This is a genomic window from Streptomyces sp. NPDC059897, assembly GCF_042730865.1.
Lineage (GTDB): Bacteria > Actinomycetota > Actinomycetes > Streptomycetales > Streptomycetaceae > Streptomyces.
In genome coordinates, this window is record NZ_JBHWKQ010000007.1 from 169254 (window position 1) to 226924 (window position 57671).

Annotated in this window: 48 protein-coding genes (2 of these 48 cut by a window edge); 24 read left to right on the forward strand and 24 right to left on the reverse strand. The window is 72.4% G+C overall.

The features are described 5' to 3' along the window. Together ACFV9W_RS10965 and ACFV9W_RS10970 are read left to right on the forward strand one after the other, a co-directional pair. A protein-coding gene (locus tag ACFV9W_RS10965) for a LysR family transcriptional regulator (RefSeq protein ID WP_385757930.1) crosses the window boundary here: on the forward strand, positions 1-369 show its 3' portion. It extends 537 nt beyond the left edge of the window; 369 of the gene's 906 nt are visible here — the last part of the coding sequence; its start codon lies beyond the left edge, outside the window; its stop codon occupies positions 367-369. 164 nt (positions 370-533) lie between these two features. After that, on the forward strand, positions 534-1616 hold the full coding sequence (locus ACFV9W_RS10970; RefSeq protein WP_385757933.1) for a tartrate dehydrogenase: 1083 nt from the start codon (positions 534-536) through the stop codon (positions 1614-1616). 124 nt (positions 1617-1740) lie between these two features. On the opposite strand, the gene ACFV9W_RS10975 is transcribed toward ACFV9W_RS10970, so the two are convergent. Then, a complete protein-coding gene (locus ACFV9W_RS10975; protein WP_385758153.1) occupies positions 1741-2739 on the reverse strand; it encodes an endonuclease/exonuclease/phosphatase family protein in 999 nt (332 codons plus the stop codon). A gap of 20 nt (positions 2740-2759) precedes the next feature. Beyond that, positions 2760-3422, reverse strand: coding sequence for a M15 family metallopeptidase (locus tag ACFV9W_RS10980; RefSeq protein ID WP_385757936.1), 663 nt, complete (start codon positions 3420-3422; stop codon positions 2760-2762). A gap of 87 nt (positions 3423-3509) precedes the next feature. Here ACFV9W_RS10980 and ACFV9W_RS10985 point away from each other — a divergent pair, with 87 nt between their 5' ends. The 10 genes from ACFV9W_RS10985 (at position 3510) to ACFV9W_RS11030 (ending at position 12635) form a co-directional block, all read left to right on the forward strand. Next, the gene (locus ACFV9W_RS10985; protein WP_385757939.1) at positions 3510-4199 is read left to right on the forward strand and encodes a response regulator transcription factor; all 690 of its coding nucleotides are present in this window, start codon (positions 3510-3512) and stop codon (positions 4197-4199) included. Positions 4200-4254: 55 nt separating this feature from the next. Continuing rightward, on the forward strand, positions 4255-5298 hold the full coding sequence (locus ACFV9W_RS10990; protein WP_385758156.1) for a sensor histidine kinase: 1044 nt from the start codon (positions 4255-4257) through the stop codon (positions 5296-5298). 59 nt (positions 5299-5357) lie between these two features. Continuing rightward, on the forward strand, positions 5358-6869 hold the full coding sequence (locus ACFV9W_RS10995) for an MFS transporter (protein WP_385757942.1): 1512 nt from the start codon (positions 5358-5360) through the stop codon (positions 6867-6869). After that, positions 6866-7423, forward strand: a complete 558-nt coding sequence (locus ACFV9W_RS11000) for a helix-turn-helix domain-containing protein (RefSeq protein WP_385757945.1) — start codon at positions 6866-6868, stop codon at positions 7421-7423. Before ACFV9W_RS10995 ends, ACFV9W_RS11000 begins: the two co-directional genes overlap by 4 nt. Positions 7424-7539: 116 nt before the next feature. Next, positions 7540-8256, forward strand: a complete 717-nt coding sequence (locus tag ACFV9W_RS11005) for an MIP family channel protein (RefSeq protein ID WP_385757948.1) — start codon at positions 7540-7542, stop codon at positions 8254-8256. 85 nt (positions 8257-8341) lie between these two features. Continuing rightward, on the forward strand, positions 8342-8956 hold the full coding sequence (locus ACFV9W_RS11010; protein WP_385757951.1) for a DNA polymerase ligase N-terminal domain-containing protein: 615 nt from the start codon (positions 8342-8344) through the stop codon (positions 8954-8956). Beyond that, entirely contained in the window at positions 8953-9957 is a 1005-nt protein-coding gene (ligD, locus tag ACFV9W_RS11015; RefSeq protein ID WP_385757955.1) for a non-homologous end-joining DNA ligase, read from the forward strand. Before ACFV9W_RS11010 ends, ligD begins: the two co-directional genes overlap by 4 nt. Beyond that, positions 9954-10607: an endonuclease gene (locus tag ACFV9W_RS11020; protein WP_385757958.1), complete on the forward strand. Its 654-nt coding sequence runs from the start codon at positions 9954-9956 to the stop codon at positions 10605-10607. Before ligD ends, ACFV9W_RS11020 begins: the two co-directional genes overlap by 4 nt. Positions 10608-10663: 56 nt before the next feature. Continuing rightward, positions 10664-11320 (forward strand): GntR family transcriptional regulator, encoded by a 657-nt coding sequence (locus tag ACFV9W_RS11025; RefSeq protein ID WP_385757961.1) that lies wholly within the window; start codon positions 10664-10666, stop codon positions 11318-11320. A 37-nt stretch (positions 11321-11357) separates the two neighbouring features. Further along, a complete protein-coding gene (locus ACFV9W_RS11030) occupies positions 11358-12635 on the forward strand; it encodes an MFS transporter (RefSeq protein WP_385757963.1) in 1278 nt (425 codons plus the stop codon). On the opposite strand, the gene ACFV9W_RS11035 is transcribed toward ACFV9W_RS11030, so the two are convergent. The 5 genes from ACFV9W_RS11035 to ACFV9W_RS11055 form a co-directional block, all read right to left on the reverse strand. After that, on the reverse strand, positions 12613-13572 hold the full coding sequence (locus ACFV9W_RS11035) for an Lrp/AsnC family transcriptional regulator (protein WP_385757966.1): 960 nt from the start codon (positions 13570-13572) through the stop codon (positions 12613-12615). The two genes, ACFV9W_RS11030 and ACFV9W_RS11035, sit on opposite strands and share 23 nt — an antisense overlap. Positions 13573-13714: 142 nt before the next feature. After that, positions 13715-16048 carry a DHA2 family efflux MFS transporter permease subunit gene (locus tag ACFV9W_RS11040; protein WP_385757969.1) on the reverse strand — a complete coding sequence of 778 codons (2334 nt, stop codon included), beginning with the start codon at positions 16046-16048 and terminating at the stop codon, positions 13715-13717. A gap of 248 nt (positions 16049-16296) precedes the next feature. Next, on the reverse strand, positions 16297-16995 hold the full coding sequence (locus ACFV9W_RS11045; RefSeq protein WP_385757972.1) for a GntR family transcriptional regulator: 699 nt from the start codon (positions 16993-16995) through the stop codon (positions 16297-16299). Positions 16996-17031: 36 nt separating this feature from the next. Further along, the gene (locus tag ACFV9W_RS11050) at positions 17032-17802 is read right to left on the reverse strand and encodes a decarboxylase (RefSeq protein ID WP_385757975.1); all 771 of its coding nucleotides are present in this window, start codon (positions 17800-17802) and stop codon (positions 17032-17034) included. A gap of 109 nt (positions 17803-17911) precedes the next feature. Next, positions 17912-18823: a decarboxylase gene (locus tag ACFV9W_RS11055; protein ID WP_385757977.1), complete on the reverse strand. Its 912-nt coding sequence runs from the start codon at positions 18821-18823 to the stop codon at positions 17912-17914. A 370-nt stretch (positions 18824-19193) separates the two neighbouring features. Between ACFV9W_RS11055 and ACFV9W_RS11060 the strand changes: the two genes are divergently transcribed. Genes ACFV9W_RS11060 through ACFV9W_RS11070 form a run of 3 tightly spaced genes read left to right on the forward strand, consistent with a single transcriptional unit; the run spans position 19194 to position 22220 of the window. Beyond that, positions 19194-20201 (forward strand): D-2-hydroxyacid dehydrogenase, encoded by a 1008-nt coding sequence (locus ACFV9W_RS11060; RefSeq protein ID WP_385757980.1) that lies wholly within the window; start codon positions 19194-19196, stop codon positions 20199-20201. Further along, positions 20198-21670, forward strand: coding sequence for an amidase (locus ACFV9W_RS11065; protein WP_385757983.1), 1473 nt, complete (start codon positions 20198-20200; stop codon positions 21668-21670). Before ACFV9W_RS11060 ends, ACFV9W_RS11065 begins: the two co-directional genes overlap by 4 nt. 34 nt (positions 21671-21704) lie before the next feature. After that, positions 21705-22220, forward strand: a complete 516-nt coding sequence (locus ACFV9W_RS11070) for a putative immunity protein (RefSeq protein WP_385757986.1) — start codon at positions 21705-21707, stop codon at positions 22218-22220. Between the two features lie 7 nt (positions 22221-22227). Here ACFV9W_RS11070 and ACFV9W_RS11075 read toward each other — a convergent pair whose 3' ends face one another. The 3 genes from ACFV9W_RS11075 to ACFV9W_RS11085 form a co-directional block, all read right to left on the reverse strand. Then, complete coding sequence (locus ACFV9W_RS11075; protein WP_385757989.1) at positions 22228-25359, reverse strand: amidohydrolase family protein; 3132 nt, start codon at positions 25357-25359, stop codon at positions 22228-22230. Positions 25360-25568: 209 nt separating this feature from the next. Next, positions 25569-26090 (reverse strand): DUF3830 family protein, encoded by a 522-nt coding sequence (locus ACFV9W_RS11080; protein ID WP_385757992.1) that lies wholly within the window; start codon positions 26088-26090, stop codon positions 25569-25571. A gap of 68 nt (positions 26091-26158) precedes the next feature. Beyond that, positions 26159-27643, reverse strand: a complete 1485-nt coding sequence (locus ACFV9W_RS11085; RefSeq protein ID WP_385757995.1) for an NAD-dependent succinate-semialdehyde dehydrogenase — start codon at positions 27641-27643, stop codon at positions 26159-26161. A 174-nt stretch (positions 27644-27817) separates the two neighbouring features. Between ACFV9W_RS11085 and ACFV9W_RS11090 the strand changes: the two genes are divergently transcribed. Both ACFV9W_RS11090 and ACFV9W_RS11095 read left to right on the forward strand, forming a co-directional pair. Beyond that, positions 27818-29086 carry an aspartate aminotransferase family protein gene (locus tag ACFV9W_RS11090; RefSeq protein WP_385757997.1) on the forward strand — a complete coding sequence of 423 codons (1269 nt, stop codon included), beginning with the start codon at positions 27818-27820 and terminating at the stop codon, positions 29084-29086. Between the two features lie 249 nt (positions 29087-29335). Beyond that, a complete protein-coding gene (locus tag ACFV9W_RS11095; RefSeq protein ID WP_385758000.1) occupies positions 29336-32284 on the forward strand; it encodes an FAD-binding and (Fe-S)-binding domain-containing protein in 2949 nt (982 codons plus the stop codon). Between the two features lie 39 nt (positions 32285-32323). On the opposite strand, the gene ACFV9W_RS11100 is transcribed toward ACFV9W_RS11095, so the two are convergent. Continuing rightward, positions 32324-33655, reverse strand: coding sequence for an MFS transporter (locus tag ACFV9W_RS11100; protein ID WP_385758002.1), 1332 nt, complete (start codon positions 33653-33655; stop codon positions 32324-32326). Between the two features lie 37 nt (positions 33656-33692). After that, entirely contained in the window at positions 33693-34754 is a 1062-nt protein-coding gene (locus tag ACFV9W_RS11105; protein WP_385758005.1) for a C45 family autoproteolytic acyltransferase/hydolase, read from the reverse strand. A gap of 123 nt (positions 34755-34877) precedes the next feature. Here ACFV9W_RS11105 and ACFV9W_RS11110 point away from each other — a divergent pair, with 123 nt between their 5' ends. Both ACFV9W_RS11110 and ACFV9W_RS11115 read left to right on the forward strand, forming a co-directional pair. Beyond that, positions 34878-35891: a LacI family DNA-binding transcriptional regulator gene (locus ACFV9W_RS11110; RefSeq protein ID WP_385758006.1), complete on the forward strand. Its 1014-nt coding sequence runs from the start codon at positions 34878-34880 to the stop codon at positions 35889-35891. 125 nt (positions 35892-36016) lie between these two features. Continuing rightward, entirely contained in the window at positions 36017-36589 is a 573-nt protein-coding gene (locus ACFV9W_RS11115) for a dihydrofolate reductase family protein (protein WP_385758009.1), read from the forward strand. Between the two features lie 53 nt (positions 36590-36642). Here ACFV9W_RS11115 and ACFV9W_RS11120 read toward each other — a convergent pair whose 3' ends face one another. Beyond that, positions 36643-38136, reverse strand: a complete 1494-nt coding sequence (locus tag ACFV9W_RS11120) for a UbiD family decarboxylase (protein WP_385758012.1) — start codon at positions 38134-38136, stop codon at positions 36643-36645. A 137-nt stretch (positions 38137-38273) separates the two neighbouring features. Between ACFV9W_RS11120 and ACFV9W_RS11125 the strand changes: the two genes are divergently transcribed. Then, on the forward strand, positions 38274-38741 hold the full coding sequence (locus ACFV9W_RS11125; protein WP_385758014.1) for a MarR family winged helix-turn-helix transcriptional regulator: 468 nt from the start codon (positions 38274-38276) through the stop codon (positions 38739-38741). A 105-nt stretch (positions 38742-38846) separates the two neighbouring features. Continuing rightward, the gene (locus ACFV9W_RS11130; RefSeq protein WP_385758016.1) at positions 38847-39398 is read left to right on the forward strand and encodes a putative immunity protein; all 552 of its coding nucleotides are present in this window, start codon (positions 38847-38849) and stop codon (positions 39396-39398) included. 27 nt (positions 39399-39425) lie between these two features. Here the strand turns inward: ACFV9W_RS11130 and ACFV9W_RS11135 are convergent, their stop codons facing one another. Beyond that, on the reverse strand, positions 39426-39899 hold the full coding sequence (locus ACFV9W_RS11135; RefSeq protein ID WP_385758018.1) for an SRPBCC domain-containing protein: 474 nt from the start codon (positions 39897-39899) through the stop codon (positions 39426-39428). Between the two features lie 139 nt (positions 39900-40038). On the opposite strand from ACFV9W_RS11135, the gene ACFV9W_RS11140 reads away from it, so the two are divergent. Next, complete coding sequence (locus ACFV9W_RS11140) at positions 40039-41637, forward strand: isocitrate lyase/phosphoenolpyruvate mutase family protein (protein ID WP_385758021.1); 1599 nt, start codon at positions 40039-40041, stop codon at positions 41635-41637. A gap of 7 nt (positions 41638-41644) precedes the next feature. Here ACFV9W_RS11140 and ACFV9W_RS11145 read toward each other — a convergent pair whose 3' ends face one another. Both ACFV9W_RS11145 and ACFV9W_RS11150 read right to left on the reverse strand, forming a co-directional pair. Beyond that, entirely contained in the window at positions 41645-42463 is an 819-nt protein-coding gene (locus tag ACFV9W_RS11145) for an acyl-CoA thioesterase domain-containing protein (RefSeq protein WP_385758024.1), read from the reverse strand. Positions 42464-42528: 65 nt separating this feature from the next. Then, positions 42529-43200: a TetR/AcrR family transcriptional regulator gene (locus tag ACFV9W_RS11150; RefSeq protein WP_385758027.1), complete on the reverse strand. Its 672-nt coding sequence runs from the start codon at positions 43198-43200 to the stop codon at positions 42529-42531. A 213-nt stretch (positions 43201-43413) separates the two neighbouring features. Here ACFV9W_RS11150 and ACFV9W_RS11155 point away from each other — a divergent pair, with 213 nt between their 5' ends. Together ACFV9W_RS11155 and ACFV9W_RS11160 are read left to right on the forward strand one after the other, a co-directional pair. Then, positions 43414-44586 carry an acyl-CoA dehydrogenase family protein gene (locus ACFV9W_RS11155; RefSeq protein ID WP_385758030.1) on the forward strand — a complete coding sequence of 391 codons (1173 nt, stop codon included), beginning with the start codon at positions 43414-43416 and terminating at the stop codon, positions 44584-44586. Then, the gene (locus tag ACFV9W_RS11160) at positions 44583-45935 is read left to right on the forward strand and encodes an MFS transporter (RefSeq protein WP_385758032.1); all 1353 of its coding nucleotides are present in this window, start codon (positions 44583-44585) and stop codon (positions 45933-45935) included. Before ACFV9W_RS11155 ends, ACFV9W_RS11160 begins: the two co-directional genes overlap by 4 nt. A 6-nt stretch (positions 45936-45941) precedes the next feature. Here ACFV9W_RS11160 and ACFV9W_RS11165 read toward each other — a convergent pair whose 3' ends face one another. The 8 genes from ACFV9W_RS11165 to ACFV9W_RS11200 form a co-directional block, all read right to left on the reverse strand. Further along, the gene (locus tag ACFV9W_RS11165) at positions 45942-46925 is read right to left on the reverse strand and encodes a hypothetical protein (RefSeq protein WP_385758035.1); all 984 of its coding nucleotides are present in this window, start codon (positions 46923-46925) and stop codon (positions 45942-45944) included. 25 nt (positions 46926-46950) lie between these two features. Beyond that, positions 46951-48234, reverse strand: a complete 1284-nt coding sequence (locus ACFV9W_RS11170) for a transporter (protein ID WP_385758038.1) — start codon at positions 48232-48234, stop codon at positions 46951-46953. A gap of 1 nt (position 48235) precedes the next feature. Beyond that, a complete protein-coding gene (locus ACFV9W_RS11175; protein WP_385758040.1) occupies positions 48236-48847 on the reverse strand; it encodes a hypothetical protein in 612 nt (203 codons plus the stop codon). Further along, positions 48844-50970: a hydantoinase/oxoprolinase family protein gene (locus tag ACFV9W_RS11180; RefSeq protein ID WP_385758042.1), complete on the reverse strand. Its 2127-nt coding sequence runs from the start codon at positions 50968-50970 to the stop codon at positions 48844-48846. Before ACFV9W_RS11180 ends, ACFV9W_RS11175 begins: the two co-directional genes overlap by 4 nt. Positions 50971-51021: 51 nt before the next feature. After that, entirely contained in the window at positions 51022-52620 is a 1599-nt protein-coding gene (locus tag ACFV9W_RS11185; protein WP_385758045.1) for an FAD-dependent oxidoreductase, read from the reverse strand. A 109-nt stretch (positions 52621-52729) separates the two neighbouring features. After that, complete coding sequence (locus tag ACFV9W_RS11190) at positions 52730-53818, reverse strand: LacI family DNA-binding transcriptional regulator (protein WP_385758048.1); 1089 nt, start codon at positions 53816-53818, stop codon at positions 52730-52732. Positions 53819-54059: 241 nt separating this feature from the next. Further along, entirely contained in the window at positions 54060-57185 is a 3126-nt protein-coding gene (locus ACFV9W_RS11195) for a discoidin domain-containing protein (RefSeq protein ID WP_385758051.1), read from the reverse strand. Between the two features lie 166 nt (positions 57186-57351). Then, positions 57352-57671, reverse strand: the end of a protein-coding gene (locus tag ACFV9W_RS11200) for a sugar-binding domain-containing protein (protein WP_385758053.1). It continues 1516 nt past the right edge of the window; the window shows 320 of its 1836 coding nt (coding positions 1517-1836); its start codon lies beyond the right edge, outside the window — the gene reads right to left on this strand; it ends in the stop codon at positions 57352-57354.

The window sequence follows — 57671 nt, forward strand, 5'->3', positions numbered from 1 at the left end:
GACGGCGCCGTGCTGCACCCCCAGGACCTCGCCGGGCACAAGCTGATCGCGTCCCGCCCCGGCAGCCTGATGCGCGGCATCGTCGACGACATCACCGCCCGCAGCGGGGACACCGAGATCGTCGCCGTCGTCGACCACCGCACCTCCATCCTCCCGCTCGTGCTCACCGGCGTGGGCGTCGCCGTGCTGCCCGCCGCCTGGACCCGCCTCGCCCGTCGCTGCGGCCTCGCGGTCGCCTCGCTCGTACCGACCGCACACCTGCACGTCGCCATGATCAGCCTGCCCGCGCATCTGACGCCCGGGGCACGCGCCTTCCTCGAACTGACCCGATCGCTGGCCGAACGCCGGGCACGGACCCCGTCGACGTAACGCCTTCTCCTCGGACGAGGCACCTATCAGTCGCGCCTATGTGTCGCATCGGAAGCATGTCTTGGACGCCCCGCGAACCGGCCTGTTGACTCGGGAACACGCCAACCACCGCCCGGCCAGGCGCTTTTGAGCACGGGCGTGTGCCGCACTTCCTGGAGGCCCTCGTGTCCGAGACCCGCACCTTCCGCATCGCCGCCATCCCCGCCGACGGCGTCGGCACCGAGGTCGTGGCGGCGGGCCGCGCCGTCCTGGACGCCCTCGCCGCCGGCTCCGACGGGGCCTTCGCCTTCGACTGGCAGGAGTTCGACTGGGGCTGCGAGTACTACGCCCGCACCGGGAAGATGATGGCCGACGACGGTCTCGACCAGCTGAAGGACTTCGACGCAATCTACTTCGGCGCGGTCGGCTGGCCCTCCGTGCCCGACGACGTCAGCCTGTGGGGCCTGCGCCTGAAGATCTGCCAGAACTTCGACCAGTGGGCCAACGTCCGCCCCGTGCACTTCCTGCCCGGCGTGCTCAGCCCGCTGCGCAAGGCCGACGACACCGAACTCGACTGGGTCGTCGTCCGCGAGAACAGCGAGGGCGAGTACGCCGGTCTCGGTGGCCGCAACCTGTCCGGGCGCGGCCCCGGCGGTGAAGTGGCCGTGCAGTCCTCCCTGTTCACCGAGGTGGGCTGCGAGCGCATCATCCGCTTCGCCTTCGACCTGGCCCGCACCCGCACGCGCCGCAAGGTCTCCTCGGTCACCAAGTCCAACGCCCAGCAGTACGGGATGGTGCTCTGGGACGACGTCTTCAAGCGGGTCGCCGCCGAGTACCCGGACGTGGAGACGGAGAGCGTGCTCGTCGACGCCATGTCCGCGAAGTTCGTGCTCAAGCCCGAGGACCTGTCGGTCGTCGTCGCCTCCAACCTCAACGCCGACATCCTCTCCGACCTCGGCAGCGCGCTCGCTGGCAGCCTTGGCCTCGCGGCCAGCGCCAACCTCAACCCCGAGCGGCGCTTCCCGAGCATGTTCGAGCCGGTGCACGGCTCCGCCCCCGACATCGCCGGGCAGGGCCTGGCGAACCCGATCGGCGCGGTCGGCAGCGCGGCACTGATGCTGGAGCACTTCGGCCTGCCCGACCAGTCGGCCCGCCTCAACAAGGCCATCGAGACCGTCACCGGCGCCGGGACCCTCACCCGGGACGTCGGCGGCACCGCCACCACCGAGGACGTCACCAAGGCGCTGATCGACGCGCTGGCCAACTGACCCTCGCACGGCGACACGAACGTCCCGGCCGGTCCTCGGGTCGCGCCGACAGGCCGGGACCGGCCGCTCCGAAGCGGCCACCCAGTGCCGGGCTCCCCATGCGGGGCCCGGCACTCGCCGTTGCCTACCAACTGATCCCGGCCGCCACCGGCCGGTGGTCGCTGCCCGTCGCCGGCAGTACCCAGGAGCGGTCCGCAGAGCCGCCCCGGACCAGGATCTGGTCGATGCGCACCACCGGGAAGTCCGCCGGATAGCTGAAGCCGAAGCCGTCCCCCGCCTGCTCCTGCGCCGACTCCAACTGTGTGGTGAGACCGGCGAACGCGCGGTCGCCCATCGTGCCGTTGAGGTCCCCGAGCAGCACCACCCGCTTGTTGTCCTCGGCCGCTATCGCCTTGGCCAGGGCCTGTACGTTGCGGTCCCGGCTGTCCGTCCAGAAGCCTCCCCTGGGCATCACGCGCACGGAGCCCAGGTGTGCCACGTACACCGCCACCGGCCCGCCGTCGGTGGTCACCGTGGTGCGCAGCGCCCGGTTGGAGGGCAGCTTCTCGGCAGCCGACTTGGCGGCACCCAGCGGCCCGACGTCCTGCTGGAGGTCGACCGGCTCGGTGTCCGACATCGGTAGCTTGCTCCACAGCCCGACCGTGCCCAGCACCGTGTGGTGCGGATACGCCGCCGCCAGCTCCTTCTCGTACGTGCCCCGGGCCTGCGCTGTGATCTCCTCGAGCGCGAGCACATCGGCCCCGGAGGCCGCCAGGGCGCGGGCGGTGCCCGCCGGATCGCGGTTGTCAGCGCCGACGTTGTGGCTGACGACGGTGAGGTCACTGTCGGCCGCCTGCGCCTTGTCGCCGAGCACGCCGCCGAACAGGCCCGTCCACACCACGGCCGGCAGCAGCACCGCCACCACCGCGGCGGCCGACCGCCGCCACAGCGCCCCGACGAGCAGCACCGGCACGAGAAGCCCGAACCACGGCAGGAAGGTGTCCACCAGGCTGCCGATGCCCCCGCGGTCCGTGACCCGCGCGTGCAGCAGCAGAAGCAGTCCGAGCAGCAGGGCGAGGGTCGCGAGCACCCGGCCGCGCTTCCAGGGGCCCGGCTGGGAGAGGGCACGGAGCGACCGGCTCATTCGTACGCGCTTGCTGTCGGTCACTTCTGCATCCTCGGATCGTCGGTGGGGTCGGCGTAGGGGTCCGGGCAGCCGTGATCGGCGGCCTCGGGGCGGAGTTCGTAGTGCCAGGGTTCGTTGTCGTAGATCCGGCAGAGCCCGTACGCGGCGCCGTGTGCGGACAGCCACGCCGTCGCGTCGGAGCGGCCGAGGTCGACCGCGTCGCCCGACACGTGCGGTGAGGTGTCGGCGGTCGCCACCCATCGGGCGGCCTCGGCCTCGGAGCTGTACTCGGAGACGGCCTCGTCGAGCAGCCGGTTCTGGTACTCGGGGGAGCGCCAGCCGCTGTTGACGTAGAACGTGACGCCGTCGTCGGAGGCGTCCGACGCGGCCTGGCGGAGGGCCTTGAGCAGTTCCGGGTCGAGTCTGCCGACGCCCGGGGTGGTGTCGTCGAAGACCGTCACGTCGTCGGGCACCACGCCGTCGGCCTCGCCCACCGCGTCCTGCCCGCCGCGCTCCCGCGAGGCCATCGCCGAGGGCACCGAGGCGGACGAGGGCGTCGGAGGAGGCTTCGTCGGCGGCGAGGCGGACGAGGTCCTGGGCGAGCGAAGGCCGAGGATTGTGGCGATCACCGCCGCGGCGACGACGAGGCCGATGGCGAGGAGCAGCGGACGCGTCCGGCGAGCCGTGGGTGTGCGAGTCATGCCGCCAGTCAACGCAGCGGGATGTTGCCACAACGTCTGCGTTTTTCGATATGCCGCCGATACACGCCGACTCGTAGCGTGAAGGACATGCGTGTGCTGATTGTTGAGGACGAGCGGTATCTGGCGGAGGCCGTGCGCGACGGGCTGCGCCTGGAGGCGATCGCCGCCGACATCGCGGGGGACGGGGACACCGCCTGGGATCTGCTGAGCGTCAATACGTACGACATAGCCGTCCTCGACCGCGACATCCCCGGACCGTCCGGGGACGAGATCGCGGGCCGCATCGTGGCCTCGGGCAGCGGCATGCCGATCCTCATGCTGACCGCGGCCGACCGCATCGACGACAAGGCCTCGGGATTCGAACTGGGCGCGGACGACTACCTGACGAAGCCGTTCGAGCTCCAGGAACTCGTACTCAGGCTCCGCGCGCTCGACCGCAGACGCGGCCACAGCCGGCCGCCGGTACGGGAGATCGCGGGCGTGCGCCTCGACCCGTTCCGCAGAGAGGTCTACCGGGACGGCCGGTTCGTCGCGCTGACCAGGAAGCAGTTCGCCGTGCTCGAGGTCCTCGTGGCCGCCGAGGGCGGGGTGGTGAGCGCCGAGGAACTTCTCGAGCGCGCGTGGGACGCGCACGCCGACCCGTTCACCAACGCCGTCCGCATCACCGTCTCCGCGCTGCGCAAGCGCCTCGGCGAGCCGTGGATCATCGCTACTGTGCCGGGCGTCGGCTACCGCATCGATGTGCGCCCCAAGGACGAGGACCGGGACCGTGCCTAGGAAGCGCGGACCGAGCGTCCGCCTCAAGCTCACCCTGAGCTACGCCGGATTCCTCATGCTCGCCGGTGGCCTGCTGCTCACCGCCGTGGGGTTCTTCTTCGTCCGGGAGGGGTGGCTGCAGACCAACGAGCAGGGAGCCTGGCGAGCGACTCCGGGGACCACCTTCGTGCGCGGGTTCGCCCCGCTGGCAGCCGGAGTGACGGTGTTCCTCCTGGTGTTCGGCCTGCTCGGAGGCTGGCTCCTCGCCGGCCGCATGCTCGCCCCCTTGAACCGCATCACCGACGCCACCCGCACGGCCGCGACCGGTTCGCTCTCCCACCGCATCCGGCTGCCGGGCCCCCAGGACGAATTCCGCGAACTCGCCGACGCCTTCGACACCATGCTCACGCGGATCGAAGCCCACGTCGCCGAACAGCGCCGCTTCGCCGCCAACGCCTCCCACGAACTGCGCACCCCGCTCGCCGTGTCGAAGTCGCTCCTCGACGTCGCTCGCGCCGACCCAGACCGCGACGCCAAGGAACTCGTCGAACGGCTCAGCGCCGTCAACACCCGCGCGATCGACCTCACCGAGGCGCTGCTCCTGCTCAGCCGCGCCGAACAGCGCGCCTTCACCCGCGAGGACGTCGACCTGTCCCTCCTGGCGGAGGAAGCCACCGAAACGCTCCTCCCGCTCGCGGAGAAGAACGGCGTCACCCTCGAAACCCGCGGCGACATCGCCCGCGCGTCCGGATCGCAGCCGCTGCTGCTGCAACTGGCCACGAACCTCGTGCACAACGCGATCGTCCACAACCTGCCCGGGCGGGGCACCGAGCGGGGCACCGTGCGGGGCACCGTGCGGGTCACCACGGGCGTCCGCCCCGGCACGGCCGTGCTCACCGTCGAGAACACCGGCGAGACGCTGGCCCCGGACCTGGTCGCCACCCTCACCGAACCCTTCCAGCGCGGCACCGAACGCATCCGCGGCGACCACGCGGGCGTGGGCCTCGGCCTCGCCATCGTCCAGTCCATCGCCCGCGCCCACGACGGCACACTCACCCTCGCGCCGCGCCCCTCCGGCGGCCTGCGCGTCACCGTGGAACTCCCGGCGGACGGCATGTGAGGTCGGCCACCGAAGGGGCTGATCGGGCCAATAACCCCAGGTCACCGTGTCATCATGCGATGACATCGCTTGATGACACGAACGGGAAGACCTTGCAGCCCTCCATATCAGCGCCCGCGCCAAGCCCCGCTCCGCCGCTTCGCCACCCCCGCGCGCTCGTGCCGGTGCTGGTCTGCCTTGGCATGCTGGTGGCCGTCGTCAGCAGCCTCGGCGCGCCGCTGATCCCCACCATCGCCGCCGAGGACCACGTCGCCGTCTCCACCGCGCAGTGGGCGCTCACGGTCACCATGCTGGTCGGCGCCATCGCGACCCCCGTCATGGGACGGCTCGGCGACGGGCCGCACCGCAAGCGCGTCATCCTCGGTGGGCTCGCCGCCGTCTTCGTCGGCAGCCTGCTCGCGGCGCTGCCGATCGGGTTCGCCTGCCTCCTGGTGGGCCGGGCCTTGCAGGGCGTCGGCATGGGCCTCGTCCCGCTGGCCATCGCCACCGCACGCGACGCGCTGCCGCCGGAGAAGGCACGGGGGGCGGTCACGACCCTGTCGCTGACCACCGCGGCGGGCATCGGCCTCGGCTACCCGATCACCGGGCTGTTCGCGGAGTACCTCGGCATGTACGCCGGATTCTGGTTCGCGCTCGGCACGGCGGCCGCCGCGTTCCTCGCCGCGCTCATCGTGGTGCCCAAGCCTCCGCACCGGCCCAGCACCCCGATGGACGTCCCCGGCGCGCTGCTGCTCGCCGGCGGCATGGCGGCCCTGCTCCTCGCACTCGCCGAGGGGGAGCGGTGGGGCTGGCTCTCCGTACGACTGCTGGCCCTCGCGGTCGCCGCGGTGGTGCTCCTCGCCGGGTGGATCGCGCACTCGCTGCGCTCCACACACCCCCTCGTGCGCGTCCGCCTCGTCAAGGACCGCGGCGTCCTCGTCGCCAACCTGACCACCATGGTCGGCGGCGTCGGCACCTACCTGCTGATCTCCCTGGTGACCCGCTACGTGCAGACCCCCGAGTCCGGCGGCTACGGCTTCGGCGCCTCCATCGTCGTCACCGGCCTGCTGCTCGTGCCGTTCTCCGCGGCCAGCCTCGTCACCGGGCGCCTGGTGCGGGCCATGGGCCGGGCCGCGACGCCCGCCCGGATGCTGCCGCTCGGCTGCCTGCTCTCGCTCGGCTCGCTCGTCTGCTTCCTGCTCGCCCGCTCCAGCCTGTGGGGCATCGGCGCGATGATGGCGCTCGCCGGACTCGGCGTCGGCGTCACGTTCGCCGTCACACCCGGCCTCATCGTCGGCGGCGTGCCCGCGGCGGAGACCGGCAGCGCGATGAGTTTCAATCAGGTCGTGAAGTACATCGGCTATTCGACCGGCAGCGCGCTCAGCGCCGTCGTCCTCCAGGCCTCCACCCCGCTCGGCTCGCCCCTTCCCACCGACGACGGCTACCGCAACGCCGGACTCGTGGGCTGCGCCGCGTTCCTCGCGACGGGTGTCATCGCCGTCGCGCTCACCCGGGGCGGCGCCCGCCCGCGCCCCTCCCGCGTCGCGGCGGGCGGCACCGCCGAGACCCGCACCGAACCGAGCCGCACATGACCGGCGAGACACCCGACCGGCGCCGCAACAGCGCCCGCAGCCGCGAGGCACTGCTGCGGGCGGCGACCGAACTGTTCTCCGAGCGCGGCTACGACCGCACCACCATCCGCGAGATCGGCGAACGCGCCGGCGTCGACGCCGCCCTCATCTCCCGCTACTTCGGCAGCAAGGCCCTGCTCTACGTGGAGGTACTGCGCGCCGAACACGGCGACACCGCGCCGGACGACCTCCTCACCGGGCCCCGCCTGCGCGAGGTCGCCGAACGCGCGGAGCGGCGCGGCCCGGTGCCACTGCTGCGCGTCGCCGTGCAGTCCTCCAGCGACCAGGCGGCGCAAGACGCCGCCCGGGCCGCCCTCCAGGACCGGCTCGTCGAACCACTGCGCGCCCGTTTCACCCGCGAGGGGCGTGACCGGCCGGGACTGCGCGCCGACGTCCTCGTCGCCTCCGTCGCGGGCGTGCTCCTCGCCCGGCACTCCGGCGCCTTCGACGACCTGGCGGACGCCGACCTCGACGCGATCGTCGGCGTACTCCTGGAGGCGTGGGGCGGCGACTGACCCGCACCTTTCACCCGACCGGCGGTATTCAAACCGCCTCACTCTGCGCCGACGGCCAAGGCACGTGAGCCTCGCAAGTAACTGACCGTACTTTCGAGGTGGTGGAGATGCAGGAGATGCAGACGCGAGCTCTCATTTCGGAATTCCTCGGCACGTTGCTGCTGGTGTTCTTCGCCGTCGGATCAGCGGTCCTGGGAGCCCAGTTCATCGGCACCCTCGGCATCGCCCTCGCCTTCGGCTTCACGCTGCTCGCCCTGGCGTACGCCCTCGGCCCGATCTCCGGCTGTCACGTCAACCCGGCCGTCACGCTGGGCATGCTCTGCGCCCGCCGCATCGACGTGGCGACCGCCGTCCGCTACTGGATCGCCCAGTTCGTCGGCGGCATCGTCGGCGCGGCCCTGCTGTTCCTGCTCGCCAAGCAGGTGCCGGGCCTGCAGACCAAGGGGGCGTTCGGCTCCAACGGCTACGGCGACCGCTCCGACGTGCACATCAACGTCGGTGGCGCGTTCCTCGCCGAGGTCGTGCTCACCTTCCTGCTCGTGTTCGTGGTGCTCGCCGTGACCCACCGCGTGGCCGTCGTCGGCTTCGACGGACTGCCCATCGGCATCGCCCTCGCCGTGATCCACCTGGTCGGCATCCCGCTCACGGGGACGTCCGTCAACCCGGCGCGCAGCCTCGGCCCGGCGATCTTCGCCGGCGGCGACGCGCTCTCCCAGCTCTGGCTGTTCATCGTGGCGCCCCTGGTCGGCGGCGTGATCGCGGCCCTCGTTCACCAGCTCACCCACCCCACGGGCGAGGAGCGCACCATCGCCGACGAGGCGTCCGCGGCCTGAACGATCACGGCGGCCGTGTGCCCGTGACGATCACGGGTACCCGGCCGCCGCGGAACAGGAGCCACCCCGAGCGAAGGGAGCGGCCGTGAGCGGGAAGGACCGGCTGGACACCTATCGCGGCAAGAGAAACTTCGATGCCACCGCCGAACCGTCCGGCGAACAAGGCACGGACAGGGACGGCGAGGAGCCGGTGTTCGTGGTGCAGATCCACGACGCGAGCACCATGCACTTCGACTTCCGCCTCGAAGTCGACGGAGTCCTCAAGTCCTGGTCGATCCCGAAGGGGCCCTCAACCGACCCCCACGACAAGCGGCTCGCCCTCCCCACCGAGGACCACCCCCTCGACTACCGCGACTTCGAAGGTGTCATCCCGCACGACGAGTACGGCGGCGGCACCGTCATCGTCTGGGACCAGGGCACCTACAGCCCGGCCGCTCACGACAAGAAGAACCGGCCCGTACCGTTCGACGAGGCATTGGAGAACGGCCACGCCACCTTCGACCTGCACGGCGAGAAACTGCGCGGCCGCTACGCGCTCACCCGCTTCAAGGGCCGCGAGGACAAACACACCTGGCTCCTCGTCCGCGAGGGAACCGGCGGCAGCGGCGGCACCCCCGACCCCCGGCGCGCCCGCTCGGCCCGCAGCGGCCGCACCCTGCGCCAGGTCGCCGAGGAGGCCGAAGGCGGCGACGACACATGACAGGACCCCTCGACACCCTCCCGCCCGACCTGGCGAAACGCGTCCGCGACGCGGCGCCCGGCGTGGAACTCGCGGCCTCCCCGATGCTGGCGACGCTCAGCGACCGCCGCGAGTTCGCGAAGGGCTGGATCTTCGAACGGAAGCTGGACGGCATCCGCGTCCTCGCCGTCCGCGAGAACGGCCGCACCACGATCCGCTCCCGCTCGGGCCGCCGCCTGGACGCCACCTACCCCGAGATCGTTGAAGCCCTCGAAGCGCAGGACGCCGCGGACTTCACCGTCGACGGCGAGATCGTCGCGTACGCGCACGGCCGCACCGACTTCTCGCGCCTCCAGCAGCGCATGGGCTTGACCAAGCCTCGGGACGTCGCGGCAAGCACCGTAGCGGTGAAGTACTACGTCTTCGACCTGCTGCGCGTCGACGGCACGGACGTCCGCCGCCTGCCCCTGCGCACCCGCAAGTCCCTGCTCAGACAGGCCCTCACCTTCACCGACCCGCTCCGCTTCAGCACCCACCGCAACGAAGGCGGCGCCGAACTCCTCGCCGACGCCTGCGGACGCGGCTGGGAGGGGCTCATCGCCAAGCGCGCCGACAGCACGTACCAGCCGCGCCGCTCCGGGGACTGGCTGAAGCTGAAGTGCGCCCACGGGCAGGAGTTCGTGGTCGGCGGCTTCACCGAACCCACGGGCAGCAGGGAGGGCATCGGCGCGCTGCTGATCGGCTACTACGACGGCGACCGGCTGCGTTACGCGGGCAAGGTCGGCACCGGCTTCGACCGCCGCACCCTCCGCGCGCTGCGCGATCGGCTCGACGAACTCCAGCAGCCGCGCTCCCCGTTCACCGACCGCGTCGCGGAACGCGCCACGCACTGGGCGCGCCCACGCCTCGTCGCGCAGATCGAGTTCTCCGAATGGACCCGCGACGGCATGCTGCGCCACCCCCGCTACCAGGGACTGCGGGACGACAAGAACCCCACCGACGTCGTCAGGGAGCACACGTGACCACGGCCGGAGACAAGAAGGTCCTGCGCGAACTCCTCGACAGCGAGGGCAGGACCTACGCGGCCGAGGCGGGCATCCGTCTCAAGAACACCCCGCAACCCCTCTACCGCACGCTCGTCCTCGCGAGCCTGCTCAGCGCCCGCATCCGCGCCTCGGTCGCGGTCGCCACGACCCGCGCCCTGTACGACGCGGGCCTGCGCGACCCGCGCTCCATGGCCGACGCGCCCTGGCAGCAGCGCGTCGACGCGCTGGGGGAGGGCGGCTACCGCCGCTACGACGAACGCACCGCCACCCAACTCGGCGACGGCGCTCGCATGCTGCTCGACGACTGGAACGGCGACCTGCGCGGGATGCGCGAGCAGGCGGACGGCGACGAATCCGCGATGCGCTCCCTGCTCCGCCGCACCCCCGGCCTCGGCCCGACCGGCGCGAGCATCTTCCTGCGCGAGGTCCAGGACATCTGGCCGGAGTACGCCCCGTTCCTGGACGCCAAGACCCTCCAGGGCGCGGAACGCCTGGGCCTCCCGAAGGACCCCACCACCCTGACCCGGCTCGCCGGAGACACCCCGCGCGCCGAACTGTCGGCGGCCCTGGTGCGGGCCGCGCTCGACAAGCACGTGGTGGAGAACTGCCTGGAGCGGGCGGCCTGACAGCCGACAGGGGGGCATAGATACAAGGTTGTATCTATGCCTGCTAGGGTCCACACATGCCCCGGACCCAGCCTCAGCAGACGAAACCGACGTCGGCGGCCACCACGGTCTACGCCGTCACCAAAGAGCTGATCCTCACCGGTGAGCTGCCCGGCGGCAGCCTCATCAGCGAGGGCGAGATCGCCGAGCGCGTGCAGGTCAGCCGGACCCCCGTACGGGAGGCGTTCCTGCGGCTCGAGTCCGAGGAACTGCTGAGGCTGCACCCCAAGCGCGGGGCCGTCGTCGTGCCCGTCCCGCCGGGGGAGGCGGCGGACGTGCTGGAGATGCGGCAGGCCGTCGAGCAGTCCGCCGCCGAACGCATCGCACGCGCCGGACTCGCCGCCGAGGACGAGGAGCGGCTGCGTGAACTGATCGCCCGCCAGCGGGAGTTGGCGGCAGAAGGGGACGTACGCGCCTTCGCCGTGGCCGACGAGGCCTTTCACCGGGGCGTCGTCGAGGCCTCGGGGAACGCGATCGCCGCCCGCTTCTACGAGACCCTCGGCGACCGGCAGCGCCGCATGAGCGTCTCCGCGCTCGGCCACCGCCCCGAGCGGCTGCCCGGCCTCGCCGACGAGCACGAAGCGCTGCTCGGCCACCTCCGCGCCCGGGACGGCGCCGCGTTCGCCGAGGCACTGCGCGCCCACCTCGCCGCGACGCACGGCCCCCAGTACTGAACACACCCCCCACCTCTGAAAGAGCCCTGCCCTCACGATGCTCGACACGCACACCACCCCGCAGCCGGCCCCCTCAGCGGCTGCTCCCGTCCGCCCCGGCCAGTGGCGGACCGTCGCCGCGGCCATGTTCGTCTGCGGCTGGGGCGGCAACCAGTTCACGCCGCTCCTGCTCATGTACCGCGAACTCGGCGGCTATTCGACGCTCAGCGTCGACGCATTCCTCGGCGCGTACGTGGTCGGTCTGGTTCCCGGCCTGCTGCTCGCCGGGCCGATATCCGACCGGCGCGGCCGACGCCCCGTGATGATCGCCGGGGCAGTCGCCTCCATCCTCGCGAGCCTCGTCCTGTGCTTCGGCGAACACAGCGCCTGGCCCATCTACGTCGGCCGCCTGATGACCGGCGTCGCCGTCGGCATCGCCATGGCGGTGGGCAGCAGCTGGGTCAAGGAACTGTCGACCGGAGCGGACGCCGGGGCCGCCGCGCGCCGCGCCTCCCTGTGCCAGACGGCCGGCTTCGGCCTCGGCGCGGGCGTCGCCGGCGCCCTCGCCCAGTGGGGCCCCTGGCCGATGGTGACGCCGTACGTCGTCCACATCGCGCTCACCGCCGCGGTCCCGGTGCTCCTGCTGCGCGTCCCCGAGACGCGGACCGCGGTGCGCGGCGCGGCGGGCTCGCTGCGGGAGCTGCTCGGGGCACTCGCCGCGGACCTGCGCATCCCGGCCCCGGCCCGCCGCCGCTTCCGCTGGGTGGTGCTCCCGATGGCGCCCTGGGTGTTCGGCGCCGCCGGGCTCGCCTACGCGGTCATGCCCCAGCTCGTCGACAACCGGGTCGGGCACTGGGGCCTCGCCTACGCGACCGCGCTCACGGTCCTGACCCTGGGCACCGGCGCCGCCGTGCAGCCGCTGGCCAAGTGGCTCGACGGCCGCAAGGGCTCCCACGGCGGCCGGGCGCCGGTCGCGGCCATGTCGGTGATGCTGCTCGGCACCGTGCTGTGCGCCGTCAACGCCGCCGTACTGTCACCGTGGCTGGCCGGGGCCGCCGCCGTCGCGCTCGGCGCCGGATACGGCATCGCCGTCGTCTCCGGGCTCCTGGAGATCCAGCGGATGGCGGGCCCGGACGACCTCGCGGGCCTGACCGGCATCTACTACACGCTCGCCTACGCCGGGTTCCTGCTGCCCACCGTCCTCGCGACGCTGTCGGCGTGGCTGCCCTACTCGGTGATGCTCGCCGGGATCGCCCTCGTCGCCCTCGGCTGCCTCGTCCTTGTCACGGTCGGCGGGCGCGCCACGCGGGAGGTCAGCGCCCCGGCTCGTACGTGAGCTGCTTGACCTGACGCACGAACAGGGCGCTCTCCACGGACCGCACGCCGGAGAGCGCCCCGATGCCCTCGCTCACGTACGTGTACAGCTCGCGGGTGTCGCGGTGCACCGTCGCGGCGAACACCCCGGCCACCCCGGTCACCGCCGCCGCGAACCGCACCTCCGGGTGCGCCGCGAGCGACTCGCCCACCGAGGCGAGCGCGGAGGGGGCGACGGTCAGCCACAGTGCCGCCATGACCGAGCGGCCGAGCAGTTCGTGGGTGTGCTGCACGTCGAAGTAGAGGACACCGCTCGCACGCAACCGGTCCAGGCGCCGCTTGACGACCGACTCCGACTGTCCCGTGGCGGCCTGGAGTTCGGTCAGTGCCACCCGGCCGTCCCGGCGCAGCAGCGCGAGGAGCGTCTCGTCGACCTCGTCGGGGACCGGCGGGGGAGCGGAAGGTTCGGCGGCCGGCGCCCGCAGCGCAGCCTCCTGCTCCGCGTCCAGCGCGTTGATCTTGTTGAGCCAGCCGACCGGGCCGCCGTAGAAGGGGTGCAGCACGCACTGCGCGGTCGCCGAGGTGACGAGGGGCGTGCGCTGGAGCCGGGCCAGCAGGAGTTCGTCCTCCTGGCCGCCGCGCGGCTTGATCGAGCACAGCACTTCCGTGCCGCCGGAGAGCAGCCCCACGTACGACGTGTCGGGGCGCCGCGCGAGCGCCCCCGCCAACTGCTCCGCGCCTTCCGGGGCGCAGCGCAGCCGCACCAGCCAGCTGCTGCGCCCCAGCAGCGCCTCGTCGGTGACGCCGATGACCCGCAGTCCCACGCTCTGGCGCAGCCGGCGAAAACGCCGGGCGACGGTCTGGTCGGAGACGCCGAGGACGGCCGCGATCCGGCTGAAGGCTGCCCGCCCGTCGAGCTGCAGCGCCTGCAGCAACTGCAGGTCGAGTGCGTCGAGCACGTGCGGCTCCGGGGGCGTTGTCGTGACGTATGGGCCTACGCGTGATCGTAAAGGAGCCGGGAGGGGAGGCGGGCGGCGGCATCGTCCGGAAGCGCGAGAGCCCGGGACCGCCTGACGCGGTCCCGGGCTCGACGCCTTCCCCTCAGCCCTGCGGGTGCGCCAGGTCCAGGTCGAGGGCCTCCACCGCGCGGCCGTTCACGGACACGGTCCGGGTCGAGGCCGGGTATCCCGTGGCGACCAGCGAGTACTCGCCCGCGTCCAGGTCGCCGAAGGCGTACGCGCCGTCCGAGCCGGTGGTCGAGGTGCCCACGACGTTCCCGGCCGCGTCCAGCAGAGTGACGCGCGCGTCGGACAGCGGCCGCAGCTCCGCCTTCGTACGGATCCGGCCCTGGAGACGGACACCGGGCCGCAGCGCGATGTCCGGCTGGACGGTGGCGGACTTGGCGGCCCGCGCCGCGACCGCGGTGGGCCGGAAGCCCTCGGCGGCCACGGAGATCGTGATCTCGCCCTCGGCGATGTCCCCGAAGACGTAGCTCCCCGCGGCGTCGGTGATGCCGGTCGCCAGGACGTCGCCGCGGGCGTCCGTCACCGTGACGACGGCGTCCGCGACGGGGAGGGTGTCATCGGCGCCGACGACCTTGCCGGTCATGCTGCCCGCGCCGGACAGCAGGATGTCGTGCTCGGCCGGGCGATCGGCGAGCACCAGGTTCGACGCGTGCGGGTGGTGGCCGTCCGCCGTCGTGATCAGCACGTGGGCGCCGGGCCCGGGAACGGCCACGCGGTAGGCCCCGTCCGCCCCCGCGACGGCGCGCGCGAGCTGCCGGCCGGTGGGCGAGATGAGGGTGAGCACGGCACCCGCGAGGCCCGCGCCCGCCGCGTCGCGCACGGTGCCGGACAGGGCGGGCTCAGTAGCGTCCACCGCTTCGACCGGCTCGGGTGCGGGCGCCGCAGGCTTCGGACGCCGCAGCAGCACCGCTCCGACCAGGGCCGCGAGCACCGCCAGCGAACCGGCCACGATCAGGCACAGCTGCATCCCGTCGAGGAACGACTCGGACAGCGCGCCGAGCGCCCGCCCGCGCTGCGCCCCGAGGTCCAGCTGGGCGACCGCCCCGAGCCCCTGCGCCTCGGCCGCACCGACGATCCGCTCAGCGGCGGACCCGGTGACCCCGGCATCGGCCAGGTGCTCGCCCAGCGAACCCGTGGACTTCGACGTGAGGAGCGCGCCGAGGATCGCGGGACCGAGCGCGCCGCCCACCTGCCGCAGCGCGTTGTTGCCCGCCGCGGCCATGCCCGCCAGGTGGTGCGGCACCGAGGACACGGCGGTCGCCGTCATCGGGGTGACGACGAGACCCATGCCGAGCCCGAGCAGGGCGAGCCGCCAGGCCATCGGCCCGAACGAGGTGTGGGCGGTCAGCGACGTCAGTGAGAACAGCGCGCCCGCCGCGCACAGCAGACCGACGGTGATCAGCACACGCGGTGAGATCCGATGCATCACACGCCCGGCCACCGGGCCGACGAAGAAGCACACCCCGGTCACCATCAGCAGCCGGTACCCGGCGTCGAGGGTGTCGAGCTGCTGCACCGTCCCGAAGTAGAGGCTGAGTACGAAGAAGAACCCGATGAGCCCCATGAAGGTGATCATCGCGATCAGGCTCGTCGCGCTGAATCCCGCGCTGCGGAAGAGCTTCAGGTCGAGCATCGGACTCGCGCTGCGCCGCTCGAAGATGACGAAGGCGATCAGGCCGACCACGGCCAGTGCGAGAGCGACCAGCACCCGGGTGTCCGTGAAGGAGCCGGCGCCGCCCTCGATCACCCCGTACACGAGAGCCGTGATGGTGACCGTGGCGGTGATCTGCCCCGGCCAGTCGAGCGCCCGCGCGTGCGGGGCGCGGGAGTCCGTCACCAGCCGGGCGGCGACCGCCATGGCGAGCAGTGCCACGGGTATGGACGGCAGATAGATCCAGCGCCACTCCTGGTGGGCCAGGATCACACCGGAGATCAGCGGCCCGACCGCGAGCGCCGCCATCAGGGACGAGGCCCACAGGCCGACGAACTTGCCGCGCTCACGCGGATCGGGCACCGCCTGGCTGATCATCGCCAGCGTCGTCGGCAGCAGAGCCGCCGCACCGATCCCCGCCAGCGCCTGACCGGCCCAGACCACCTCGACCGACTGCGCGCACAGCGCCGTCGCGGCGCCGACGGCGGTGAACCCCAGGCCCGCCTGGAACACCTTCTTGCGCCCGTGCACATCGCCGAACACGCCCGCCGTCAGGATGAGCGCCGCCATCGGCAGCACGAACGCGTCGGACACCCAGGACAGCTCGGATGTCGACGCGCCCAGCGCGCGCTGGATCGCCGGGAGACTCACCGACACGGAGGTCACCGGCAGATAGGCGACGAACACCCCGACACAGGCCATGACGAGGGTGACGGCCCGCCGCTCCTGTGTTCCGTTCGCCGTTGTCGCCACGTTCACGAAGACCCTCTCCTGCGACGCCGCGCGCCGCGCTCGACTTTCCGACCTGGAGCACCCTCCGTCCTCGGGCGGCATCGAGGCCAGCCAGCGTCGCCGAACCCCGGAAAACCGATGCGTGGGTGCCCGGATTCACGGATTTCCGACAGGCGGCCCGGTATGCGCACACATACGAGCGGGGCATGCGCGCACATACGAGGAGGGCCCCGGCGAAGTGTCGCCGGGGCCCTCCTCGTCTGACGTGCCGCAGGTCAGCCCGCCACCGCGTCCGGTTCGGCCGCCGCCTGCACGGCCCCGCCGGTGAGCCGGGTGACCGCGTCCTGCATGTGCGCGTCGAGGAGCGTGAGGAGGCGCTCCTCGTCCTCGGCGCGCATCGCCGCGATCAGCTCCGCGTGCTCCTCGACCAGCGCGTCCGGGTCGGGGTGGTCGTCGGTGAGGACCGACAGGCACATCCGCGTCTCCACGAACAGGGTCTGCGCGATGCGCTGCAGGCGCGGGCTGCCGGACTCCGCGACGAGCACCTGGTGGAAGTCCATGTCGGCGGCGCTGAGCGCCGCGTCGTTGCCCCGCCGCGCCGCCGACTCCATCCGGCGGTGCGCCTTCTCCAGATGGTCCGCCGTCGACTGCGGATCCTGCTGCAGCACGAGGCGGCAGGCCGCGGACTCCATGGCCGTGCGCGCCAGATAGATGTCGCGCACGTCGTCCTCGTCGAGCCGGGTCACGAAGACGCCGCGATGCGGTGCGCTGACGGCGATGCCCTGCTGCACGAGACGCTGCAGCGCCTCGCGCAGCGGTCCCCGGCTCACGCCGAGCTGGCCCGCCAGCTCGGCCTCGCCGAGCTGGGTGCCGGGCGCCAGGGTGCCGTCCATGATCGCTTCGGTGAGCTGGGCGGCGATGACGGTCGCCGCGGGTTCCCGCTTGACCGGTCGCAGTGTCTTCGCAGTGGCCATATTCAGTTCGGTCCTCTGATCGGCGCGGCCGCCGCCTCAGGCGGTCGCGGGTGTCGGGGAATGGGAAGTACGGGTGAGCCGGAACAGCGAGCCGAGGCCCTCGCGGGGCGTCTCGTCGCCCGCGAGCCGCAGGCCCTCCCAGGCGGTGACCTGGTTGGCCGTCAGGACGGGCTTGCCGACGGCCTCCTCGAGGTCGTCGAGCCAGGCGGCGCTGTGCAGCGCCGTGTCCGGCAGCAGGATCGCCTCGGCGTCCGGGTGGTCGTTCTCCCGCGCCAGCTCGATGACCCGCTCGCGGCCCAGCGTGCCGACCTCGGCGGCGGTGATGATGCCCTGCCCCGACACCGAGACGACCTCGGAGCCGTGGTGCTCCAGGAACCGGACGAAGTAGCCCGCCACGTCGTCCGGGTACGTCGCGGCGATCGCCAGGCGGCGCACACCGAGCGCCTGGACGGCGTGCGCGAACGCGAAGGACGTCGAGGAGGCCCGCTCGGCCGGCAGGCCCGCCGCCTCGGCGAGTTCGGCGACCTGCTGGCGGGCGCCCTCGGGGCCGAAGATGAAGCTGGCGCTGGTGCACGCCCAGACGACCACGTCCTGCGGCTGGGCGAGCAGCTCGCCGAGCGCCGCCTTGAGACGGTGCGTGGACCCCATCTCCAGGAGGTCGTCCACCCGGTGCGCGTCCACGCCGATGTCCGTGTGGACGAGCGTGAGCCGGGCGCCGCCGCCGATCATCCGCTCGAGGCGCGGGTAGTCGTCCTCAGCGGAGTGACCGGGGTACAGGAACCCGACTCGGGTGGTCTTCTCGCTCATACGTCTGACGTCCTTTCGTGCAGGCAGTGTACCGGCGATCCGGTCAAATGTAGATTGTTGACAGTGTGAAGAGCGGCAGCGCCACGATGCGGCGCTGCTCAGGGGCTGCTCAGCCGAGGTCGAGGTCCGCGGCCGGCTCGTCCGGGGGAGCGGCCGCCGTCGCCTCGGGCGCGGCCAACTGCTCCCAGTCGGCGGCCTCCCGCACGACGGCCGCCGCGGCGGCGGGCGGCGGCGGAGCGATGCCGGCGATGCCCCGCCCGCCGTAGGGCGTGAGCGCGGCACGGGCCGCCGGGTCGATCAGCGACTGGTAGTCACCCGCGGCGCGGGCACCCGCGTGGCGCAACGCGGCCCACATCGTGACCTGGTTCGCGGAGATCACCGGGATCCGCAGCTCCGCCTCCAACTGCGGGATCACGTCGTACGTCGCCAGGTTGGTGCAGCTGATGAAGAGGCAGTCCGCGTGCGTCAGGTCCGCCGAACGGGCCAGTTCCACCACGTTGCGATAACCGACCTTCCAGATCTCCCCGGTCAGGCCCATGTACTGGCGCCCGACCACGTCCACGTCCGCCTCGCCCAGGAAGTCGGCCAGCGAGTCCGTCAGGGACGCCGTGTACGGCGTGATGACGCTGACCCGGCGCGCGCCCAGCTCGCCGAGGGCCTCGAGCAGCGCCCCGGACGTGGTCACGGACGGCACGCCGCGGCCTGCCCCGCTCATGGAGACGCACATCGCGCGTTCGTGCGCGGTGCCGCCGACGAAGCTGCCGGATGTGCAGGCGTACGCGAAGGACGCGGGCCGCACCGCGTCGAGTGCCATGACGGCGTTGTGCAGGGTCTCGTGCTCGCTGATCAAGCGAGCCATGTCCACGCTGACCTCCACGGGAACGTACGGGGTGCGGGTCAGGTGGAGGGAGATCTCCTCGGGGGTCCAACGCCACAGTTCGCGATCGAGCGCGAAGTCGAACGGGGCGACTACGCCGATGCCGAGCTGGGGGACGGGTCCGCCGAAGGTCGTGATGTCCAATGCAGTGCCCCTTCGTGGCTGCACGCGTACGAGCCGCGGTCCGTACGCCTGAGGTGGACGTGTGATGGCAGGTGGTGCGGAGGGGAGTTGTTTTGCCGAGCGACCCTTGGGTAGCAGAGTAGGCCCGCGGTTCGCCTGTAGATTGTTGACAACGTAAAGATCGGCTGCTTAGCGTGTCAATCCCCTACGCGGGGCGGCTCGTTCGCTGTGGTGAAAGCCTCGGTAAAGAGCCGGGGAATTCAGCCCAGGGGATGGCCCTTCCCCAGCCCTCGCGGGGCTTTCGTCCCTCCATGGTCAACCCTCGAACCGCACCTCGCATACCGTCCGCTCCAACCGTCGCCCGATCCGTCGAGCGACCCGAAGGACCGCCGTGCCGAAGACCGAGAAATCCCGCGTCCTGGTGCTCGCCGACCACCGGCCGAACGGCCTGGAGGAGGTGGCCGCCCACGCCGAGCTCGTCTGCATCCCCGAGGACCGGCTCGCCGCCGAACTTCCCGATGCCGATGCGCTGTTGGTGTGGGAGTTCGGGACCGAGGCGCTGCCCGGCGCCTGGCCGCAGCGGGGCGGACCGCGCTGGGTGCACACCGCCAGCGCCGGAGTCGACCGGCTGATGTTCCCCGCCCTGCGCGACTCCGACGCGATCCTGACCAATTCGCGCGGCGTCTTCGAACAGCCCATCGCCGAGTACGTCGCGGGCCAGATCATCGCCCTCGCGAAGGACTTCGCCGGCACCTACGACCGCCAGCGCGACCACGTCTGGCGGCACCGCGTCACCCAGCGGGTGTGGGGGACGCGCGCCGTCGTCCTCGGCGGCGGGCCCATCGGCCGGGCCGTCGTACGTACCCTGCGGGCGCTCGGCATCGACACCGCCCTGGTCGGACGCACCCGCAGGGAGGGCGACCCCGAGGTCGGCACGGTGCACGCGTTCGACGAGCTCGACGGCCTGCTCGCCCGCGCCGACTGGGTGGTCTGCGCGGCACCGCTGACCGAGCAGACACAGGACCTGTTCGACGAGGCCACCTTCGCCCGCATGAAGCGCGGCGCCCGCTTCATCAACGTGGGGCGCGGACCGATGGTCGTCGAGAAGGACCTCCTCGCCGCCCTGGAGGAGGGCCAACTGGGTGGCGCGGCGCTCGACGTGTTCCGCGAGGAGCCGCTGCCCGCCGACAACCCGCTGTGGGACGCGCCGAACCTGCTGGTCTCCCCGCACATGTCGGCCGACACCGACACCTGGCTCGACGACCTCGCCGAGGTCTTCGCCGACAACTTCGCGCGGTGGCGCGCGGGCCGGCCGTTGCGCAACGTCGTGGACAAGGAACTGGGTTACGTACCGGTCGCGGACACCCCGCGGACCGCGGCAGAGGAGGGCTCCCGATGACCAGCACCACCGACGCGACCGCCACGGCCGGCACCAGCACCCCGGCCCCCCAGGAGCCCTACGCGCTGACCGCCACCGAACTCCTCGCCGCCTACGAGAGCGGCGACCTGTCCCCGGTGGAGGCCACGGTCTCCGTGCTCGACCGCATCGAGGCCGTCGACGGCGGGCTCAACGCGTTCTGTCTGGTCGACCGGGACGAGGCGCTCGCGCAGGCGAGGGCGAGCGAGGAGCGCCGCCGGCGCGGCGAGACGCTCGGTCTCCTCGACGGCGTGCCGACGTCCATCAAGGACCTCATGCTCACCAAGGGCCACCCCACGCTGCGCGGCTCGCTGACCATCCCGGCCGACCGGGTGTGGGACGAGGACGCGCCGTGCGTCGCCCGGATGCGGGAAGAGGGCGCCGTGTTCGTCGGCAAGACGACGACGCCGGAGTTCGGCTGGAAGGGCGTCACCGACAACCCGCTGACCGGCGTCACCCGCAACCCGTGGGACCCGTCCACCACCGCGGGCGGTTCCTCGGGCGGCAGCGCGTCGGCCGTCGCCGCGGGCATGGCCCCGCTGTCCATCGGCACGGACGGCGGCGGTTCGGTGCGGATCCCCGCCGCGTTCTGCGGCATCTTCGGCATGAAGCCCACGTACGGGCGGATCCCGCTCTACCCGGCCAGCCCCTTCGGCACGCTCGCCCACGCGGGCCCCATGACCCGCACCGTCGAGGACGCGGCCCTCCTGATGGACGCCGTGACCGGCTTCGACAGCCGCGACTGGTCGGCCCTGGAGGCGCCGCGCCGCAGTTACCGCGCCGCCGTCACCGAAGCCCTCGCCGACGGCTCCCTGCGCGGACTGCGCATCGCCTACGCCCCGACCCTCGCGGGCGCCCCCGTGGACCCGGAGGTCGCCGAGCGCGTCGCCGCCGTCGCCCGGCTCCTGGCCGACCTCGGTGCGGACGTCGAGGAGGCCGACCCCGGCTTCAGCGACCCCGTGGAGGCGTACCACACGCTGTGGTTCTCCGGCGCCGCCAAGGTCGTCGAGCACCTGGGCGCCGAGCAGTTCGCCCAACTGGACGCCGGGCTCCAGGAGGCGTGCCGCGAGGGCGCCGCGAAGAGCGCGCTCGACTACCTCAGCGCCGTCGACACGCGCATGGCGCTCGGCGTGCGCATGGGGCGCTTCCACGAGACGTACGACCTGCTGCTCACGCCCGCGGTGCCCATCCCGGCGTTCGAGGCGGGCGTCGAGGTGCCGGCCGGCAGTGGCCACAAGCGCTGGACGGGCTGGACCCCGTTCACGTACCCCTTCAACCTCACCCAGCAGCCGGCCTCCACGGTGCCCTGCGGCGTCACGGGCGCGGGCCTGCCGGTGGGAGCGCAACTGGTCGCCGCGCGCCACGGCGACGAACTGGTGCTGCGCGCGTCGGCGGTGCTGCATGCGGCGCTGCGCGGGTCCGGGGTGGTGGGCACGGCTCCGGTGGGCTGAAATCCCAGCACCCGCGCGCCGTAATGTGTCGTCCGTGATCCTGCCCAAGATCCGCGACCCCCGGTTCATCACGCTGCGCCGCGGCGGGACGCTCACGGACGACGACCATCGCCTGCTGGCCCTGTGGGCGGCCGACTGCGCGGAGCACGTGCTGCCGCTGTTCGAGGCGGTGGAGCCCCTCGACCGGCGGCCGCGCGAGGCCGTCGAGCAGGTCCGGGCGTGGACGCGCGGCGAGATCCGGATGTCCGACTCCCGCGCGGCGGGCGGGCATGCGATGGCCGCGGCGCGGGTGCTCACAGGACCGGCCCGGCACGCGGCGTTCGCGGCGGGGCAGGCCGCCGTGGTCGCGCACGTCGCCGCACACGAGTTGGGCGCGGCGGCGTACGCGATCAAGGCGGTCAGGGCGGCGGCGCCCAAGGGCGAGGCCGAGGACGCCGGCCGGGACGAGTGCCGTTGGCAGCGGGAGCGGCTGCCCGGCGCCATTCGGGCACTCGTCCTGGACGACCAGCGGCTGCGCAACGACATCTGCTGGTCGGTCTTCGACTGCTGACGGCGAATCAGCAGCAGCCGTGCACCGCGTGCTCCGGCCGGTGCCACCAGTAGCGTTCGAGGACGGGGCCCTGCGGCACGTCCTCGGCGGAGGCTGACGCGGCGGCGCTGCGCGGTGCCGCCGACTGGGGCGCCGCTTCCTCCGCCGCGAGCAGGTCGGACACCTCGTGCACCACGCCACCGGCGACCACCGTACGGACCGCCGCCGCGGCCGTGACGTCCTTCAGCGGATCGCCCTCCACCAGCACGAGGTCGGCCAACTTGCCCGGCTCGATCGTGCCCAGATGCTTCGTCACACCCAGCGTGCGGGCGCCCTCCGCGGTCGCCGAGCGCAGCGCGTCGGCGGGGGAGACCCCGTACCGGACCATGGCCTGCACATTGAGGTGGTAGTAGACCGCCGGCGGCACCAGGGGACTGTCCGTGCCGACATGGACGTGCGCGCCGCCCTCGATGAGGCGACGTACGGTTTCCCCGTGCCGGGCGACGAACCCGAGTTCGGCCGTGGGCTCCTCGGCCTGCGCGGCCCGCACACCGTCGCGGAACTCCTCGTACGACTCCGAGGGCAGCAGCGCCTTCAGGCGGGCGTCGTCCAGGGCCCACCCCGCGAACCGGTACAGCGCCGCCCGCACGCTCGACAGGCCGAGCCCGGAGAGGCCGAGCGTCGGGGTGATCGGCATGCCCGACGAGATCAGCGGAGCGGTGACGTCGTCGTAGGAGTGCCCGAGGTGGGTCTCCTTCTGGCGGCGGCCGTAGCGGCTCGTGCCGCCCATGTGCTCGACGCCGTCGGCCCCGAGCGCCAGCGGACCGAACAGGTAGTGCGAGGTCGCGGGCAGGCCGATCCGGTGGGCGCCGGCGACGGCCTCCGCCTGCATGGCGTACGGCAGCCTGACGTACGTCTTGACCAGGTCGTGCCCGAGCGCCTCGTGCTTGTCCAGCTCGCGCCGCAGCTGTTCGCGGTCCGTCACGGGCCGGGCGGAGGAGTAGTACACCCGGGAGCCGTCGATCAGCTCACCGGCGGTGAAGACGCGCGGCCCCACCCGCCGCCCGGACTCCACGGCCTCCTTCGCCTCCACCAGGTGGTAGTGGCCGCTGCCCGGCGAGCGCAGCGAGGTGATCCCGAACGCCAGCCACAGCCGGGACGTCGCGTCGAGCTGCCACGGCCCGTGCTCGTGCGCCGCGATCATGCCGGGTATCGCGGTGAGCCCGCCCGCCTTCACGACCTTGTCCCCGGGGCGCACGGCCGTCGTGCCGGACTTCTCGACCGCGGCGATGCGGTCGCCGTCGAGGACGATCTCGACGTCGTGGCGGAGCCTCGACCCGGTGCCGTCCCACAGGGCGCCGACGCGCACCACCGTGCGCCCGGTCGGCCGCGCCGGACGCCACGTCAGGTCCAGGGGCACCGCGGCGCCGCGGCCACCGCGCGCGTCGGCGATCCGCAGTCGGCCCGCCGACAGGTAAAGCAGCGAACGCGAATCGCCGCTGAAGGACGGGAAGTCGGCGCTCTCGCTGTTCACGGTGCGGGCCCTGCCCGCGGGCAGCCCGGCCGCGTCCACCGGCACCACGCGCAGGGTGCCGTCGACGACACAGGCCAGGTGCTTCCCGTCGGGCGAGTACACAGGGCCCGCGTACTCCCGGTTGGCCAGCGAGGAACCGGGCACCGGATCGCTGTACCGCGCCTCGCCGGTGGCCAGTTCGACGGTGAGGACCCGGTTGTAGCCCTCACGGAAGCGCGCGGTGACCGGCGCGAGCGCCGCGACCGACACCCGGCTGTCGTCGGCGGTGAAGGCCGGGCGGCCGGGCGAGTTGAGTGGCCCGACGACCTTGCGGACGGCGCCGCTCTGCACGTCCAGGGTGTGCACGCTCGCGTCGGCGACGAAGGCGACGGCCGTACCGTCGTGGCTGACCGCGGGCAGGGTCGCGCCGCCCACGTCCGTCAGACGGCGGGTGGCACCGTCGGCGAGGGTGCACCGCCACAGCTCCTGGGTGCCGGAGCGGTCGCTGACGTACGCGACGGAGTCACCGTCGGGAGACCAGGTGGGCGAGGTGTTGTGGCGCCCGTCGGAGACCACCGCCTCGGGCCGGGCGCCGCGCCGCATCACCCAGATGTCACCCAGCGCGACGAACACCACGCGCTCGCCGTCCGGGGAGAGTTCGGGCCCGACGATGCCCCGCACGGGCCGGGCGCCGGTGGAGTCGAAGTCCCTCGGGGCGGGACGCTCCTCGACGGCCGGCACTTCCACGGACGCCGCGAACGAGACATCCTTCGCGGCGTCCGTACCGAGGGTGCGGCGGCGGATCTTCCCGTCCGCCGTGTACAGCACCTCGTCCGCGCCCACCCATCGCACCGGGAGCGGGAAGACATCCTCGTCCGGGCCCGACACCACATCGCCGTCCACGACCACCGAGGTGCCCGCGGAGGTCAGATGCGCGTAGGCGAGACGCTTGCCGTCGGGGGAGAGCGAGGGGCCCGCGACGAAGCCGGAGTCCACCTTCGCGAGGACCGTGCGGGCGCCGTCGGACCCGACCCGCTCGATCGACTGCGGCGCGCTGCCCGTGCCGGAGGTGAACACGATGGCCTCGCCGTCGGGCGCCCACGCCGGCTGCGCCTCCTGCGCCCCGCCCTCGGTCCACACCCGCCGCTCGCCGCCGTCGGCGGACAGTACGTGCACGGCGTAGCGGCTGCCGGTCTCGACGGCGCAGGCGATCCGCTTGCCGTCGGGGGACCAGCGGGGTTCGCGGTGATCGTCGGCGCCGTCGGTGAGTTGGCGCGGTCCGCGCCCGTCGGAGCCGACGACCCACAGGTGGAAGGCGCCGCCGCTGTAGGCGGAGAACACGATGTGCCGCCCATCGGGGGAGTAGTCCGGCTCGACGGCCTCCAGCGCGTCACTGATGAGCCGCCCGGCGTCACCGCCCTCGGCCGGTACCGTCCACAACGTGTTGAGCAGGTCGAACACGACGGTGCGGCCGTCGGGCGACAGCGCGGCGGAGCCATTGGTCATCCCGGTCACCGTGACGGCCGCGCGCCTCCCCGCGGCCGCCGCACCCGGCGCGGCCGCGACCGCGCCGCCCGCCCCGACGAACGCGGTCCCGGCGGCGACGAGACCGCTCCGCTTGACGAAAGCACGGCGTGTGAAAGCCACGGTCGACCAACCTCCCGAAGATCAGCAACAGTTGACGGGAGGCTACGTACACCGCGCGTCACCGCATCCGCACGGGCGGTAGATGTGATGTGAAAGTAATGCGCTGGCACACCGGACCGGCCAAGCGTCGACCCCGGCCTGCGTGGGGGCGGGACGTACAAGGGGCGGGCCGGAGGACCGGACCGCCCCTTGTCGCTGCGCCTACTGGCTCACTCCGCCCGCTTGAACTGAAGCGACTCCCCGACGGCCCCCGACCGCCACAGGTCCTGGCAGGCCTCGGCGAGCCGGTCGAGGCCCTCGGTGATGGTGCCCCAGACGATGCCGGGGACCCAGCCCTGGTCGCCGTTGATGAGGAGGTTGTTGCGCTCGTAGAACAGGGCGAGGTCGACGACGATGTCGCGCTCCGCGTGCGCCGCCTGGTTGCCCTGCTGTTCGGCGGCGGCCTCGTAGCCGTAGGAGGCCGTGCTCATCTGGGTGTTGGAGAACGTGAAGTAGCACAGGTCCCCGGGGATCGGCGTGATCGTCGGGTTCTCCAGCGGGGGCTCCTGCGGGGCGAAGGCCGGGACGAGGGTGTAGATCTCGTTGCGCGCGTACTTCGCGTGGTAGACGTCGCTGCCCAGCGGCAGGGCGTTCCAGATCGCCTCGCAGGTGATCGGGGCGCGGTCGTCGAGCAGCTTCGCGGTGGCGGTGACGCCGCGCTTGGGCAGGGAGACCTCGATGAAACGGTCCATGGATGCAATCGCTCCGGTCTGGTCGATGATCAACGTACGTGGACGGTAGGTCGGTCGGCGGTCGGCTGTCAGCCGAGCGGCATCGCCAGGTAGCGCGTCTCCAGGAACTCGTCGATGCCGACCCGGCCGCCCTCACGGCCGAGGCCCGAGGCCTTCACGCCGCCGAAGGGGGCCGCGGGGTTGGAGACGACGCCCTTGTTGAGGCCGACCATGCCGGTCTCCAGGCGCTCGGAGAGCCGGAAGGCGCGCTCCAGGTTCTCCGTGAACAGGTAGGAGACCAGGCCGTACTCGGTGTCGTTGGCCGCGGCGACGACCTCGTCCTCGTCCGTGAAGGTCAGGATCGGGGCGACCGGGCCGAAGATCTCCTGGCTCATCAGGGCGGATTCGGGGGAGACGCCGGTGAGCACGGTCGGGGTGTAGAAGTAGCCCTCGCCCTCGGCGCGCTCGCCGCCCGTGAGGACCTTCGCGCCGCGCTCGACTGCGTCGGCGACCAGTTCCTCGACCTTGCCGCGGCCGTCCTCGTCGATCAGCGGGCCAACGGTGACACCGTCCTCGGTGCCGCGGCCGACCGCGAGCGCGGCCATCCGGGCGGAGAGCTTCTCGGCGAACTCGCCGGCCACCGACTCGTGCACGTACAGGCGGTTCGCGGCCGTGCACGCCTCGCCGATGTTGCGCATCTTGGCGGCCATGGCGCCCTCGACGGCCTTGTCCAGGTCGGCGTCCTCGCACACGATGAACGGCGCGTTGCCACCTAGCTCCAGTGACACCCGCAGCACGTGCTGGGCGCTCTGCTCGATGAGCAGGCGGCCCACCGCCGTAGAACCCGTGAACGACAGCTTGCGGATGACACCGCCGCGCAGCAGCGGCTCGACGACCTCGCCGGGGCGGGACGTGGTCAGCACGTTCAGGACGCCCGCGGGCACGCCCGCCTCGGTCATGATCTCGGCGAGCTTCAGCATCGTCAGCGGCGTCTGCTCGGCGGGCTTGATGATCATGGTGCAGCCGGCCGCGATCGCCGGGCCGATCTTGCGGGTGCCCATGGCGAGCGGGAAGTTCCACGGCGTGATCAGCAGGACCGGGCCGACCGGGCGCTTCATCACGACGAAGCGGTCCTTGCCGTCGGGGGAGGCCTGGTAGCCGCCCTCGATCCGGACGGCCTCCTCGGCGAACCAGCGGAAGAACTCGGCGGCGTACGCCACCTCGCCGCGCGCCTCCGCGAGCGGCTTGCCCATTTCGAGCGTCATCAGCAGGGCCAGCTCGTCCTGGCGCTGCATGATCAGCTCGAACGCGCGGCGCAGGATCTCGCTGCGCTCGCGCGGCGCGGTGGCCGCCCAGGACTCCTGCGCGGCGCCCGCCGCCTCGGCCGCGGCGCGCGCGTCCTCCGCGCCCGCGTCGGCCACGGTGCGCAGCTCACGGGCGACCGAGGGGTCCTCGACGCCGAAGGTCGCGCCGGAGGCCGCCGGGCGCCAGCTGCCGCCGATGAACAGCCCGTCGGGCACGGACGCGACGACGGTCCGCTCGCGGTCTGTCTGCTGTTCGGTCACTGCGCTCACTTCGACTCCCGTGGTTTGGAAACTCCCGGCCCGGCTCACTCGTGGACAGCCGCGGAATTGCATGCTTGCATGAGTGTAGGTTGTTGACAATCCTACGACGCAGCCCGATGTTGATCTCCGTAGAAGATCCGTGAAATCCGTGGACCACCGCGGTCACCGAGCGAGGAGCCGTCCATGAGTGCCTTGTCCCCCGTCCTCAAGCAGGCCACCCCCGTCCTGGCCGAACGCGGCGAGGGCGTCCGTCTCTACGACGAGTCCGGCCGCGCCCACCTGGACTTCACCGCCGGCATCGGCGTCACGTCCACCGGGCACTGCCACCCGAAGGTCGTGGCCGCCGCGCAGGAGCAGGTCGGCAAGCTCATCCACGGCCAGTACACGACGGTGATGCACAAGCCGCTGCGCACGCTCAGCGAGCGCCTCGGCGAAGTGCTGCCGAACGGACTCGACTCGCTCTTCTTCGTCAACTCTGGCTCCGAGGCCGTCGAGGCCGCGATGCGCCTCGCCAAGCAGGCCACCGGTCGGCCCAACATCGTCGCCTTCCAGGGTGGCTTCCACGGCCGTACGCTCGCCGCCGCGTCGATGACCACATCGGCCACCAAGTTCCGCTCCGGGTACGGCCCGCTGATGTCGGGCGTCGCGCTCGCGCCGTTCCCCAACTGCTTCTACTACGGCTGGGACGAGGAGACCGCGACCAAGTTCGCACTGCGCGAGCTGGACCAGCTGCTCGCCACCGTCACCACGCCCGCCGACACCGCCGCGTTCATCGTGGAGCCGGTCCTCGGCGAGGGCGGCTACGTTCCCGCGAACACGGCCTTCCTGCGCGGCCTGCGCGAGCGCGCGGACCGGCACGGCATCCTGCTGATCATCGACGAGGTGCAGACCGGGTTCGGCCGCACCGGCAAGTTCTGGGGCCACGACCACTTCGACGGCAAGCCCGACATCATCGTCACCGCCAAGGGCCTCGCCAGCGGCTTCCCGCTGTCCGCGATCGCCGCGTCCGAGGAACTGATGTCGCGGGCCTGGCCCGGCTCGCAGGGCGGCACCTACGGCGGCAACGCGGTGTCGTGCGCCGCCGCCATCGCCACCCTCGACGTCATCCAGGAGGAGAAGCTCGTCGAGAACGCCGCAGAGCGCGGAGCGCAGCTCTTCGCCGGCCTGCGCGAGGTCGCCGAGTCCTACCCGGTCGGCGGCCAGGGCGGCATCGGCGACGTCCGCGGCCTCGGCCTGATGGCCGGCATCGAGTTCGTCACCGCGGACGGCGAGCCGGACGGCGCCACCGCCGCCCGCGTGCACGCCGCCGCCTCCGAGCGTGGTCTGCTGCTGCTCACCTGCGGGACGCAGGGCCAGGTCGTCCGGATGATCCCGCCGCTCGTCGTGAACGGCGAGGACATCGACGAGGGCCTGCGGCTGTGGCGCGAGTCGGTCGCGGCGGTCCTCGGCTGACACCTCCGGTGGGAACCGGGGCGGCGTTCCGACGCGGCCCCGGGTGCCGTCGTCGCCCCGGTCCGGCCCCCGCCGCGCCGGGGCGACGTGCTTCCCCGGCGCCGACTGCCGGCGCGTGAGCGACCGGGCGGCCCCCACGTCCCGGCACCTCCCGCATGGCCCGCGATGCCGCAATTCCGCCACCCCACCGCAGCGATCTTGAGACGCTCACCTCCACCGGCACCACCACGCCCGCCCGAAGGAGCCACCATGTCCGCCCCCGTCGCCACGACCGGATCCGCCGCGCCCCGCCCGGACGCGCCCGACCCGGCGACGCTGCAGAAGCTGGAGCGAGCGCTGCGGGAGGCCGTGCCGCACGGCGAGGTCGCCTTCGGGAAGCGGCGGCGCGCCGAGTACGCGCAGGACGCCTCGGTGTACCGGCAGGTGCCCGCGGCGGTCGTGCTGCCCGCCGACACGGACGAGCTGGCCGCCGCGCTCGCCGCCTGCCACGGCCTCGATGTCGCCGTCACCCTGCGCGGCGCGGGCACCTCCATCGCCGGGCAGGCCGTCGGCGACGGCGTCGTCATCGACACCTCCCGCTCCCTGAACCGCATCCTCCACATCGACGCCGAGGCGCACACCGCCCGCGTCGAACCCGGCGTCGTCCTCGACCGCCTCCAGGACGCCTGCAAACCGCACGGCCTGCGCTTCGGCCCCGACCCCTCCACGCACGCCCGCTGCACCATCGGCGGCATGATCGGCAACAACGCCTGCGGCACCCACTCGGTGGCCTGGGGCCGCACCGCCGACAACATCGTCGAACTCGAAGTCCTCACCTACGACGGCGAACGCATCCGCCTCCGCTCCCTCGACGCCGACGAACTCCAGCGCGTCATCGACGAGGGCGGCCGCACCGGCGAGATCCACGCCCGCCTGCGCGACCTGCGCGACCGGCATCTGGCCATGCTCCGCACCGAGTTCGGCCGCTTCCGCCGCCAGGTGTCCGGCTACAGCCTCGAACACCTCCTCCCGGAGAAGGGCTTCGACCTCGCGGCGGCGCTGGTCGGCACCGAAGGCACCTGCGCCGTCGTCGTGTCGGCGACCGTCAAGCTCGTCGACCTCCCGGCCCGCCGCACCCTCGTGGCGCTCGGCTTCGCCGACCTGCCCGCCGCCGGTGACGCCGCACGGCACGTCCTGCGCCACGAACCCATCGCCTGCGAGGGCCTGGGCGGCGACCAGGTCGCGGCACTGCGCCGCAACGTCCCCGACGCCCGCCCCGAGGAGATGCTCCCCGAGGGCGCGGGCTGGCTGCTGTGCGAGTTCGGCCACGCGGACACGACGCCCGACCCGGAGGCCGAACGGGCCCGCGCCGACGCCCTGTTGAAGGACACCGGCGCCGTCGACGTACGCCTGGTGCAGAGCCCCGCCGAACAGGCCGCCCTGTGGCGCATCCGCGAGGACAGCTCGGGCCTCGCCACCCGCGCCCCCGACGGCTCCGAGGCCTGGCCCGGCTGGGAGGACTCCGCCGTCCCCGTCGAACACCTCGGCGACTACCTGCGCGACCTGGCCGCCCTGCTGGAGTCGCACGGCCTGCAGGGCACCCCGTACGGCCACTTCGGCGAGGGCTGCGTGCACATCCGCATCGACTTCGACCACGCGACGGCCGAAGGAGTGCGGATCTTCCGTACGTTCATGAAGGACGCCGCCGAACTCGTCGCCCGGCACGGCGGCACCCTCTCCGGGGAGCACGGCGACGGCCAGGCCCGCGCCGAGTTCCTGCCGCTGGTCTACAGCGAGGAGGCGATGGAGGCGTTCGGCGAGTTCAAGGCGGTCTGGGACCCGGAGAACCGGCTCAACCCCGGCATCCTCGTCCACCCGCGCCCCGCCGACGAACGCCTGCGCATCACCGCGGGCCACCGCCCCACCCTCCAGCTCACCACCACCCTCGCGCTCGCCGAGGACGACGGCGACCTCACCAAGGCGCTGCGCCGCTGCGTCGGAATCGCCAAGTGCCGCACGGCGTCCGGCGGCGTGATGTGTCCGAGCTACCGCGCCACCGGGGACGAGAAGGACTCCACGCGCGGGCGCGCACGCGTGCTCTACGAAATGGTGCAGGGCGACGTCATCACCGACGGCTGGCAGTCCGAGGAGGCCGCCGAGGCCCTCGACCTGTGCCTGTCCTGCAAGGGCTGCAAGAGCGACTGCCCCGTGGGCGTCGACATGGCCTCCTACAAGGCGGAGTTCCTGCACCACCACTACAAGGGCAAGCGCCGCCCCGCCTCCCACTACGCACTCGGCTGGCTGCCCCTGTGGTCCCACCTCGCGGGCCTCGCGCCGGGCCTCGTCAACGCGGTGACTCGCAACAACCAAGCCGCCTCTCTTCTTAAGAAGGCGGGCGGTATCGCCCCGGAACGCCCTGTCCCGCCCTTCGCCGGACGCCGCTTCCGTACGAGCTTCAAGAGGCGCCGGAACGTCCCGGCCCCGGGCAGCCGCGGCAAGGTCCTCCTGTGGCCCGACACCTTCACCGAGTTCATGTCGCCTGAGGTCGGCCGCGCGGCGGTCATCGTCCTCGAACACGCCGGCTTCGAGGTGGTCCTGCCGCCCGACCGCCTGTGCTGCGGCCTGACCTGGCACACCACGGGCCAGCTCGACATGGCCAAGAAGGTGTTGGAACGCACCCTCAAGGCCGTCGACCCGTACCTCCAGGAAGGCATGCCGCTGATCGGCCTGGAGCCCAGCTGCACGTCCCTGTTCCGCACGGACGCCACGGAGCTCTTCCCCGACGACCCGCGCGCGCAGCGCCTCGCCGTCCAGACCATGACCCTCGCCGAACTCCTCGACCAGCGCGCCCCCGACGTCGACTTCGGACACCTCGACGACGTCACCGCCCTGACCCAGACCCACTGCCACCAGCACGCCACACTCGGCAGCAAGGCGGACGACCGGGTCCTCGCCCGCGTCGGTGTGGACAGCGGCCGCCTCGACTCCGGCTGCTGCGGCCTGGCAGGCAACTTCGGCTTCGAGGACGGCCACTACGACGTGTCGGTCGCGGTCGGCGAACAGGCCCTCCTCCCGGCGCTGCGCGAGGCACCCGACGACACGGTGGTCCTCGCGGACGGCTACAGCTGCCGCACCCAGATCACCCAACTCTCCGACCGCCGACCCCGCCACCTCGCGGAACTCCTCAGGGACGCGCTGAGGGGGCGGCGCGGCGACTGACCGCGTTCCGGCCTCGGGAGCTTCCCCCGGAACGCGCGCTCAGCCGCGTTCCGGGGCCTCGGCCCGCTCCGTCGCGCCGAGCTCGCTCGTCGGCACCCGGAACGTCTCCCGCAGCCCCCACGCGCACAGCGCGAGCACGAGCGCCGCCGCCGCGGAGTAGAGCCCGACGCCGATGGGGTCGCCGTCGAAGGCGATCAGGAGCGCGGTCGCCGTCGTCGCGGCCGTTCCGCCGCCCAGCGCCGCGCCCACCTGGTACGTGGCGGAGATCGACGAGTAGCGGGTGGCGGCGGCGAACTGCTCGCCCAGGAACGCCGGGATGCACCCTTGCGGCGCCGCCATCAGCACGTTCACCACCACGTACGCGAGCGTGGCCAGCAGCATCACGTGGCCGTCCACCATCGGGAAGTACGCGAAGAAGAAGGCGCCGTACGCGAGGGTCCCGAGGATCACCACCGGCTTGCGGCCGAACCGGTCGGAGACCAGCGCCATGACCGGCACCGCGACCATGAAGGCGACGGACCCGGCGACCTGGAGCAGCAGCGACTGGGTGTGGCTGTAGCCGCGCTCCTCCGCGTACGTGACGGTGAAGATCGAGCCGATGTAGGCGAGGGTGTTGTAGCCGAAGGCGACGCCGATGGCGAGCAGCATCTGGCGCGGGTGCCGCTTGACGGCGTCCAGGATCGGCACGCGCGGAGCGTGCTCGGTGCGGCGCTCCTCCTGCGGCATCCGGGAGCGGGCCACGACACCGACCAGGACCAGAAGGCCGCCCAGCCAGAACGGCACCCGCCACGCCCAACTCTCCAGCGCCTGCTGGGGGAGCAGGGTCACCAAGGTGAAGACACCGGTCCCGAAGAGGCTGCCGATCCCGATGCCCGCGCTGGTGAAACTGCCCCACAGCCCGCGCCGGTGCTCGGGCGCGTTCTCGATGCCGAACAGGGAGGCCCCGCCCCATTCGCCGCCGGCGGCGAAGCCCTGCACGAGGCGCAGCGCGACGAGCATCACCGGCGCGGCGACGCCGAGGGCGCCGTACGTGGGCAGACAGCCGATGAGGAACGTACTCGCACCCATCACCACAAGGGTGAGGACGAGCATCGCCTTGCGGCCGATCCGGTCGCCGAAGTGCCCGATGACGATGCCGCCGAGCGGACGCGCCACGAAACCGCTGCCGAACGCCGCGAACGCCACAAGGGTGCCCACCGCGGGATCGAAGCTGGGGAAGAACACCTTGGGGAAGACGAGGGCCGCGGCGAGCCCGTAGATGATGAAGTCGTAGAACTCGAGCGCGGTGCCGAAGCCGGAGATGAAGAACGTACGGGTCACGCTCAGGGAGCCGGCCCGCTGTGTCGAGCCTGGTCTGACGGTCTGTGTCATCGCTGATCCTTGGAGGGCGGCGGGGGAGCGGGCGTGGTCAGAAGCGGCTGAAGCCCTGAGCGGCGGCGGTGGCCGGGGTGCCGACCGCGTAGTCGAGCGCGCCGCCCGCGACGTCGAGACCGACGGTGAAGAGGGTGCCCCACTGCTCGTGCGGGGGCTTCGCGGCGTCGGGCCGCATGCACACGACGGCGCCCGCGCCCTCGCTCCCGCACAGTGCGGAGGCCCGATCGGCGGGCGCGAGGCCCGGCAGTGCGTCGCGGACCTTCCGCAGGTGGGCGAGGCGCTCCGCCGTCGACGAGTCGCCGGGGCACACATCCCCGGCCGCGAGTTCCGGGTCGAGGAAGTGGTTGGTGTGCAGCAGCCAGCCGTCATCGCCCGGCCGGACCACGGCGAGGCCGCGCGGCGACAGTTCGAGGCTCGCGGCTCCCTCGGCGGTGACGACGGTGAGCGAGGTGGAGGCGGTCACCCGCGCCGAACCCGCGATCGCCGCGGCTTGGTCGAGGGTGTCGGCTTCGTCGAGGATCCGGCGCGCGACGGCGTGCACGGGGACACCGCCGCCCTCGCCGTCGGCGCGGTGGAACAGGATGTTGAAGTGCACGCCGAGGCCCGCACTGTTCACCCCGATCTTGGCCGGGGCGCCGAACTCGGTGAACAGCTTCACCGTGCGGCCCGCCGCAGGCGTCAGCTCGTGCAACAGGGCGTCGGGAACGAGGAGTTCGTGCCAGTCCCACGTCTGCACGGTCTGCGGGGCCGTGCCCCCGGGCGCGTACACGGCCGTCGAGCACTCGCCCTCGCCGGCGGGCGGGCACAGCGCGAGGATCTCCGTGCGGGCGCCGACGGCGGCCACCTGCCAGCGCTCGACGCCCGCCGCGTCGGCGCAGGCGTCCGACTCCTCGGCGAGCCCCGGAGCCCACTGGCGCAGCGCCTCGTGGCTCCGCTCGGCGAGCTCGCGCACCCGCGTCGCGGGCAGGCCGAGCGCGGCGAAGTGCTCCAGGTACAGCGCGCTCACGCGGCGGACCTCGCCGCCGAACCGGCCACCGAGCAGCGCGCCACGCTCGTGCGGGTCGACCGTGTCGGTGGTCAGGGTGTGCAGATCCACGGGTGTTCCTTCCGGGCCCACGGGGCCATGTGTCGGTGCGGCGCCGATCACGGTAGGAAGGTAAAACGTTTTATACAATGCCTGGTCGGAACGATTGACCAGAGGGGACGGAGGGGCGGCGGCGTGGCGCGCACCCGGGGCATCACCATCAAGGACGTGGCACGCAGGGCCGGTGTGTCGATCACCGCCGTCTCGCACGCCCTCAACGACAAGGGCACGCTCAGCGCCGCGACCCGCGAGCACATCCGCGAGGTCGCCGACGAGATGGGCTACGCGGCGGACGCCCTCGCCCGCGGCATGCGCAGCTCCACGATGGGCGCGGTCGGCCTCGTGCTCCGCTCCCTCGACGCGCTCGGCGACTACAAGCCCGAGGGCGTCGACGTCTTCGAGAAGTTCGTCGGCGCCGCCGCCTCCCAAGCTCTCGCCCGCGGCCTGAGCCTGATGCTGGTGCCCGACCTGACACGGGCACCGGTGCCGCCCCTGACGTTCTCCATGGACGGTTACATCGTCACCAACCCGCACCGCGACGACCCGGTCATCGCCCTGCTCGACAAGCGCGGCATCCCCTACGTCACGTACGGCGGCGCACCTGGACGCCCCGACTTCCCGTACTGGGCGTCAGAGGACGACGCGGCTTCGGCGCGCCTGGTCCTGGACCATCTGGCGGCCAGCGGCGCCCGCAGCGTCGCCCTCGTCCGCGGCACCGACGCCAACGCCTGGAACGACGAGCACCAGCAGGCCTACGCGGCGTGGTGCGCGGACCGGAACACCCCTGCCCGCCTCTACGAACTGGCCGAGCGCGCGGGCGTCGAGGGCGGCGTCGACCTCGCCCGCCGGATCGTGGCCGACGGGCTGCCCGATGCCGTCTTCTGCCTCACGGGCCGGCACGCGGCGGGCGTCCAGGAAGGCCTCATCGCCCAGGGTGTCGAGGTCCCCAGCCGGGTGATGGTGGCCGCCGGCTCCGACTCCGAGCACTCCCGGAACGCCCGCCCCGCGATCTCCGCGCTCGAACTGGACCCGGTCGGCAGCGCGGGCGCGCTCCTGGACATCCTGCAAGCCCTGATCGCGGGCACGGAGCCGGTCGCCCCGCGCATCACGCGGGCGCATCTGAGGGAGCGGGAGTCGACGCGCGGATGACCGGCGTTGTCGATTCGTGTCCGCGACCCGCCGGATACCGATGAGTTCTGCCGCATCCGCCGGTCTATGAGTGTTAGTTGGTACAGAGCCGAACGGCCACGAATGAAGAACCAGGGAGATCCGACATGCGCACGCTGATCAGTACGGCCTTCGTGTCCCTCGACGGAGTCATGGAGGCGCCGGGCGGCGAGCCCGGTTACCGCAACTCCGGCTGGACCTTCAAGGGCGTCGACTTCGTGCCCGAGGCGTTCGAGATCAAGGGCCGGGAACAGACCGAGGCCACCGCGATGCTGTTCGGCCGGGTCAGCTACGAGGCGTTCAGCCCGGTGTGGCCGGGCATGGAGGAGTTCGCCGAGTACAAGCCGATGCCGAAGTACGTCGTGTCCACCACCCTCAAGTCCGGTGACCTGGTGTCGGGTTGGGGCGAGACGACGATCCTGCGCTCGCTCGACGAGGTCGCCGCGCTGAAGGAGACCGAGGGTGGCCCGATCATCATGCACGGCAGTGCCACCCTCAATCAGAACCTGTCGGACGCGGGCCTCATCGACCGCTATCACCTGCTGGTCTTCCCGCTGCTGCTCGGCGCGGGCAAGCGCCTGTTCAGCGCCACCGACAAGGACACACAGCACCTGAAGCTCGTCGAGCACGAGGCGTACGCGAACGGGCTGCAGAAGAACGTCTTCGACGTCGTGCGCTGAGGTCCTGTCGGGGGTGCGCCGACGCCGCCCGCGTACGCGCGCGGCCGAGTCCCTCAGTGCCGGAACCCGTACTCCGCCCACTTCTCCAGCACGGTCCGCCGTACGTCCTCGGGGTACGAGTTCCGGAACGAAGCGGTGATCCCCGGTGCGGCGCCCGCCAGTTGGGAGGGGAGCAGGCAGCTGATGACGGCCTTGCCGCCGCGGCCCGAGCGGGCCTCCTCCGGGGTGAGGTAGGGGACCATCGGGATGCCCGGCGCGTCCGGATAGACGTACTCGCCGGAGCCGGGGTGGTAGCGGGTCGCCATCGCCCACACCAGCTGGTCGATGTCGGTGACGTCGATGTCGTCGGCGACCAGGATCACCTTCGGGACCAGCCACCCGGTGTGCGAGCCGAACAGCACCTCGGCGACGGCGTCGGCCAGTTGGCGCTCGTTCATCCGCGTACCGGCCAGCCGCCCGATGTCGACCGAGACGGCGATCCAGCACGTCGCGGCCTCGTACGAGCACCAGGCCATCGAGACCGGAAGCCCGCTCGAACGCAGCAGGTCCAGGCTGGTCGCCGAGATCATCGTGCCCCAGATGGTGTGGTTCTCCTCCGGCGGCAGACCCGCCACGCACACCGGCAGGATCGGGTCGTCGCGGTGCGTGACGGTCTCCACGTGGAAGACGGGCTGCCGCTTGCTCTCGGCGAACGAATACCCGTGGTACTCGCCCATCGGCCCCTCCGGGGCGGTCTCGTCCGGGCTGATCCAACCCTCCAGGACGATCTCGGAGTTGGCGGGTACGTGCAGATCGTGCAGCTCGGTGCGGACGACGTCGACCGGGCTTCCGGCGAGGGCGCCCACGTACCCGTCCTCGTTCACCTCGGCGGGCAGCGGCATGCCCGCGGCCGCGAGCGCGGCGGGCGGCGCCCCGAGGACCATGGCCCAGGGCGTGGGCTCGCCCCGCTCGCGCCACATCTGGTGGATCATGCCGAGGTGCTGCTGCGGCATGGCGGGCCCGACGAGCGTGCGCGGCCCGTGCAGCATGGTGCGGCTGACGGACCAGCTCGTCCACGTCCCGTCGGGTGTGCGCACCACATGGAAGCCGTACGTACCGAAGTACCGGCCGCCGTCCTCGGCGTGCAGAAGCGGCACGGGGAAGCGGGTGAGGTCGACGTCCTCGCCCGTCAGGACGTTCTCCTTGCAGGGGCCGTCGGCCACGACGCGCGGGGCGAGGGGATCGGCGTGCATCGCGGAGATGAGCCGCTCCAGCAGCTCGCGCGGCGTGGTCTCGCGGGGGAGCCCGAAGTGCGCGGCGAGCCGCCCGTACGCTCCGTCCGCGCGGCCGGTGAGGCCGGCCGGCGCGCCGAGGACGCGATGCCCGGGTGCACCCTCGGTGAGGTTGCTGAACAAGGGGGCGGGGCCGCGCGTCTCGTACACGCGCCGTGTGATGGCGCCGACCTCAAGGGTGGGGCTGACCGGCTGACGGATGTCGACCGCGTCACCCGCCTCGACCAACTCCTCCACGAAGTCACGGAAGTTGAGCGCGCTGCCGCGTTGCGTCATGACAGACCCTTTCCTGCGGGGAGGTTCGCCACGAGTGGCCCTCTCCGAAGACATCACACACAGTTATTACGTACACGTCCTACCTTCCTCACGGTAAAGTACGTGTACGTCCTAATCAAGCGAGAGGTCCCCACCCGATGCCCCGTCCGACGTCCCGCAAGAGCGAGCGCGCCGAGGCCCTCGAGGCCGCACTCGACGGGCTCGGGCCGCTCGCCCGCCAGCTCAACCAGCTGCACACGCGCCTCTGGTACGAGCAGGTCCACCAGGACCTGACCGGCCCGCAGTTCACCGTCCTGAGCCTGCTCGACCTGCACGGCGACCTGGACCAGGGCACGCTCGGCACGCTGGCCCACCTCGACAAGTCGACGGCGGCGCCGCTCCTCGAGCGCCTGCGCCGCAGGGGACTGCTGGACCTCGAGAAGGACGAACGCGACCGCCGCCGCAAACTCGTCCGCCTCACGGAGAGCGGCCGCCACCTGGTGGCCCGCCTGGCGCCCGGTGTCACGGACGTGAGCGACCAGATGCTGGACGTGCTCACGGCGGAGGAACGGGAGGCGTTCCTGCGGATGCTGCGGCGGGTGACGACGCGTCCGGGGGGTCCGTGACGGGGCCTGCGGCGGGACGTGGCGCGTCGGTCCGGAGGGGCCGTGACGGTGCTGCGGCGGGACACGCCGCATCCGGAGGGCCTGTGGCGGTGAGAGGATCGGGGCATGGCGACGACGACCGTGACCGGGGACTTCGACCTGACCATGGACGAGCTGCGGGCGGTCGCCCGGTTCGCCGTGGAGAGTGCCGAGCAGGTGCTCCCCGTGTTCGAGGCGGAGGCACCGGACGATCCGCGGCCCCGCGCGGCCGTCGACGCCGCGTGGGAGTTCGTCAACGGCGCGAAGCGGTCCCGGTTGCAGCGCGTGACCGCGCTCGACGCGCACCGGGCCGCCGCGGAAGCGGCGACGGAAGCCGGGCGCCTCGCCGCGCGCGCCGCCGGTGACGCCGCCTCCGCCGCGTATCTGCACCCGATCGCGAAAGCCACCCAGGTCGGCCACATCCTGCGCGCCGCCGCCTGCGCGGCCCGCGTTGAGGAGTTGGCCGCGGGCGGTGACCCGGAGGCGGGGGAGCGGGCCATCGAACATGCCGGGCGGCGCGCCACCCCACTCCTCGTGGACGTACTGTGCCGATACCCCGCGGCGCCGCGGGGCAAGGCGCGTGTGGCGTACCTGATGAGCACCCTCGACGCGGCCTTGCGCGGTACGCGCCAGGAGTAGCGGCAGGCCGACCGGTGCCGGTGTGGCTCAGCCGCCGAACCGGGGGTCCGTTTCCACGAGCCGGGCGAGGTTCTCCAGGGCCATCCGCGTGCCCGTCTCGTTCTGGTCGGCGGGGACGACGTCGGGGATGCCTTCGTGCAGCATCCGCACGTCGGTGCCGCCGTCGGCGTCGGTGAGCGTGGTGGTCATCGTCATCGTGGTGCGCAGCGCCGGATCGGCGGACTCGAAGGCGAGCACCTCGACCACCTCCTCGTCGGGCGCGAGCCTCGCGAAATGGCCGTGGTACGTGTCGGTGTGCGAGGCCGACTTGCCGCTCCCGGTCGGCGCGTCATAGGTGAGCGAGACGCGGAACCTTCCGCCCTCGCGGGCGTCGAACTCGTGCACGTGGCCGGTCATGCCGGTGGGCACCCGCCAGTGCGCGATGGCGTCCGGGTCGATGAGCGCCCGGTAGACGGCGGCACGGGGTGCGTTGACGTGCCAGGAGAGCTCGGTGGAGTACATCGGCCGAGCGTAGCGCCGGTGACGTCGGCCGGCCCCGGGAGGACGCGGGGTCGCGGCGACACTTCGGCTGGGCCCGAAGCGTTCCGCGCCTAGCGTCGGTGACATGAACCAAGGCGTGAACCGAGGCATGAACCGAGGCGTGAACCGAACCGTGCATGAGATCGCCCGCTACGAGGATGTGCGTGCGGCGCTGGCCGATCCGGACCTGGTGCCGGAGCTGCCCGCGGCTCCCGAGGGGAAGGAGGGCGCGTCCATGGCCTGGCTGCGGGCCTCGGTGCCCCGCTTCGACTCAGGGCCGCGGCACGCGCGCCGCCGCGCGCTCGTGGAGTCCGAGCTGGCCCGCCTCGACGTGGCTCGACTGTGCGCCGCGGCCGCCCGGTGGCCCGAGGCCGAGGACGCGGACCCGCACGTGGTGCGCACCCTCGCCGAGGCCCTGGGCTACCGCGAACCCGGCGCCGTGGCGAAGGCGGTCGGAGCCGTCGCGCCCGCCTACTTCGGCGGCGAGGACCCGGACGCCGACGCGGCGGTGGCACGTCTCGTGGAACTGCTGACCCCGCCGGAGCGCGGGCCGGAGGAGAGCCGCGGCCGGCCGCACACCGACGGCGTCCCGGACCACGCCGAGGTCGCCGCCGCCCGCATCTGCCTCCTCGTCCAGGCCCGTGACGCCACCGCCACCCTGGTGCGGCACGCCGACGCCACCCCCGCCGACGCCCGCCCCGTCGAGTGGCTGCTCCACGAAACGCTGCGCGGCGACCCGCCCGTCCGCGTCCTGCGCCGCGTCGCCGCCCGCGACACCCGCGTCGCCGGTCGGGACATCGCCGCGGGTGACCTCGTCCTCCTGGACGCCACGGCTGCCGCCCCCACGGCCGCCGACGCGCCGCTCGCCTTCGGGGCGCCGCCGCGCGTCTGCCCCGGCCGGGCGCACGCGATGGCGCTGGCCGCGGGCGCCCTCGCGCACCGCCGCCCCACGCGCTTCGCCGACCTGCACCGGGGCGACGCCCCGCTGCTGCTGCCGAACGCCTGGGACCGCGCATCCGCCGCCGCGCTCGCCGCCGCCGGCTTCGAGGCCGTCGGAACCACCAGCCTCGGTGTGGCCGCCGCGGCCGGGCTCCCGGACGGCGCGGGTGTCACCGCCGTTGCCACCCTCGCCCTGGCCCGCGTGCTCGGCCGCACCCCACTCCTGTTCACCGTCGACATGGAGGGCGGTTTCAGCGACGACCCGGTGGAAGTCGCTGACCTCGCCCGCCAGTTGAGTGCCGCGGGCGCTGCGGGGATCAACCTGGAGGACGGGCGCGCGGACGGCGGCCTCACCCCGGTCGACCGGCATGCCGCGAAGATCGTGGCGGTCAAGGCGGCCGTCCCCGACCTGTTCGTCAACGCCCGCACCGACACGTACTGGCTGGGCCACGGCGTCGACCACATCGACCATGAAGACACGGTGCGGCGCCTCGCCGCGTACCAACAAGCGGGCGCTGACGGCCTGTTCGTGCCGGGCCTCACCGCACCCGACCGGATCCGCGCCCTCGCCTCCCGATTCGAGCTGCCCCTCAACATCCTCTACTCACCCACCGGGCCGACCCTCGACGAACTCGCCGCGCTCGGTGTCCGCCGCGTCAGCCTCGGCTCGCTGCTCTACCGCAGGGCGCTCGGCGAGGCCGTGGCCACCGCGCGGGCCGTCCGCGAAGGACGCCGGCCCACCGGCGACACACTCTCGTACGCGCAGGTGCAAGGACTGTAGGTGGCCGTCAGTGGTCCGGCGCGGGGTTCGCGAGCGCCGTCGTCGTGCAGTAGCCGATCGGGCCCGCCGCGTCGTACAACGTGCAGTGGCCGACGGCGATGCCGTCCTCGGCGGTGTGGCCCGTGGCCTCCAGGCCGATCTCGTCGCTGAGCGGGAGCCGGCTCAGGGACAGGGTGTAGTCGGCGTTGATGTAGCGCAGGCCGTCGTCGCCCGCGTGCGCGAGGGGGCTCGCCGTGTCGGCGGCCAGCGCGGCGCGGACCAGCGGCGACAGGGCCTCCCCGCCCACCAGCGGCCGGGCGTCGCGCATCCAGGAGCGCCGCCGCTGATCGCCGCTCCACTCCCGTACGGGCCGCAGCTCCTCGTCGAACCGGAGGAACTGGGTGCGCCCGTGCGGGGCCAGCAGCTCCTGAGCCGGTGGCGCGTCCCACGGGCCGGTCGCCGGAATGTGTCCCGGTGGCGGTGTGGCGGTGCGCAGCAGGACGGCGCTGGCCCGTGCCAGTGGCCTCCCGTCGGTGCCGTGCGCGACGGCGTCGGCGACACGGATGCGCCGCCCGTCGCGGACCCGCTGCGTGGTGACACCGACCGGGGCGAAGGGCGCGGTGCGGAACAGATCGACGGTGAGCCGGGCGAAGTGCAGCCCCTCCTCGGCGTGTTCGCGCTCCAGGGCCCGCGCGAGGAGACCGCCCAGGAGCCGGCCGTGCACCGTTCCGGGGGCCCACCATCCGCGCGCGTGCGACTCGGGCACGAAGGTCTCCGCAGAGCCCGCGGAATCTACCGTGTCCTCGTTCCGCGTGAAGTAGGGCGCCTCGTCCTCGGTCTGTGCCACGTGTGTTCCTTTCAGCGCGTCTTGCGTCTCGCGTCGGTGCGTATGGAGATCGGCCGGCCGTGCGGTCAGTGCGTCGTACCCCGGTGCGTACGGGGGTCGGCGATGCGGAGCGGATCGATGTGCAGCGGGTCCAGCCTGCGGATGAGGGCGAGCGTCGCGTGACAGATCGCGTCCGCGTCCCGCTTGCGCGCACACGTGCCGATCTCCCGGCCCGCCTCGCCGATGACGGAGGTGAGGACGCCGACCACCAGCCGGTCCACGGGTTCGCTGCCCGCTTCGAGCAGTACCGAGTTCTGCCGGATCCACTCGCGGCCGCGCGCCCGGCGCATCAGCTCGAAGCCGGGCGGTCCGTCGCCGTCCATCCACAGCTCGATCAGGTCGCGCCGCCGCCAGCAGCCCTCCAGGAAGCTGCGGGTGCCGACGAGGAACAGCTCCAGCGGATCGCTCTCGCCCGCCGCACGGGCCGCGGCCACCGCCTCCGCCGCCTCGCGCTCGCGGGAGTCCTCGTAGTCCTCCCACAGCGCGACGAACAGCTCCGTCTTCCCGCCGAAGTGGTGGTAGAGACTGCCGACGCTGGACCCGGCCCTGCGCACCACCGCGACGATCGCCGTGTCGGTGAACCCCTGCTCGCAGAAGACCTCGCGGGCGGCGTCGAGCAGGTTCCGGCGGGTCTGCTCCGTGCGGCTCCACTGCCAGGCGTTGTCCTTGGCCGCGATCCGCTCCGCCTTGCGTGTCATCCGGTCGTCACCCCCTGCGCACCCGCCGTGGAACCCGTTCCCGTACCGAACCGAACCGAATTTTAGAATCAGCCAATTCCGAGCGCCAGGAGCCCGGTTGAACTCGTTCCGACCTCTTGACCGACCGCCGGGCCGCGGGCAACTTGAACTCATTCCTAGATTCCCGTTCCAGGATTCCCGGGCTTCCCGTTCAAGGATTGAGGGGACACTTCCATGGTCGACTTCTCGCTGTCCACCGAGGAACGTCAGATCAGGGACACCGTCCGCGCGTTCGTCACCAAGGAGGTGATGCCGCTGGAGCAGGACGTGCTGCGCAATGAACGGGCAGGTCAGCGGGGTGTCGAGCCCGAAGTCGTCGCCGAGCTCCGCGCCAAGGCCCGCAGAGCGGGCTTCTGGGGTGTGAACACCCCGGAGGAATACGGCGGGATGAACCTCGGCGCCGTCATGTCCGCGATCATCGCGATGGAGCTGGGCCGCACCTTCGTCCCGTTCAGCTTCGGCGGCGGCGCCGACAACATCCTCTACGCCTGCGACGAGGAGCAGAAGCGGCAGTACCTGCTGCCCACCATCGAGGGCGAGCGCCGCTCCTGCTTCGCCATCACGGAACCCGGCGCCGGCTCCGACGCCCGCAACATCCGCAGCCGCGCCGTCCGCGACGGCGACGACTGGCTGATCACCGGCGAGAAGACCTTCATCACCGGTGGCAACGAGGCCGACTTCGTGATGGTGTTCGCGGTCACCGACCCGGACAAGGGTGCCGACGGCGGTGTCACCTGCTTCCTCGTCGACCGCGACATGGGCTGGAAGTCCGAACCGATCGAGACCATGGGCGAGTGGGGCCCGGCCTCGCTCGTCTTCGACGAGGTGCGCGTCCCCGCCCGCAATGTCCTCGGCGAGGTCGGCAGGGGCTTCCAGCTAGCCATGCAGTGGATCGGCCAGGGCCGCTACCTCATCCCTGCCCGGGCCATCGGCTCCGCCGAGCGCATGCTCCAGATGGGCGTCGACTACGCCCGCCAGCGGCACTCCATGGGCCGCCCCATCGCCGACTACCAGGCCATCCAGTGGCACATCGCCGACTCCCAGGTGGAGATCGAGTCCGCGAAGTGGCTGACCCTGTACGCGGCCTGGCGCGCCCAGGAGGGCCTCGACGCCCGGCACGCCTCCTCCATCGCCAAGCTCAACGGCGCGGTGATGGCCAACCAGGTCGTCGACCGCGTCCTGCAGATCCACGGCGGCATGGGCTACACCAAGGAACTGCCCATCGAACGCTGGTACCGCGAGCTGCGGCTTCTGCGCATCTTCGAGGGCACCGACGAGATCCAGAAACGCACCATCGCCCGCAACCTCATCAAGGGGCACGTGCGACTCGGCGGGATCGGCGAGTGACCGGGCGGCGCCCGCGCATCCCGCTGTTCCGGGTGCGCGAGCTCGACCAGTACCCGGACTCCCGGCAGCGGATGCGCATCCTGTCGATGGCGGTCCTCGCGGTCCTCATCGCCTCCTACGAGGGCCAGATCGCGCCCGTGGTGCCGCTGCTCCTCGAGGACCTGGACATCTCGCTGACCACCTACGGCGGTGTCTCCGCCCTGGCGCTCGTCGCCGGTGCCATCGCCTCGATGGTCGGCGGGCGGCTCACCGACACGGTGGGCCGGGTGCGGCTCATCGTGCCGCTCCTGATCCTCACCGCGGGCTGCTGCTTCCTCATGACGACCGTCCACTCGGCCGGCCAACTCCTTGCCGTACGGGCCGTGTTGTCGGTCGTCGACGGCATGGCCATGGCGGGCACCGCGCCGCTCGTGCGGGACTTCTCGCCGCGGATGGGCCGCGCCCAGGCGTTCGGCTTCTGGACCTGGGGCCCGGTCGGGGCGAGCTTCCTGGCCGCCGCGGTCGCCAGCCTCACGCTGCCGCTGTTCGACGACTCGTGGCGTTCCCAGTTCGTCATCATGGGCTCGGTGTCCCTCGTGCTCTCACTGGTCATCGCCTTCAACATCGCGGACCTCTCACCCGAACTGCGCGCCCGTATCGTGCAGTCCGAGCGGGAGACCCTCGGCCGCGCCGACCACACCAAGCCGGCCCGCGCCCGCGACCTGTTCGCGCACCGGAACATCTGGGCCCACGTGATCGGCATCGCGTGCTGGCTGGTGCTGTACGTGACGCTGGTCGTGTACGGCCAGACGATGCTCGCGGAGAGCTTCGACCTCGACGCCGCGACGGCCTCGAAGATCATGGCGGCGTTCTGGACGCTGAACATCCTCACGCTCGTCGTCTCCGGGCGGCTCTCCGACCGGCTGCAACTGCGCAAGCCGTTCTGCGTGGGAGGCACGGTGGGCGGTGTGCTGCTCACCGGTTACCTGGCGGGCCTTGTCGGCCGCGATGACGTCTCGCACCTGCACATCGCCGTCACCGGGGCGCTCCTCGGCGGCGTGATGGGCTTCGCCTACGGGCCGTGGATGGCGAACTTCTCGGAGAACGCCGAGGACGTCGACCCGCGCCTGCAGGGCACTGCCTGGGGTGTGTTCACCTTCCTGACCAAGGCGATGGGCGTGGTGGTGCTCCTCGCGGTGCCCCGCGTCGTCGAATCCGCCGGCTGGCGGCCCTGGCTGATCGTCTGCGGGGGCTGCATGGCCGTGTTCGTCCCGGCATCACTGTTCTTCCGCGGCCCGTGGCGCCGAACGAAGGCGGCACCGGCGACGTCCCCGCAGGACACCCCGGCGGCCGCCCCCGCGAGCGACTGACCAGGATCAGCCGCGGGCCACCGCGATCGCCCCGGCGAGCCGCTCCCCGGCCTCGTACACCATGTACGGCACCCCGCTCTGGGTGCCGAACGAGGGAGCGGCCGCCCGGCCGTTCTCCGGGGCCGCGGACCCCGAGTCGTAGAAGACGCCGAGGTGCTTGCGGAGCGAGAAGTCGGCGCCGACCTCCGTGATCATGAGGTCGCCGCCGCTCTCCTTGTCCTTGTTGTAGACGACGAAGGCGGAGCCGCCGCGCGTCAGCAGGTGCGGGCCGCCCACATTGACGGCATTGACGTCCGAGTGCCGCACGAGCGGGGTCTGGTCGAACGTCCAGCCGCGGCCGTCGGCGGACCAACCCCAGCAGATGTCACGGTGGTTGGTCGTGTTGTTCAGCATGAACAGCATCACGTAGTGGGCGCCGCGCGCCGGGAGTTCGTGCGCGAAGACGCGGGCATACGAGGTCTCGGTGGTGCCCGCCGGCATCATCGACGTCGACAGGACCACCTTGTCGTACGTGAAGTGGATGCCGTCCTTCGAGCGGGCGAGCCGCGTCGTGGTGTTCTCGCCATGGAAGTAGAGCCAGAACTCCCTGTGCTGCGGCATCCACATCACGTGCGGCGAGGACACATGGCTGACGGAGTAGTGCGGCGACCAGTCGTTCGACACGATCGGGTTGTCCGGGTACTCGGTGAACGGGCCCTCCAGCGAGTCCCCGTACGCGAGGCAGATGCCGCCGGGCGCGTCGTGCGGGGCGTAGTAGAGGTAGTAACGGCCCAGCGGCGAGGCCAATTTGTCGTACACGCCGCGTACGGTCGGGAAGATGATCTCGCCCGTCGGGTTGTACGTGAGGTCGGCGGGGGAGAGCAGCGTGCGGACGTAGGTGTAGTCGGGGAATCCGCCCGGAGCGGCCGAGGCCGGGATGGCCGGGAGCCCGCCCAGGGCCATGGCGGGGCCCGTGACGGCGGCGGCGCGCAGGAACGTACGACGTTGCATGGTCAGCTCCTCAAGTGTGTGGATGTCAGAGGTAGGTCGCGGCCGTCACGCACAGTCCGCCGAGCGCCACCGCCCACACGTAGGGCAGCGTGCGCACCATCACCTGCTGCGGCGAGACACCCGCGTACTGGGCGCTCCACACCGTCTGGGTGCTGGTCGGGTCGGCGACGCCGAAGACCTGGTTGTACGAGGTGGTCATGCCGAGCACGGCGACGGCCGGGTAGACGCCCGTGGCGATGAGCACGCCCGCGATGCCGGCGCCGAGGCCGAACACATTGAGCGGCCCGCGGTACAGGCACAGCGGCACGAGCAGGGTGAACACGATGACGAACAGCACCGCGTTCTGCGGGCTGACGGCCTTCACCAGCGGCTCCAGCGCGTCGACCGCGCCGGGCAGGTTCACCGCGGCGAGCAGGATGCCGATGGCCACGAACAGGGTGATCGGCGGGGCGGCCACCTCGAACCCGCCGTACAGGGTGCGCAGCAGGCGGCGGTTCATCTCGCGCGGCCGTGTCGTCGTCACCAGCGCGTACAGCACACCCGCCAACAGCGAGGGAATGATGGCCAGTTCGAAGCCGAGGGCCAGGACCAGTGGAACGACCGGTGTCAGCAGCGCGTACCAAGGGGCGTCGCCCAGCGGCTTGCGCGCGCGGGCCCGCGGCCGGTCCTGCACCGAGCGCAGCGACCACGTGTGCTCCACACCCCGCCGCCGCGACTCGATGAGTACGTACGCGAGGGCCGCCACCAGGGCGAACGGGAACAGCTTCACCATGAAGCCGCGCACCGTCGGGATCGGCAGGTCGAGGGCGGTGGAGAAGAACTGCCACACCGGCAGCTCGAACGGGATGCCCACGGCGATGCCCATCAGGATCGTCCCGGCGGCCGTCACCTTCGGGACGCCCACCGCGATCATCGCCGGGATGCCGATGAGCCCGGCGAGCATCGCCGCGGGCGCGGACCCGGTCACCGTGCCCACCAGTGCTGACACGGCGAGCACACCGAGCGCCACGAACACCGGCCGGTCACCGCCGAATTCGACGATCTTGCGGACCAGGGTGCCCGCGATGCCGGTCTCCTCCAGGAGCTTGCCGAGCCACGAGCCGAGCAGGATCGCGATCATCGTCGAGGCGAGCGCCGGGGCGCCTTCCTGGAGGACGGTGTCCAGAACGCTGTCCTTCCCGGTCAGCGGGGCGCCCGCGAGGAAGGCGATCACCACGGCGAGCAGCACGAGCGCGAACGCGGTGGGGAGCTTGCGGCTCAGCATGGCGGCCACTCCGGCCGCCATGACGAGCAGGATGACGACACCCATGTCACTTCTCGCTTCTGTCGGGGTGTACGGCTCTGTAGGGGTGTACGGCCCTGTCGGGAGGTGTTACGGCGACAGCCAGGGCCTCCGTGAGCAGCAGGGGACTGCGGCCCAGGCCGCAGGCGACGCGGGCGTAGGCGTGTGCGGCCAGCTCGTCGGCGCCCGCTACATGTGCGTACACGCGCCGCCGGCCGAGCCGCAGCGCCGTGTGGCCGAGCGCCCGTTTGAACTCGGCGCGCACGCGCGCGTGGTGGAGATGTTCGTGGGCCCGTTCGTGGGCGAGCGCCGCCGCCCGCACCGAGCCCTCGGGGAACCAGGCGCGCCAGCCCCGCTCGTCGACGATTCGTTCGGCGTGCTCGATGGTGTCGACGTACAGCTCGATCTGCGCGGGCCGCGACCGGTAACGGGCCAGTAGCCCCTCGGCGAGCCCGCCGTCCTGGTGCTCGACGATCCGCGCGCTCATCGCGGCGGGCGACAGGCGTGCCCCGAACTCCTCCGCGGCGAGCGCCCATTGACGCAGCAGGAGCGGATCCCGTCCCTCGTGCGTCGGAGTGCCCGCGAGCAGCCGTACCGCCAGATCCAGGTCGTGGTCCCGGTCGGCGTCGCCGCCGCTCATGCGCGGGACTCCACGACCGCCACCACCGGCTCGTCGGCCGCACGCGACCGCAACTCGCTGCGCGCCAGAGCAAGGAGCGCCTCCGGTTCGAGCACCCCCGACAGATCGGCGATCCGGCCGCCGACGAGCAGCCGCACCGCGGGCGCCCGTGTCCCGCCGTCGCCGTACGAGGTGGCGTCGCGCACCAGCGCCGCGAGCGTCTCGCCGGCCGCGCCCACGGTCGTCGTCTCCACCCGGGCGTCCGGCGCCCCGAGCCGCACGACTCCGTCGGCGTCGACGACCCGCACCGGCCGCCGCGCGGACCGAAGGCGGCGCTTCACCTCCGTGCCGTACACGGTGTACGCGTCGGTGCCCGCCAGCACGTCGACCTGCGCCTGCTGGGTCTTGAGGCTGGTGGCGGCCGCCTTCAGCCGCTCCGTGTCGTCGGCCCGGTGTGCCCGGTCCTGCGTGCGCAGTTCCGTGGCTCCGGTGGCGACGGCCCGCACGGTGCTCGTCTGCGGGTCGACCGTCACCTCGACCTCGACACCGTCGGCCGCCGCGCCCTGTGCGACCACCGCCCGCTCGGCCTCGGCGCGCACGGCGAGGATCTGCTCCTGTGTGGCACCCGGCACGATCCGCTCGACCTGCTCGCGGACCAGCGCGAGGGCCACGCCGATCGGGCTGATCACCTCGTTGTGCCGGGCGATGCGCCCCTCCATGTCGCAGGTCGCCGCGAGGTGCGGGGTGATGGACGCGGCGCCGCCGCCCCCGCCGACCAGGACGGCGGTGTCGCGGTCGAGCCGGTAGTCCTTGACCAGCGCGTCCACGACCGCCCGCACCCGCGCGGTCCCCGCGTCGAGCACGGCACGCGCCGCGCCCGCCACATCGGTGCCGAGCCGGGCTGCCAGCGGGGCGAGCGCGGCCCGTGCCACCTCCTGATCGCAGCGCGCGAAGTCACCTTCGGGCACCCGCCCGAGCGCGTTCGCGGCACAGGTCATCGTGAGCGCGAACCGGCCGCCCGCCGCGTCGAGCACCACATGGTCGTCCGGATCGCCGGCCATCGGTGCCACCGTGTCGAGCCGCGCGTCCCGCAACTCGTCGAGCGTCGCGAAACACGCGTACGGCAGGCCCGCGATGTGCGCGCTGCGCGGCCCGACACCCGTCACCTTCCCGTCCCCGAGCCGCACCATCGAGCCACCACCGACCCCGACCGTGCGCACATCGAGCGCGTTGAGATACGAGGTCTTGCCGAGGATCGTCGCGTGCCGCACCGCGACCTTGCCGCGCCGCACCACACTGATGTCCGTCGACGTGCCGCCCGTCTCCAGGAACACGCCCTCACTGATCCGCTCCTGCATCAGCGCGCCCGCTACCCCGGCCGCAGGACCCGACAGGACCGTGAGCAGCGGCCTGCGGCGCATCTCGGCGAGCGACATGACACCGCCGTCGCAGCGCATCACCATCAGCGGCGCGGTCACCCCCGCCTTCGTGATCGAGGAGTCGACGAGCTCCGCGGTCGCCAGCATCCGCGGCAGGATCGCCGCATTCACCACCGCCGTACGCGTCCGCTTGTGCAGCCCGTACAGCGACGTGATCTCGTGCGCCGCCGCCACCGGCAGACCGGAAGGCCGCGCCGCGTCGAGCACGGCCTGCTCCCCGTCGGGCCGGTCGACCCCGAACGGCTCGGTGGCGACGACGACTTCGGCGCCCTCCTCCAGTACACGGGTCACCGCCGCCCGCACCGCGTCGGCGTCGAACGGGTCGGGGACGTGCGCGTACGCGAGCGGCAGCTTCTTGCCGGGTGTGAGGTCCAGCTTGCCGAGCGCGGCGAGCCGCCGGGTGAGCACCGCGCCCGCGCCCGCGCCGATGCCGAGGAGCCCGACCGTCGCCACATCGCCCTCCAGGAGCGCGTTCGTGGCCTGCGTGGTGCCGTGTGCCAGGAAGGTGACATCGGCGGGGGTGCGGTCGACCTGCGCGAGCAACCGGTCGAGGGCCTGGACGATGCCGTGCGCGACCCCGTCCTCATGATGGTGGCTCGTGGGCACCTTCACCTGGCCCACCAGGTCGAGCGTCGCGGCGTCGACGGCCACGGCGTCCGTGAACGTGCCGCCCACGTCGATCCCGACGCGTATCCGTGTGCTCATGTCGTACGCACCTCCTTGTGCGTTGTCCGGTGGAGCGCTGGATGGTGGGTGTCAGTAGCCGCGCACATCGGGCCAGTGCCGCTGCACGCCCGCCCGGTCGAGCAGCCGACCGAACTCGTCGAACCGCTTGTCCTCCGCCTGCACCTGATGCGGCGTGACGTCCTCGGCCAGACAGTGCGCGGCCAGCGCGCCCGCGACCTCGCCGATGTTCCACTCCACCGGGTGCAGCCGGTAACAGCCGTTGGTGATGTGAGTGGTGCCGATGTTCTTGCCGGCCGGCAGCAGATTGCGCACCCGCCGGGGCACCAGTGCGCCCAGCGGGATCTCGAAGGGCACCGAGCCGACGTCGATGTAGTTGTCACCGCCCGTCGAGGGGTGCAGGTCGATGCGGTAGCCGCCGACACCCACCGAGTCCCGGTAGCGCGTCCTGCCGTACGGGCCGACGACGTCGATGGAGACGTCCTGCTCCACGACCGTCGTCACCGCCTTGATGCGCCGGGACTCGCGCACGTACGGCGCCTTCGCCAGGCCGTCCGCGGTGCCGGTCACGTCGGGGCGGATGCGCAGCCCCGGGAAGCCGGTGCCGCCGTCGGCGCGCGGGGCCTCCGTCTGCAGCCAGTACAGGACGGACAGCGACAACTGCCGTGCCTCGCGCAGCGCTTCGGCCTCCTGCCCGATGTACGGCTTCAACCAGTAGTCGTTGAGTGGCCAGTTGACGAGCGTGATGTCCGAGTCGAATGCGCCCGGCTGGTGCAGCTTGCGGGCGAGGATCCGGCGAAAGCCCCACAGCTCCTTGTCTCCGGCGTCGGCGCTCTGGTCGGCGCTCACGGCGAGCGGGTCCAGTTCCGGGTTCGGCACGAAGGTGCGGGGGACCGCCTCCAGGCTGCGCGGGTCGGGAGCCTCGAAGCCGAGCAGCGGCCCCGGCCAGAAGTCCGGCCGGTACGAGCGCCAGAAGTCGTAGTCCTCGGGCCGCTCGATGGTGTGGTCCTCGCCCTCGTGGTGCGAGAGCGCGAAACACACCGTGATGCCCTGCTGGTTCTCCGGCTGCGCCTCGGCGGGCGCGTGCGGTTCGCCGAACTCCGCCTGCGATTCCGCCCCGTTGGCGTGCTCGACATCCGCCAGGGCGAGGAGCTCGCCGGTCTCGGTGGCGTCGATGACATACGGAGGGGTGAACCCGCGGACGACGCCGGTGCGCAGATCCCGCACGGACACCGCGGTGATGACATCGTTGTCGGACTCGGCGGACACCGCCTTGTGCTCCGTCAGAACGGTCAGTAGCCCGCTCGCCCGGTGCGGCGCGAGCATCCCCTCCAGAACGGCGAGCGCGATCCGCGGCTCGTGACACAGCTTGCTGACCCGGCCCGCGCCCGGATTGAACTCCGGCAGCGCGAGCGCCTCGCCGCGCAGCGGATACCACTGCCGGTAGTACGCGCGGATGCCCTCCCGCAGCGCCCGGTAGGAGGCCGTCGTGCCGAACTGCTCCACCCACGGGTGCTCGTCCGGCGGCACGGCCTGCGAGGTGAGCTGGCCGCCGATCCAGTCGGTCTCCTCGGTGAGCACGACACGGCGCCCCGCGCGGCAGGCGGCAAGCGCCGCGGCGACACCGCCGAGGCCGCCGCCGACGATGAGGATCTCCGGTTCGGGAAACACATGACTCCTTCGGTACGTGTGCGCTGTGCGGGTCTGGTGTGCGTGTCTGCTGTACGGGCCTGCTGTACGGGTCTGTTGTCGGGGCCTTCTGCAGGGGCCTTCTGTGCGTCTACGGGGTGGGTGCCGGTCCGGCCGTCCGCCCGGCCCGGAACTCGCAGGCCACCAACGGTTCGTCCGTCTCCTCGCCGGCCACCTGCGCGGACAGCAGCCGCACCGCCGCCGCGCCCAACTCGTGCCGTGGCACGTCGAACCCGGTCGGGACGGGACCCGTGGCCAGCTCCGGAGGCGGGCTGCCGAGCAGCGCGAGGGAGACATCACCCGGACACGAGAGCCCGGCCCCCGCCACCGCTTCCTTCAGCGCCTGCCACGCCGCCCCGGTGTCCGTCTCCTCCGCCACGAACGCGGTGACACCGTCCGCGACCAGTTCCCCGACCCGCTCGGCCGTCACCTCGGACGCCGGATCGGCGCACCGCAGCACGGCGTCGGGTCCGCTGGCGAGCCCCGCCCCGTCGAGCCCGTCGAGGAAGCCCTGCTGCCGGTCCGTCGAGGCGGGCGCGTCGTCGTCCTCGCGCACGAGCACGATGCGGCGATGCCCCAACCCGGCGAGGTGTGCCACCACGTCACGGCTCGCGCTCACGTAGTCGGCGCCCACCCACGCGAGCCCCTCCAACTCCTCCCGGCGCCCGAGGTGTACGACCGGGAACCCGTCGGCGACGAGCCGCTTCAGCTCGGCGCGCGGCACATGCCGGCCGAGGAAGAGGCACCCGTCGGCGAGCCGCACACGGCTGAGCGCGTCCGGACCGCCACCGCTGGACGCGGTGAACAGGACCAGGTCGTAGCCGCGCGCGGCGGCCTCCTGCTCCACACCCACCAGGAACGGGTAGTACGAGTGCTGCACATCCGTCGGGAACGTCGACGTGAAGCTGAAGACACCGAGCAGGTTGTTGCGGGCGGCCGCCAGACGGCGGGCGGCCGGGTCGGGAACGTAGCCGAGGCTGCGCGCCGCGTCGAGGACCCGCTGCCGTGTCTCCTCGGAGATCGTCGCGCCCTTGCCGTCGCGGCGGGCGTTCAGGACCAGCGAGACGGTCGCCTGCGAGACACCGGCGAGCCGCGCCACCTCGGACTGCCGGGGACGGGACTTCCGGCCCGCCGGAGCGGGGGCACGCCCCGGCTTCGCCCGCTTCCTGGGTTGCTCCACGCCTGGCGCTCCTCAAGGTGTCCGTGGTTGGTAATGCGTATTAGCTAATGCGCATTAACGGGTACTGTGCGGGCGCTGCCCGAGCGGGGTCAAGGGGTTGTGCGGAGATTTCCGATGTTCAACGGGGGGAGTGGGCAGGCCCGTTGAGCCCACCTCGAGCCCGTCTCGCGCGCCTCGGGTACGCCGACGAACCCGGCCGCACGCGGGCGACCGGGTTCCTCAAGTGGCGGCGATCCGCAGGTCAGCGCACGGAAAGCCGCACCAGGCGGGCATCCGTCGCCCGTTCGCCCACCACCTTGAAGGCGACGTAGCGGGCCGTGGCCGAGCTGAGTGGCAGGGTCCGGTCCGGGCGCTTGCCGTCGAGGCGGCCCGCGACCCGGTAGTCGATCCCGTCGGCGCTGAGTTCCACCTCGGCGGTGGGTGCACCGCCGGCCGTCCACTCGGCCTCCACGCCGCGCAGCGCGACCTCTTCGCCGAGGTCGACGACCAGGCGCCCACCCGGCCCCGGACGCCACGAGGTGCCGCGGTCGCCGTCCACCGCCGCTGCCGGGTCGGACATGCCGTCGGGCAGTGGGCTCGTCGGGAAGACGGTCCGGCCGAGCGCCCGGTCGTCCAGCGGGAAGGCGGTGGCGCCGGGGAGGTGCAGCGTCGTCTCCCGCGCACGGGACACCGTGGCCACGGCGTTGCGGCCCTGCGCCTCGACCCGGACCCGGCACGCGGCGCCGGAGAGGCGGAGGGTGGCGCCGTCGACGACGCGGACGCGCAGACCGGCGGGAAGCGTGTCGCCGGGCAGTGGAGCCAGCGTGAATCGGGGAGCGAGCAGCACGGCCTCCGCCGCGTCGAGGTCCGCCCGGAAGGTGACACCGTCGGCGGTGACACTCTGGTCACCCTGGAAGACCGTGCGACGGCCACCCGGCTGCGGGACCTCGACCGTGGTGGTGACTCGGTCGCCCGACAGATTGAACAGGCTCAAGTGGCCATCGGTGAACGCCACTTGAACCTCGCCGGACCTGGCCGTGGCGGACGGCATGCGGGCCATCGCGCGCAAGGCGCTCGCTGAGGAGTCCGCGAAGCCCTCGACCACGACGGGTGCCGCAGGGCCGTCCGCCGCCATGATGGTGTCTCCGTACACCGCGATCGGGTGCCGGCCCCCGCGGACGACGAGACCTGCCCGGCCGTCGATGTCGAGCCAGCCGCCCCGGCTGCTCACGTCCGGCTTCGGCCAGGTGGTGAGGTCCTCCCAGGTCTCGCCGTCCGTCGACCCCTGGACGCGGTAGGCGCGGCCCGCTGCGGCCTCCCAGCGCAGTGTCACCCGGTCGATGTCGTGCGTCGCACCGAGGTCCACCGCGAGCCAGCTGTCGGCGCGTGGACGGTCAGCCCTGGAGACGGCCCACCGGGTCGTCGCATCACCGTCGACGGCCAGGCCCGGGCCCCTGCCCGTCGCGCTCGACGAGGCGGTCGCCGTCCCGCCGCGCGCGAGATCCGTCCCGTCGGCTCCGTCGCGCACCTCCAGGGCGAACAACGAGTACCCGTACGTCGGGTCGGGCCGCACCCCGAGCATCCGGACGTGCCGCACCGCCGTGCGCGGGACGTCGACCGTGTCGACGCGCGCCGTCGAACCCGAGCCGTCCTGGGCCCGCACGGAGGCGCTGCCCTCCTCGAAGCGGTACGTGCGCGATCCGTCGAGGCCCGCCATGCCCGGCATCGTGAGGTTGTGGATCTCCAGGTGGCCCTCGCCGGCGCCGGTCCCGCTCGTCGCGTAGACGACCGAGCCCGTCGGCAGCGTCGCGAACCCCGCGTAGCCGCCCTCGAGTTGAAGGACGCTCGCGCTGCCGTCGAAACCGTCACGCACGGACTCGTAGAGCCGCACCGTGCGACGGGACACCTTGCCCTTGGCCGAGGGCAGGAACATCGGGGTGGCGCCGCTCAGCTTGAACAGCCAGTCGTCGTGCGCCGGCTGCCAGGCGAACTTCACGAAACCGGACTTGCTGACGGCGCCCGCCCACGCGGCCCGCGTCTGGTGCGAGACGAGACCGGGCCCGGCGCCGAAGTCCGTGACCCCGGACGCGTGGGCGAACAGCTCCTCCTGCGTGTACGGGCGGACCGGGTCACGTCCCTCCTCCGCCGCCCACACGTGCAGCAGATAGCTGATGGCCAGCTCGGCGCGCGCCTCCGGCTCGTACTTCGGCTCCCCGGAGAACTTGGCGAGGTGGTGCTCCGGCGGATACTTCTGGTACGCCTCGAGCCGCTCGGCCAGCGCCTGTTCGGCGCGCGCGGCGGCCCGGTCGCCCACGACCTGCGCGAAGAACGCGAGCGGGATGACGTCCCGGCCGTACAGGTGCTCGCGGTCGTTGACCATCGGCATCAACGGCTCACCGGCGTCGCTCATGACACCGAGGAGCGTGCGCCACAACGGTTCGGCGTTCGGCTGCTTCGTCAGCACCTCGGGCAGGGGGCGCCCCGCCGCCAGGAAGTGTGCGGCGTTCCGCCCGGAGGTGCGCCACAACTCCTCCTGGTAGTGCGGGCCGAAGGAGCCGTGGTTCTCGACGATGAACGTGTCGTACAGGTTCCGCGCGGTGTTCCGCGAGACACGCACACCGTCGACGAGCGCCGGGTTGGCCAGGTCGGCGGGCGGCAGTCCGGCCTCGTTGCGCGACCACGTGCCGTAGCCGGACGCCCAGTCGGCGTGGCGCGGGTCGTCGGGGGCCCAGGCCAGGGCGGGCGCGAGGGTCTGCGCGTACAGGCCCATCTCCTCCAGCTTGGTGTCACCGACGTGGCCGCCCTTGAGGCCGTTCGGTGTCCAGTCGCCCGAGTCGGGGTCGTCGCCCGTCCCCAAGGACGTGGTGTACGCGGCCTGTTCGCGCGTGATGGTGTCGATCCCGTCGCGCGTCGTGCCGTCGAGGTCGTCCCACAGGAGGCGCGCGGCGAGCACGAAGTACGACTGGAAGGTGGTGTCGAAGAACAGCTTGCGGCCCCACTCGGTGCCGCCCGTCAGCCGGTTCGACGCGGCGAAGTGCCGGATGGTGGTGAGGGTGCGCGACTTGAGGGTGTCGCGGTCGATGCCGGCCCGGTCGGCGTCGTACGTGCCCTGCGTCAGCAGGACCGCGTTGCCGAGGACGACGGCGAAACCGAAGTCCTTCGCCGTGTAGTGGCCGAGCGCGGCGTCCCACTGGGTCTCGGACCAGCGGGTGTGGTCGAGCAGCACCCGGTGGTAGGTGGCCGCGATCTCGTCCGGCGGAGCGGTCGAACGGCCCGCGGCCCGCGCCGGGTTCGTCCCGGTGAGCGCCGGGAGGGCGGCCATGGCGCCGGTGAGGCCGACGGCCTGCAGGAATCTGCGGCGATGGAGCGGCGGGAGGTGGTGCGGCATGAGCAGGACCTCTTTCGCGAAACACCAGACAACGTTGTCAGATGGGAGGGGGTCAGTATTCGATTTCGGGTTCGCCGGAGTCAACGGTCGTGCGGGGAGGGTGCGACGGCCGGTGTGTCCCCGCGTCGGTACGTCGTGCGCGGGCACACACCGGCCGTTGCCGGGGTCAGCCGCGGGTCCTGGTGAGGATCGCGCGCAATTCGGGAACGGGCAGCTTCGGTGTGCGGTCTGCCGTGAGCAGGCCGTTGACCTCCTGCTCGGTGTCGGTGAACTGGGTGTAGCAGAACCCGGCGAGCCCCGAGCTCACGGCGGCCCCCACCAGGGACGAAAGACGCTCGGCGAAGTCCTCGTCGGTGGCGACGGTGTCGTAGCCGAACCACTCGGCGCCCTCGGCCGGTTCGAAGGTGGCACCGCCGAACTCACTGAGGACCACCGGCTGCCCCTCGTGCCGCACCCCGTCCAGCGTGAGACGCCGGACGCCCGGCC

Bases quoted from the DNA above. Each gene is read 5' to 3' on its own strand.
- ACFV9W_RS10975 (WP_385758153.1), bottom strand. From the start codon at position 2,739: ATGAGCCGGTCGCTCCGTGCCCTCTCCCAGCCGGGCCCCTGGAAGCGC.
- ACFV9W_RS10980 (WP_385757936.1), bottom strand. From the start codon at position 3,422: ATGACTCGCACACCCACGGCTCGCCGGACGCGTCCGCTGCTCCTCGCC.
- ACFV9W_RS10985 (WP_385757939.1), top strand. From the start codon at position 3,510: ATGCGTGTGCTGATTGTTGAGGACGAGCGGTATCTGGCGGAGGCCGTG.
- ACFV9W_RS10990 (WP_385758156.1), top strand. From the start codon at position 4,255: ATGCTCGCCGGTGGCCTGCTGCTCACCGCCGTGGGGTTCTTCTTCGTC.
- ACFV9W_RS10995 (WP_385757942.1), top strand. From the start codon at position 5,358: ATGACATCGCTTGATGACACGAACGGGAAGACCTTGCAGCCCTCCATA.
- ACFV9W_RS11000 (WP_385757945.1), top strand. From the start codon at position 6,866: ATGACCGGCGAGACACCCGACCGGCGCCGCAACAGCGCCCGCAGCCGC.
- ACFV9W_RS11005 (WP_385757948.1), top strand. From the start codon at position 7,540: ATGCAGACGCGAGCTCTCATTTCGGAATTCCTCGGCACGTTGCTGCTG.
- ligD (WP_385757955.1), top strand. From the start codon at position 8,953: ATGACAGGACCCCTCGACACCCTCCCGCCCGACCTGGCGAAACGCGTC.
- ACFV9W_RS11025 (WP_385757961.1), top strand. From the start codon at position 10,664: ATGCCCCGGACCCAGCCTCAGCAGACGAAACCGACGTCGGCGGCCACC.
- ACFV9W_RS11030 (WP_385757963.1), top strand. From the start codon at position 11,358: ATGCTCGACACGCACACCACCCCGCAGCCGGCCCCCTCAGCGGCTGCT.
- ACFV9W_RS11045 (WP_385757972.1), bottom strand. From the start codon at position 16,995: ATGGCCACTGCGAAGACACTGCGACCGGTCAAGCGGGAACCCGCGGCG.
- ACFV9W_RS11050 (WP_385757975.1), bottom strand. From the start codon at position 17,802: ATGAGCGAGAAGACCACCCGAGTCGGGTTCCTGTACCCCGGTCACTCC.
- ACFV9W_RS11065 (WP_385757983.1), top strand. From the start codon at position 20,198: ATGACCAGCACCACCGACGCGACCGCCACGGCCGGCACCAGCACCCCG.
- ACFV9W_RS11080 (WP_385757992.1), bottom strand. From the start codon at position 26,090: ATGGACCGTTTCATCGAGGTCTCCCTGCCCAAGCGCGGCGTCACCGCC.
- ACFV9W_RS11090 (WP_385757997.1), top strand. From the start codon at position 27,818: ATGAGTGCCTTGTCCCCCGTCCTCAAGCAGGCCACCCCCGTCCTGGCC.
- ACFV9W_RS11095 (WP_385758000.1), top strand. From the start codon at position 29,336: ATGTCCGCCCCCGTCGCCACGACCGGATCCGCCGCGCCCCGCCCGGAC.
- ACFV9W_RS11100 (WP_385758002.1), bottom strand. From the start codon at position 33,655: ATGACACAGACCGTCAGACCAGGCTCGACACAGCGGGCCGGCTCCCTG.
- ACFV9W_RS11115 (WP_385758009.1), top strand. From the start codon at position 36,017: ATGCGCACGCTGATCAGTACGGCCTTCGTGTCCCTCGACGGAGTCATG.
- ACFV9W_RS11120 (WP_385758012.1), bottom strand. From the start codon at position 38,136: ATGACGCAACGCGGCAGCGCGCTCAACTTCCGTGACTTCGTGGAGGAG.
- ACFV9W_RS11125 (WP_385758014.1), top strand. From the start codon at position 38,274: ATGCCCCGTCCGACGTCCCGCAAGAGCGAGCGCGCCGAGGCCCTCGAG.
- ACFV9W_RS11130 (WP_385758016.1), top strand. From the start codon at position 38,847: ATGGCGACGACGACCGTGACCGGGGACTTCGACCTGACCATGGACGAG.
- ACFV9W_RS11135 (WP_385758018.1), bottom strand. From the start codon at position 39,899: ATGTACTCCACCGAGCTCTCCTGGCACGTCAACGCACCCCGTGCCGCC.
- ACFV9W_RS11150 (WP_385758027.1), bottom strand. From the start codon at position 43,200: ATGACACGCAAGGCGGAGCGGATCGCGGCCAAGGACAACGCCTGGCAG.
- ACFV9W_RS11155 (WP_385758030.1), top strand. From the start codon at position 43,414: ATGGTCGACTTCTCGCTGTCCACCGAGGAACGTCAGATCAGGGACACC.
- ACFV9W_RS11165 (WP_385758035.1), bottom strand. From the start codon at position 46,925: ATGCAACGTCGTACGTTCCTGCGCGCCGCCGCCGTCACGGGCCCCGCC.
- ACFV9W_RS11170 (WP_385758038.1), bottom strand. From the start codon at position 48,234: ATGGGTGTCGTCATCCTGCTCGTCATGGCGGCCGGAGTGGCCGCCATG.
- ACFV9W_RS11175 (WP_385758040.1), bottom strand. From the start codon at position 48,847: ATGAGCGGCGGCGACGCCGACCGGGACCACGACCTGGATCTGGCGGTA.
- ACFV9W_RS11180 (WP_385758042.1), bottom strand. From the start codon at position 50,970: ATGAGCACACGGATACGCGTCGGGATCGACGTGGGCGGCACGTTCACG.
- ACFV9W_RS11195 (WP_385758051.1), bottom strand. From the start codon at position 57,185: ATGCCGCACCACCTCCCGCCGCTCCATCGCCGCAGATTCCTGCAGGCC.